This is a genomic window from Arthrobacter sp. NPDC080082 (assembly GCF_040686595.1).
Taxonomy (GTDB): domain Bacteria; phylum Actinomycetota; class Actinomycetes; order Actinomycetales; family Micrococcaceae; genus Arthrobacter.
In genome coordinates, this window is sequence record NZ_JBFBKQ010000002.1 from 314,739 (window position 1) to 371,325 (window position 56,587).

56 protein-coding genes (2 of these 56 only partly in view) are annotated in these 56,587 nt (G+C 69.4%); 32 read left to right on the forward strand and 24 right to left on the reverse strand.

Going from position 1 to position 56,587, the window contains the following annotated elements:
- The 5 genes from AB0O44_RS05830 to AB0O44_RS05850 form a co-directional block, all read right to left on the reverse strand.
- Positions 1–592, reverse strand: the 5' portion of a protein-coding gene (locus AB0O44_RS05830) for a HAMP domain-containing sensor histidine kinase (RefSeq protein ID WP_364135361.1). The gene continues 407 nt to the left of window position 1, outside the view; only the first 592 of its 999 coding nucleotides appear in the window; it begins with the start codon at positions 590–592; its stop codon lies beyond the left edge, outside the window.
- A 36-nt stretch (positions 593–628) separates the two neighbouring features.
- The gene (locus tag AB0O44_RS05835; protein ID WP_364135364.1) at positions 629–1,291 is read right to left on the reverse strand and encodes a response regulator transcription factor; all 663 of its coding nucleotides are present in this window, start codon (positions 1,289–1,291) and stop codon (positions 629–631) included.
- Between the two features lie 4 nt (positions 1,292–1,295).
- Complete coding sequence (locus AB0O44_RS05840; protein ID WP_364135367.1) at positions 1,296–2,078, reverse strand: VTT domain-containing protein; 783 nt, start codon at positions 2,076–2,078, stop codon at positions 1,296–1,298.
- Positions 2,079–2,090: 12 nt separating this feature from the next.
- A complete protein-coding gene (locus AB0O44_RS05845) occupies positions 2,091–2,870 on the reverse strand; it encodes a phosphatase PAP2 family protein (protein ID WP_364135370.1) in 780 nt (259 codons plus the stop codon).
- Positions 2,871–2,956: 86 nt separating this feature from the next.
- Complete coding sequence (locus tag AB0O44_RS05850) at positions 2,957–4,357, reverse strand: glutamate decarboxylase (protein ID WP_364135378.1); 1,401 nt, start codon at positions 4,355–4,357, stop codon at positions 2,957–2,959.
- A 145-nt stretch (positions 4,358–4,502) separates the two neighbouring features.
- On the opposite strand from AB0O44_RS05850, the gene AB0O44_RS05855 reads away from it, so the two are divergent.
- A complete protein-coding gene (locus tag AB0O44_RS05855; protein ID WP_364135381.1) occupies positions 4,503–5,177 on the forward strand; it encodes a DUF1345 domain-containing protein in 675 nt (224 codons plus the stop codon).
- Between the two features lie 43 nt (positions 5,178–5,220).
- Here the strand turns inward: AB0O44_RS05855 and AB0O44_RS05860 are convergent, their stop codons facing one another.
- On the reverse strand, positions 5,221–6,435 hold the full coding sequence (locus AB0O44_RS05860; RefSeq protein WP_364135384.1) for an alkaline phosphatase family protein: 1,215 nt from the start codon (positions 6,433–6,435) through the stop codon (positions 5,221–5,223).
- On the reverse strand, positions 6,432–7,700 hold the full coding sequence (locus AB0O44_RS05865) for an alkaline phosphatase family protein (protein ID WP_364135387.1): 1,269 nt from the start codon (positions 7,698–7,700) through the stop codon (positions 6,432–6,434). Before AB0O44_RS05865 ends, AB0O44_RS05860 begins: the two co-directional genes overlap by 4 nt.
- A gap of 432 nt (positions 7,701–8,132) precedes the next feature.
- Between AB0O44_RS05865 and AB0O44_RS05870 the strand changes: the two genes are divergently transcribed.
- A complete protein-coding gene (locus AB0O44_RS05870) occupies positions 8,133–8,657 on the forward strand; it encodes a hemerythrin domain-containing protein (RefSeq protein ID WP_364135391.1) in 525 nt (174 codons plus the stop codon).
- Between the two features lie 56 nt (positions 8,658–8,713).
- Here AB0O44_RS05870 and AB0O44_RS05875 read toward each other — a convergent pair whose 3' ends face one another.
- Entirely contained in the window at positions 8,714–9,394 is a 681-nt protein-coding gene (locus AB0O44_RS05875; RefSeq protein ID WP_290257888.1) for an endonuclease/exonuclease/phosphatase family protein, read from the reverse strand.
- Between the two features lie 125 nt (positions 9,395–9,519).
- Between AB0O44_RS05875 and AB0O44_RS05880 the strand changes: the two genes are divergently transcribed.
- A complete protein-coding gene (locus AB0O44_RS05880; protein ID WP_364135394.1) occupies positions 9,520–10,323 on the forward strand; it encodes a thioesterase family protein in 804 nt (267 codons plus the stop codon).
- On the opposite strand, the gene AB0O44_RS05885 is transcribed toward AB0O44_RS05880, so the two are convergent.
- A complete protein-coding gene (locus AB0O44_RS05885) occupies positions 10,320–10,703 on the reverse strand; it encodes a DUF2177 family protein (RefSeq protein ID WP_290257696.1) in 384 nt (127 codons plus the stop codon). The two genes, AB0O44_RS05880 and AB0O44_RS05885, sit on opposite strands and share 4 nt — an antisense overlap.
- A gap of 16 nt (positions 10,704–10,719) precedes the next feature.
- On the opposite strand from AB0O44_RS05885, the gene AB0O44_RS05890 reads away from it, so the two are divergent.
- Positions 10,720–11,466: a lipoate--protein ligase family protein gene (locus AB0O44_RS05890; protein WP_364135398.1), complete on the forward strand. Its 747-nt coding sequence runs from the start codon at positions 10,720–10,722 to the stop codon at positions 11,464–11,466.
- Between the two features lie 28 nt (positions 11,467–11,494).
- Here AB0O44_RS05890 and AB0O44_RS05895 read toward each other — a convergent pair whose 3' ends face one another.
- The 4 genes from AB0O44_RS05895 to AB0O44_RS05910 all read right to left on the reverse strand — a co-directional run bounded on the left by AB0O44_RS05895 (position 11,495) and on the right by AB0O44_RS05910 (position 14,187).
- A complete protein-coding gene (locus tag AB0O44_RS05895) occupies positions 11,495–11,998 on the reverse strand; it encodes a DinB family protein (protein ID WP_364135401.1) in 504 nt (167 codons plus the stop codon).
- A gap of 84 nt (positions 11,999–12,082) precedes the next feature.
- Entirely contained in the window at positions 12,083–12,727 is a 645-nt protein-coding gene (locus AB0O44_RS05900) for an MBL fold metallo-hydrolase (protein ID WP_364135404.1), read from the reverse strand.
- Complete coding sequence (locus tag AB0O44_RS05905; RefSeq protein WP_364135407.1) at positions 12,724–13,809, reverse strand: S-(hydroxymethyl)mycothiol dehydrogenase; 1,086 nt, start codon at positions 13,807–13,809, stop codon at positions 12,724–12,726. The genes AB0O44_RS05900 and AB0O44_RS05905 overlap by 4 nt, the downstream gene beginning before the upstream one ends.
- A gap of 120 nt (positions 13,810–13,929) precedes the next feature.
- Complete coding sequence (locus AB0O44_RS05910; protein WP_290257701.1) at positions 13,930–14,187, reverse strand: mycoredoxin; 258 nt, start codon at positions 14,185–14,187, stop codon at positions 13,930–13,932.
- A gap of 165 nt (positions 14,188–14,352) precedes the next feature.
- Here AB0O44_RS05910 and AB0O44_RS05915 point away from each other — a divergent pair, with 165 nt between their 5' ends.
- On the forward strand, positions 14,353–15,105 hold the full coding sequence (locus AB0O44_RS05915; protein WP_364135410.1) for an SOS response-associated peptidase: 753 nt from the start codon (positions 14,353–14,355) through the stop codon (positions 15,103–15,105).
- 13 nt (positions 15,106–15,118) lie between these two features.
- Here the strand turns inward: AB0O44_RS05915 and AB0O44_RS05920 are convergent, their stop codons facing one another.
- Complete coding sequence (locus AB0O44_RS05920; RefSeq protein WP_364135412.1) at positions 15,119–15,541, reverse strand: VOC family protein; 423 nt, start codon at positions 15,539–15,541, stop codon at positions 15,119–15,121.
- A 14-nt stretch (positions 15,542–15,555) separates the two neighbouring features.
- Here AB0O44_RS05920 and AB0O44_RS05925 point away from each other — a divergent pair, with 14 nt between their 5' ends.
- Entirely contained in the window at positions 15,556–15,882 is a 327-nt protein-coding gene (locus tag AB0O44_RS05925) for a chorismate mutase (RefSeq protein WP_290257704.1), read from the forward strand.
- On the opposite strand, the gene AB0O44_RS05930 is transcribed toward AB0O44_RS05925, so the two are convergent.
- A complete protein-coding gene (locus tag AB0O44_RS05930; RefSeq protein WP_364135415.1) occupies positions 15,883–16,269 on the reverse strand; it encodes a hypothetical protein in 387 nt (128 codons plus the stop codon).
- 211 nt (positions 16,270–16,480) lie between these two features.
- Between AB0O44_RS05930 and AB0O44_RS05935 the strand changes: the two genes are divergently transcribed.
- From AB0O44_RS05935 to pdxS, 6 genes are all read left to right on the forward strand, one after another.
- On the forward strand, positions 16,481–16,810 hold the full coding sequence (locus tag AB0O44_RS05935) for a DUF6504 family protein (RefSeq protein ID WP_364135418.1): 330 nt from the start codon (positions 16,481–16,483) through the stop codon (positions 16,808–16,810).
- The gene (gene dnaE, locus AB0O44_RS05940) at positions 16,807–20,346 is read left to right on the forward strand and encodes a DNA polymerase III subunit alpha (RefSeq protein ID WP_364135421.1); all 3,540 of its coding nucleotides are present in this window, start codon (positions 16,807–16,809) and stop codon (positions 20,344–20,346) included. The genes AB0O44_RS05935 and dnaE overlap by 4 nt, the downstream gene beginning before the upstream one ends.
- A 140-nt stretch (positions 20,347–20,486) precedes the next feature.
- The gene (gene thrS / locus AB0O44_RS05945; protein ID WP_364135424.1) at positions 20,487–22,493 is read left to right on the forward strand and encodes a threonine--tRNA ligase; all 2,007 of its coding nucleotides are present in this window, start codon (positions 20,487–20,489) and stop codon (positions 22,491–22,493) included.
- 14 nt (positions 22,494–22,507) lie between these two features.
- On the forward strand, positions 22,508–23,128 hold the full coding sequence (locus tag AB0O44_RS05950; RefSeq protein WP_364135427.1) for an HIT domain-containing protein: 621 nt from the start codon (positions 22,508–22,510) through the stop codon (positions 23,126–23,128).
- On the forward strand, positions 23,118–23,756 hold the full coding sequence (pgsA, locus tag AB0O44_RS05955; RefSeq protein ID WP_364135429.1) for a phosphatidylinositol phosphate synthase: 639 nt from the start codon (positions 23,118–23,120) through the stop codon (positions 23,754–23,756). The genes AB0O44_RS05950 and pgsA overlap by 11 nt, the downstream gene beginning before the upstream one ends.
- Before the next feature lie 215 nt (positions 23,757–23,971).
- Positions 23,972–24,898: a pyridoxal 5'-phosphate synthase lyase subunit PdxS gene (gene pdxS / locus AB0O44_RS05960; protein WP_290257711.1), complete on the forward strand. Its 927-nt coding sequence runs from the start codon at positions 23,972–23,974 to the stop codon at positions 24,896–24,898.
- Between the two features lie 210 nt (positions 24,899–25,108).
- Here pdxS and AB0O44_RS05965 read toward each other — a convergent pair whose 3' ends face one another.
- A complete protein-coding gene (locus tag AB0O44_RS05965) occupies positions 25,109–27,121 on the reverse strand; it encodes a M3 family metallopeptidase (RefSeq protein WP_364135432.1) in 2,013 nt (670 codons plus the stop codon).
- Between the two features lie 81 nt (positions 27,122–27,202).
- Here AB0O44_RS05965 and AB0O44_RS05970 point away from each other — a divergent pair, with 81 nt between their 5' ends.
- Genes AB0O44_RS05970 through AB0O44_RS05980 form a run of 3 tightly spaced genes read left to right on the forward strand, consistent with a single transcriptional unit; the run spans position 27,203 to position 29,882 of the window.
- Positions 27,203–28,483: a CapA family protein gene (locus AB0O44_RS05970; protein ID WP_364135435.1), complete on the forward strand. Its 1,281-nt coding sequence runs from the start codon at positions 27,203–27,205 to the stop codon at positions 28,481–28,483.
- A 2-nt stretch (positions 28,484–28,485) separates the two neighbouring features.
- Complete coding sequence (locus tag AB0O44_RS05975; RefSeq protein ID WP_364135438.1) at positions 28,486–29,388, forward strand: alpha/beta fold hydrolase; 903 nt, start codon at positions 28,486–28,488, stop codon at positions 29,386–29,388.
- On the forward strand, positions 29,385–29,882 hold the full coding sequence (locus AB0O44_RS05980; RefSeq protein WP_364135440.1) for an ATP-binding protein: 498 nt from the start codon (positions 29,385–29,387) through the stop codon (positions 29,880–29,882). Before AB0O44_RS05975 ends, AB0O44_RS05980 begins: the two co-directional genes overlap by 4 nt.
- 8 nt (positions 29,883–29,890) lie before the next feature.
- On the opposite strand, the gene AB0O44_RS05985 is transcribed toward AB0O44_RS05980, so the two are convergent.
- From AB0O44_RS05985 to AB0O44_RS05995, 3 genes are all read right to left on the reverse strand, one after another.
- Positions 29,891–30,358: a GNAT family N-acetyltransferase gene (locus AB0O44_RS05985; protein ID WP_290257715.1), complete on the reverse strand. Its 468-nt coding sequence runs from the start codon at positions 30,356–30,358 to the stop codon at positions 29,891–29,893.
- A gap of 20 nt (positions 30,359–30,378) precedes the next feature.
- On the reverse strand, positions 30,379–31,086 hold the full coding sequence (locus tag AB0O44_RS05990; RefSeq protein ID WP_364135806.1) for a glutamine amidotransferase: 708 nt from the start codon (positions 31,084–31,086) through the stop codon (positions 30,379–30,381).
- Positions 31,087–31,169: 83 nt separating this feature from the next.
- A complete protein-coding gene (locus AB0O44_RS05995) occupies positions 31,170–32,474 on the reverse strand; it encodes a MurT ligase domain-containing protein (RefSeq protein ID WP_364135444.1) in 1,305 nt (434 codons plus the stop codon).
- Between the two features lie 91 nt (positions 32,475–32,565).
- On the opposite strand from AB0O44_RS05995, the gene pdxT reads away from it, so the two are divergent.
- The 9 genes from pdxT (at position 32,566) to AB0O44_RS06040 (ending at position 42,478) form a co-directional block, all read left to right on the forward strand.
- A complete protein-coding gene (pdxT, locus tag AB0O44_RS06000; protein WP_364135447.1) occupies positions 32,566–33,267 on the forward strand; it encodes a pyridoxal 5'-phosphate synthase glutaminase subunit PdxT in 702 nt (233 codons plus the stop codon).
- 3 nt (positions 33,268–33,270) lie between these two features.
- Entirely contained in the window at positions 33,271–34,026 is a 756-nt protein-coding gene (locus tag AB0O44_RS06005; protein WP_290257718.1) for a YebC/PmpR family DNA-binding transcriptional regulator, read from the forward strand.
- Positions 34,023–34,631, forward strand: coding sequence for a crossover junction endodeoxyribonuclease RuvC (gene ruvC / locus AB0O44_RS06010; protein WP_364135451.1), 609 nt, complete (start codon positions 34,023–34,025; stop codon positions 34,629–34,631). Before AB0O44_RS06005 ends, ruvC begins: the two co-directional genes overlap by 4 nt.
- 67 nt (positions 34,632–34,698) lie before the next feature.
- Positions 34,699–35,343, forward strand: coding sequence for a Holliday junction branch migration protein RuvA (gene ruvA / locus AB0O44_RS06015; RefSeq protein ID WP_364135454.1), 645 nt, complete (start codon positions 34,699–34,701; stop codon positions 35,341–35,343).
- Positions 35,336–36,412 (forward strand): Holliday junction branch migration DNA helicase RuvB, encoded by a 1,077-nt coding sequence (ruvB, locus tag AB0O44_RS06020; RefSeq protein ID WP_290257721.1) that lies wholly within the window; start codon positions 35,336–35,338, stop codon positions 36,410–36,412. The genes ruvA and ruvB overlap by 8 nt, the downstream gene beginning before the upstream one ends.
- Before the next feature lie 211 nt (positions 36,413–36,623).
- On the forward strand, positions 36,624–37,052 hold the full coding sequence (yajC, locus tag AB0O44_RS06025; RefSeq protein ID WP_290257722.1) for a preprotein translocase subunit YajC: 429 nt from the start codon (positions 36,624–36,626) through the stop codon (positions 37,050–37,052).
- A gap of 106 nt (positions 37,053–37,158) precedes the next feature.
- Positions 37,159–38,934, forward strand: coding sequence for a protein translocase subunit SecD (gene secD, locus AB0O44_RS06030; protein WP_290257723.1), 1,776 nt, complete (start codon positions 37,159–37,161; stop codon positions 38,932–38,934).
- Positions 38,935–39,942 (forward strand): protein translocase subunit SecF, encoded by a 1,008-nt coding sequence (secF, locus tag AB0O44_RS06035; RefSeq protein WP_364135459.1) that lies wholly within the window; start codon positions 38,935–38,937, stop codon positions 39,940–39,942.
- Between the two features lie 244 nt (positions 39,943–40,186).
- The gene (locus AB0O44_RS06040) at positions 40,187–42,478 is read left to right on the forward strand and encodes a bifunctional (p)ppGpp synthetase/guanosine-3',5'-bis(diphosphate) 3'-pyrophosphohydrolase (protein ID WP_364135809.1); all 2,292 of its coding nucleotides are present in this window, start codon (positions 40,187–40,189) and stop codon (positions 42,476–42,478) included.
- A gap of 23 nt (positions 42,479–42,501) precedes the next feature.
- Here the strand turns inward: AB0O44_RS06040 and AB0O44_RS06045 are convergent, their stop codons facing one another.
- From AB0O44_RS06045 to AB0O44_RS06055, 3 genes are all read right to left on the reverse strand, one after another.
- Positions 42,502–43,107: a type IV toxin-antitoxin system AbiEi family antitoxin gene (locus AB0O44_RS06045; protein ID WP_364135462.1), complete on the reverse strand. Its 606-nt coding sequence runs from the start codon at positions 43,105–43,107 to the stop codon at positions 42,502–42,504.
- 109 nt (positions 43,108–43,216) lie between these two features.
- Positions 43,217–44,698: a DUF349 domain-containing protein gene (locus tag AB0O44_RS06050; RefSeq protein ID WP_364135465.1), complete on the reverse strand. Its 1,482-nt coding sequence runs from the start codon at positions 44,696–44,698 to the stop codon at positions 43,217–43,219.
- Between the two features lie 60 nt (positions 44,699–44,758).
- Positions 44,759–45,559 carry a peptidylprolyl isomerase gene (locus tag AB0O44_RS06055; RefSeq protein ID WP_364135468.1) on the reverse strand — a complete coding sequence of 267 codons (801 nt, stop codon included), beginning with the start codon at positions 45,557–45,559 and terminating at the stop codon, positions 44,759–44,761.
- A 150-nt stretch (positions 45,560–45,709) separates the two neighbouring features.
- Here AB0O44_RS06055 and hisS point away from each other — a divergent pair, with 150 nt between their 5' ends.
- Positions 45,710–47,062 (forward strand): histidine--tRNA ligase, encoded by a 1,353-nt coding sequence (gene hisS, locus AB0O44_RS06060; protein WP_364135471.1) that lies wholly within the window; start codon positions 45,710–45,712, stop codon positions 47,060–47,062.
- Between the two features lie 25 nt (positions 47,063–47,087).
- On the opposite strand, the gene AB0O44_RS06065 is transcribed toward hisS, so the two are convergent.
- Positions 47,088–48,368, reverse strand: a complete 1,281-nt coding sequence (locus tag AB0O44_RS06065; protein ID WP_364135473.1) for an APC family permease — start codon at positions 48,366–48,368, stop codon at positions 47,088–47,090.
- A gap of 96 nt (positions 48,369–48,464) precedes the next feature.
- Here AB0O44_RS06065 and aspS point away from each other — a divergent pair, with 96 nt between their 5' ends.
- Positions 48,465–50,261: an aspartate--tRNA ligase gene (gene aspS / locus AB0O44_RS06070; protein WP_364135476.1), complete on the forward strand. Its 1,797-nt coding sequence runs from the start codon at positions 48,465–48,467 to the stop codon at positions 50,259–50,261.
- Positions 50,262–50,366: 105 nt separating this feature from the next.
- Positions 50,367–51,176, forward strand: coding sequence for a GNAT family N-acetyltransferase (locus AB0O44_RS06075; protein WP_364135479.1), 810 nt, complete (start codon positions 50,367–50,369; stop codon positions 51,174–51,176).
- Positions 51,177–51,331: 155 nt separating this feature from the next.
- Here AB0O44_RS06075 and AB0O44_RS06080 read toward each other — a convergent pair whose 3' ends face one another.
- Complete coding sequence (locus AB0O44_RS06080) at positions 51,332–51,979, reverse strand: acVLRF1 family peptidyl-tRNA hydrolase (RefSeq protein WP_364135482.1); 648 nt, start codon at positions 51,977–51,979, stop codon at positions 51,332–51,334.
- A 92-nt stretch (positions 51,980–52,071) separates the two neighbouring features.
- Here AB0O44_RS06080 and AB0O44_RS06085 point away from each other — a divergent pair, with 92 nt between their 5' ends.
- The 5 genes from AB0O44_RS06085 to alaS form a co-directional block, all read left to right on the forward strand.
- Positions 52,072–53,538 (forward strand): replication-associated recombination protein A, encoded by a 1,467-nt coding sequence (locus AB0O44_RS06085; protein WP_364135485.1) that lies wholly within the window; start codon positions 52,072–52,074, stop codon positions 53,536–53,538.
- A gap of 188 nt (positions 53,539–53,726) precedes the next feature.
- Positions 53,727–54,353: a 30S ribosomal protein S4 gene (rpsD, locus tag AB0O44_RS06090; protein WP_290257734.1), complete on the forward strand. Its 627-nt coding sequence runs from the start codon at positions 53,727–53,729 to the stop codon at positions 54,351–54,353.
- A gap of 142 nt (positions 54,354–54,495) precedes the next feature.
- Positions 54,496–54,870, forward strand: a complete 375-nt coding sequence (locus AB0O44_RS06095) for a DUF948 domain-containing protein (protein ID WP_290257735.1) — start codon at positions 54,496–54,498, stop codon at positions 54,868–54,870.
- 30 nt (positions 54,871–54,900) lie between these two features.
- On the forward strand, positions 54,901–55,146 hold the full coding sequence (locus AB0O44_RS06100; protein ID WP_290257736.1) for a DUF6167 family protein: 246 nt from the start codon (positions 54,901–54,903) through the stop codon (positions 55,144–55,146).
- Between the two features lie 87 nt (positions 55,147–55,233).
- Positions 55,234–56,587 carry the 5' portion of an alanine--tRNA ligase gene (alaS, locus tag AB0O44_RS06105; protein ID WP_364135489.1) on the forward strand. It continues 1,325 nt past the right edge of the window, so the window shows 1,354 of its 2,679 coding nt (coding positions 1–1,354); it begins with the start codon at positions 55,234–55,236; the stop codon falls past the right edge of the window.

Genomic DNA, 56,587 nt, shown 5'->3' on the forward strand with positions numbered 1-56,587 from the left:
CCTGCCGCAGGCTTTCCGTGACGGACTCGGCGACGCCGGCCAGCTCCACCGGGGGAGCGCCGGGGTCCGGGGCCGCCGCCGTCGCAGCCAGCAACAGCTCGTTCACGATCCCGGTCAGCGTGGCCGTGTCCGCGCGGATCCGGGCCAGGTTGCGCAGGGCCGTCGGATCTCCCTCCGCGTCACGCTGGGCCAGCTGGATGCGGGTATCCAGGATCGCCAGCGGGGTGCGCAGTTCGTGGCTGGCGTCCTGGACGAAGCGGCGCTGCAGCGCCAGGGCCTCGCCGAGGGGACGGATGGCGCTGCGGGCGCTGAGCCACCCCGCCAGTCCGGCCAGGGCGATGCCCGCCACGCCGGCGATGATCATGGCCTCGAGGATGTCGCGCGAGTCCACATAGGCGTACGTTGTTCCGGCGCCCGTGGCCGGCAGCGGGGTGGGCTGGGACAGCTTATGCACCAGATACGCGGTGGCCACCGCCAGGAGCGCCAGCACCAGCACGGCACTGACGGCACTGATCCGCACGGCCACCTTCAGGGCCGCCCGGCGCAGCGTGATCTCGTCCGGGCTCGGCCCGGCCGCCGTTGCCTTACTCATGGACACCCGCCCGCGGAAACCTGCTCATCAACCTGCTCATTCGGGGTCGCCGATCTGGTAGCCGAGCCCGTGGACGGTGCGGACCACGGACTTGGAGATCTTCCGGCGGAGGTGGTGGACATAGGTGTCGATCACACCCGGCTGGTCCGTCGGGGAAAAGTACCGGGACAGCAGCTCGTCCCGGGTGAACACGCGCCCCGGTTCGGTGGCGAGGGCGGCCAGCAGTTCGGCCTCCTTGGCGGTGAGGGTGACGGTCTGGCCGTAGAGGGAGCGGACCAGGCGCGCCCCGGGATCCAGCTCCCAGCCGCCGATGGGGACCGTGGCCGGCGGCGGGGCGAACGTGCGGGTGAGGGCCCGGAGCCGGGCGGCCAGTTCGCGGGCGTCGAAGGGTTTGGTGACGTAGTCATTGGCGCCGGCGTCCAGGCCCCGGACCTTCTCGTCCGGATCGCCGAGCGCCGTCAGGATCAGGATCGGCGTCGCGATGCCCTTGGCGCGCAGGGCACCGATCAGGCCGATGCCGTCCAGGCCCGGGAGGCCGCGGTCGATCACCATCACGTCCCAGGCCCCGGTCAACCCGCGGTGCAGGCCCTCCTGCCCGCTGGCGGCGAGGACCACCCGGTAATCGGGTTCCAGGAGTTCGGCGATCAGCGGGCCGAGGACGGGATCGTCCTCGACCAGCAGCAGGGCGGGCATCGGCATGGGGCTAGTCTTCCACCGCCGCGGTGCGCACCCCGTCCCCGGACACGCGATCCCGGAATCCGCCGTCGTCCCCGCCGTCCCGCGTCGCGTCGTCGTCCGCGGGAGTGCCGGAAGAGTCCGTGCCCGAGGAACCACGGGCGCCGCCGCGGCGCCGCCGGAGCAACTGGACCAGCCAGGGAAGCACCGAGACCAGGACCATCGCGATGGCGATGATGTCAATGTTGTTCGCGATGACCGCGTAGTGGCCCAGCCAGGTACCCAGCAGCGTCACCGAGGTGGCCCAGGCGAGGGCCCCGACGACGTTCCAGAGGGTGAAGGAGCGGTAGCCGTAGCGGCCGATCCCGGCGGTCAGCGGCGCGAAGGTGCGGACCATCGGGACGAAGCGGGCCAGGACGACGGCGGCGCCCCCGTGCCGGCGGAAGAAGTCCTCGGTGGCGGTAAGGCGGGCGGTCTTCAGGATCCGCGCGTCGTCCTTGAACCAGCGGCGGCCGAAGGTCCGGCCGAGGAAGTAGCCCACCTGGTCGCCGGCGATCGCGGCGGCCGTGATCACCCCGATCAGCACCGGCAGGCCCAACTGCAGCTCCCGGTGCAGCAGCCCGGCGGTGAACAGCAGCGAATCGCCCGGCAGGAACGGAAACAGGACCCCCGACTCGATGAACACCATGGCGGCAATGACGCCGAGGGCCGCCGGTCCCAACCCGGAGAGCATGGTCGCGGGATCCAGCAGGGAGGGGGCGCCGGCGACGAGGCCGGGGGCCAGGGTGGCGGCGTGGACGATGCTGTGCACGGGCGGGGTCCTTTAGCGTCGGGGAGAGCGGAGGGCGGCGGGGATCCGTTCCGCCAGGGCCGGTCCGAACCGGTTCCAGAGGCCGGTGACCACCAGGACGGCGGCGCTGGCGGCCAGGAACGAGGCGGTGACGTCGGTGGGGTAATGCACACCGACGTAGAGCCGGGACCAGGCCACGATCACGGCCACCACGGCGCCGAGAATGGCGACCGGCCGGGCCCAGCGGGTGCCGCGGACCAGGAAGAACAGGGCGAACGCCAGCGCCACGGCAAAGGACACGTGCCCGCTGGGGAAGCTGTTGGAGCCGGTCTCGGGGGAGAGCGGGTCCACCAGCAGGCCCTGGTCCGGGCGCTGCCGGGCGATCAGGAGCTTGAACGCCTCGCTGGCTACCCAGCCGGAGCAGGCCACCAGCCCGAAGGCCACCGCCTTGACCAGGTCGCCCCGGACCAGCCAGATCACCAGCGCGATGACGGCGACGACGGCGAGCCCCACCACCGGGCCGAAGACCAGGTTGATGGCCATGGCGACGGCGGTCAGCACGGCGATGTGGTGCTGGCTAAGGTTCTGGTCGATGCCCAGCTCGGCCGCGGTGTCGCCGGGCAGCAGCTTCACCGTGACACCGAGGGCGATCACGACGGCCGAGAGCAGTACCGCCAGCAGCAGCCAGTGGCGCTGCCGGGGCAGCGGCCAGAACCGGCCGGCAGCCGTGCCGGATGAACCGGTGCCGGCCGAACCTGTGCCGGAAGAACCGTGGCGCTCGGCTGATCGATCGAGTGGGGCGGGTCCTGTCATGGAATCCTCCGTGTCGGGGGCGCTGGCGCGCGGCGGCGCGCCTCTTCCAGTGTCCCCGGCACCGGTTAAGAATCGCTTAAGAATCCTCAGTGGTGGAAGGCCGGGCTCTGCCCCTGGGAGGGCATCGGCGCGTCGAGGGAGTCCAGATACTCGACCTCCTTCTTCAGGTCGGCCAGGAAACTCGCCGCGAGGTCCTTAGTGAAGCCGTTCCGCACCACCACGCGCTGCACCGTGATGTCGCCGAGGCCGTCCGGGAGCGGGTAGGCGGGAACAATCCAGCCGCTCATCCGCAGCCGCTCCGACAGGTGGTGGAGGTTCCAGTTGCGTGTGTGGCCGTCGGCCAGTTGCCATGCGAAGACCGGGATGTCCGAGCCGTCGCTCCACAGGGTGAACGCCTCCATGGCGCCGATCTCCGCGGAGAGGTAAGTGGCCACGTCGCGGCAGGCGGACTGGACGGAGGCGTAGCCCTCGAAGCCGAGTCGAATGAAGAGGTAGTACTGCAGCAGCACCTGGGCGCCCGGGCGGGAGAAGTTCAGGGCGAACGTGGGCATGTCCCCGCCGAGGTAGCTGACGTGGAACACCAGCTCCTCCGGCAGGGCGTCCTTGTCCCGCCAAATCACCCAGCCGAGGCCGGGGTAGACCAGGCCGTACTTGTGGCCGGAGGTGTTGATCGAGGCGACCCGGGGGAGCCGGAAGTCCCACACCGTGTCCGGCTGCAGGAACGGGGCGATCATGGCCCCGGAGGCACCGTCGACGTGGATGGGGACGTCGTGGCCGTGCTTGTCCTCGATGGCGTCCAGCGCGGCCGAGATTCCGGCGATGTCCTCGTAACGGCCGGTGTAGGTGACGCCCATGATGGCCACGACGCCGATGGTGTTCTCGTCGACGTACTGCTCCAGGTGGGTACCGTCCAGGACCGGGTGTTCGGCGGAGACGGGGACGTAGCGGGCCTCGACCTCCCAGTAGTTGCAGAACTTCTCCCAGCAGACCTGGACGGCGGAGCTGAGGACCAGATTGGGCTTGTCCGTGGGTTTGCCCGCGGCCCGGCGGGCGTTCTGCCAGCGGCGCTTCAGGGCCAGGCCGCCCAGCATGCAGGCCTCGGAGGAGCCGATGGTGGAGGTCCCGACGGCGGACTCCGGGTCCGGGGCGTTCCAGAGGTCGGCGAGCATCCGCCAGCAGCGGGTCTCGATCAGGGCGGTCTGCGGGTACTCGTCCTTGTCGATCATGTTCTTGTCGAACGTCTCGGCGTAGAGCTTCGCGGCCTCGGTCTCCATCCACGTGCCCACGAAGGTGGCCAGGTTCAGGCGGGCATTGCCGTCCAGCATCGCCTCGTCATGGACCACCTGGTAGGCCGTAGCGGGGAGGGACTCGCCGTCGGGTAGCCGGAACTTGGGAAACGTGGTGGCCTCGCCCGGCCTGCTGAAGAGCGGGTTGAGCTCCACATCGGTGTCCGGCTCGTGCTTGGGGGATCGGTGGGACCTGGGCATGGCACTCCTTCGGCAGGGGGAAGCCGCGGCGGGGCCGCGGCCTGCCCCGCCCACGCTACCCGCCGGGCCGGGGCGTTGGAAGGAAACGGCGCCGACACGCCCCGCCGTGCGCCGCAATGGGAGGCTCTGCTGGGAAGATCGGCGCATGAATGCAGAGGTAGCGAACGGCCATGGCGGCCACAATTTCAACAGCCGGGCCCACCACTCCCGGCTCCGGGTCCTCGTGATGGTCCTGGTCGGCGTGGCCACCGCTGTCGCCGTCGGCTCCCTGATGTCCTGGGCCTACGCGCCCGCGCTGGGCTGGGCGGCGGCGTCCCTGACCTACCTGATCTGGGTGTGGTCGGTGATCGGCGGCCTGCAGCCGCAGGCGACGGCGGCGCACGCCCGCCGCGAGGACCCCAGCCGCGGCCTGGCCGACGGCCTGGTGCTGGTGGCCACCGTGGCGAGCTTCGGCGGCGTCGCCCTGATCCTGCTGGATGCCTCCAACGCCCAGGGCGGCACCAAGGCGGCCATCATTGCCATGGCCGTGGGCAGCGTCGCGCTGTCCTGGTTCCTGGTGCACACCCTGTACACGCTCCGGTACGCCTCCATCTACTACCGGGACAAGACCGGCGTCGACTTCAACGAGGACAAGCTGCCCCGCTACCTGGACTTCGCTTACCTGGCCTTCACCGTAGGCATGACCTTCCAGGTCTCGGACACGGACCTCAAGACCGATGCCATCCGCACCACCGTCCTGCGGCAGGCGCTCCTGTCCTACCTGCTGGGCACGATCGTGCTCGCCACCACCATCAACCTGGTGGCCGGCCTCATCCACTGACCGGCCACCGCGGTTTCAGGTCCCGGCCTTCAGACGCCGTGCCTCAGACCCCGGCGTTGTAGACGTCGAGGCCGAACCGGTTCAGGCCCGGGGTCCCGGCGTAGCCGAGGTAGGGCAGGCCGAAGGTGTCCTCGATGCTGGCCAGCAGGCTGTAGTGGTTGTACGGGGTGGTGGACCAGGTGCCGCCCTTGCTGAACGGGGAGAGCACCAGGGCGCCCACCCGGCCGCCGCCCATCCCCGTGATGCCGGGAAGGGCCGCGTTCGGCCCGGGGCCCTCGCCGCAGCAGGCGCTGGCGTCGGACTGGGGGCCGTCGGACTCGTCGAAGGTGATGACCAGGACGCCGTCCTGCTTGAACGCCGGCGAGCCGGTGATGACCGGGACCCACTGCTTGAGCCAGGCGTCGGCGCTGGCCAGGCCGCCGGGCTTGCCGTCCACGCAGGGGGAGTCGTGGCCGTCGTGGCAGAGGTTGGGCGTGATCATCGACAGATTCGGCGTCGTGGCGGTGGAAGCGAGGTCGGTGCTCAGGTTGGAGAGGTCGACGTCGTTCGCGGCGCAGTCGGGTGAACCGGTGATCCCGGCAAAGTAGACGAACGGGTTGTGGCGGGCCGCGTACTGGTCGCCGACCCTAGCCTTCTGGGTGTCGTCGACGGCGCCGAGCGCGGGGTGCCGGCAGGGGGTGCCCATGTCCTCCATGTAGCCCTTCCAGGTCTTCCCGGCATCCTTGAGCTGCCCGGCGACGGTGGGGACGCTGGCGGGGAAGACACAGCCGTCGCCGACGGCCTGGCCCGGGCTGGCGGTACCGGTGCCCACGAACGGCGAGTAGGTCTGGCAGTCGGACTGCATCTGGGCGTTCGGCCCTTGGCCGGAGATCTGCGAGACGTAATTGGGCTGGGAGTTGTGGGCGGTGCCGAAGTACTGGTTCAGCAGCACGCCCTGGCTGCGGAGCGTCTGGGACAGGTACGGGGCGGCCGACGCCGGGCCCCAGGTCTCGTCGTAGCCCTTGTTCTCGAGGTTGATCACGAAGAGGTGCTTGGCCCCGGGCAGGTAGCCGCCGGTCTGGGTCGCGGCGGGGACGGCGGTTCCGGCCTGCTGGGGTGCGGCGGCGGGGGCGCCCGCGGAGGCGGACGCGGAGCCGTAGCCGATGCCCGCGGCGGCGAGGACGAGCGCGGAGGCGGCGGCGAACCGCTTCAGGATCCGGCGGCCGGGGCGCGGCGCGGCCTGCGTGCTGGTGCTGGCGTTGCTGGGGGTGTTGTTCACGGCAGTTTCCATCCGTCGGCGAGGGCTTTCTGTTTCAGTCCGGACCATTCCTCTTCCGGGGGTGGTCCCACCGGGGTGCAGGCGGGGCCGGCCACGAAGGGCGGGACGAGGTACTTGGGGGCGGCGAGGTTGGCGGGGGTGCCGAAGTCCAGGACCTCGGCGATGTTCCGGGCGGCCTGGTCGCGGGGTGTCAGGGGCGGCAGGTTCCAGCGCCACTCGATGGCCTTGAGGACCGAGGTGTGGTCGTAGACGTCGTGGGCGACGTAGCGGCGCCGGGCGCGCGGGGAGACCACCAGGGACGGGACCCGGAAGCCGCGGAGGGCCGTCGTGTCCGCGGTGTCGGGAGCCGCCGCGGGGGCGACGTGGTCGTAGAAGCCGCCCCATTCGTCGTAGTTGACCACCAGCAGGGTGTTGGCCCAGCCGGGGCCGGAGGTGACCGCGTTGTAGACCTCGGCCAGGAAGGTCTCGCCGGAGCGGATGTCCGCGTGTGGGTGGTCGTCCCCGGAGGTCCCGGACCCCTCGTCGGTGAAGCGCGGGTCCACGAAGGACACGGCCGGCAGGGTCCCGGCCGAGCAGTCCGTGAGGAAGTCCGCGTAGGGGTGGGAGATGGGCTGGTACTTGGTGCCCCAGAGCGCCGTGAAGGGGATGTCGCCGTAGTAGTACTTCCCGGCCACGCCCGCGGCGGCCAGCCGGTCCCAGATGGTGGGGAGCGTGGCGGTCACGGTGGAGTTGTGGATCCGATCCGTGGCGGCGGCGTGCTGGTAGAAGCGGTTGGGGTACGTCTCGGCCATGGTCGCGGCGAAGTAGCGGTCGCAGACGGTCCAGTCGGGTCCGGCCTGGCGCCAGAAGTCCAGGTCCGGGGCGTCGTAGTAGCCGACCGCGAATTCGTCGTTCTCGCCGGCCCGGAGCCAGCCGTCGTTCTTGCCGTTGTTGAACTGGATCCGGCCGCCCTCGTAGGAGTGGTCCGGGTCCGGGTGGCCGCAACCCTGGAAATCGGTCAGGTGGTAGGTCGAGTGCGGGATGCCGTAACGGTCCCTGAAGCTCAGCCCGGACTGTGTGCCGTCGGCGCCCGGCAGCCAGCCGAGGAAGTGGTCGAAGGAGCGGTTCTCCATCATCACCACGATGATGTGCTCGATGCCGGACGCTTCGGGCGCGGGCAGGTTCGGGGCGGCGGCGGTCGCGGCACGGACCGTGGCGGTGGTTGCAATGGCGGTAGCCGCCGTCGCTCCCGCCACTCCGAGAAAACTCCGTCTGGAAAAAGTCACGTGATCATTTCCTTCGTTATCGGGCCGGACATTCTGGCTGCTGTCGTCAGCCGGTCCTGCGCAGGGGTAATCGCTGGAAGCGACGGAAAAGTTACGGTCCCGGGGTCCCCGCCCCGGAGGCAGCCGGATTCCCGACGGTCCCGTCGTAGGCTCCGGCCTGCCACATCCCGCTGGCCCCGGACAGTGCCCGGACCGCAGGATGACGCCCAAAAGTAGATCACGGGAAGGTTACGGAACTGCCTGTTTTTCACGTCCGTCCGTGCTTTGTTCACGCGATGTTTGCCTGAAACGCCGGAACTTCCCCGGCCGGGCGGCACCGCCCGCGGGTCCTGCACTAGCATCGGAGCAACGGCACCCCGCCGCCGGCACACGCCGCCGATCCCTCCGCCGCAGCGCGGGCGGGACACGGCCGAAAACCCCGCAGGAGCACGCATGGACATCACCGACGTCATCCTCAACGACCACCACGACCAGCGCCGCATGTTCGCGATCCTGGAGGAGATGCGCGGTGCAGCCCCCGTGGACCTGGCCGCCGTCTGGGACCGCCTGCAGATCCTGCTGGAAGTCCACGCCAAGGCCGAGGAGGAACTGTTCTATCCGGAGTTGCTGGCGCTGGGCACGGGTGAGGGCGGCAAGGACTCACCGGAGGACGAGACCACCGACGCCATCCACGACCACAACGAGATCCGGGACGCGATCGCCGACGTCGGGCGGCACGACGCCGGCTCCGACGAGTGGTGGGCCGCCGTCGCGAAGGTGAATGAGGCCAACAGCGAGCACATGGGCGAGGAGGAACGCGAGGGCCTCACCGACTTCCGGCTGAACGCGGACCTGGACCTGCGGCACAAGCTGGCCGTGTCCTTCTACGCCTTCGAGGCAGCCCACGCCGGCGGCATCAAGGCCCGGGACGTCGACCCTGACGAGTACGTGGAGCAGAACGAGCCGGGCTCGAAGTAGCGGGATTAAAGGGGAACGGCCGGGCCTGACCAGCCCGGCCGTTCCGCTATCGACTTCTACTCGGGGTTTTGGCCGTATTCGGCCGAGATCAGGATGGGAAGGTGGTCGGACGCGCCGCGGGGCAGCGTCTCCACCTTCTCGATCACCAGCCCCTGCGAGGTGGCGAAGTCGAAGTGGCCCTTGAAGACCTTGTAGCGGGTGTAGGTGCGCCGGTCGCTGAGCGAGAGCTCGTAGCCGGCGTCCTTCATCTGCTCCGTCAGGTACTTCGTGAAGAACGGGTAGTTGAAGTCGCCCACCATGAGCGTCATCAGCCCGCCGCCCATGCTGAGCAACTCGCCGTGGGCGGCATGGATCTGGTTGCGCCGCAACGAGTTCGACGCCGTCAACGGGGCGGCGTGGAACGAGGCGATGACCAGGGCGTGGTTCGTCTGGTTGTCCACCATCCGCGTGCCGATCAGCCGCTCATGCGCCGGCGCCAGCACCCGGTCGTGCACGGACTTCTTCAGCGAGAAGGTCTTGGTATCGCCGGCGGTGAACCGGTCCGTGCTGTAGTAAATCGCCAGGCCCAGCCGGTTGCCACGCGTGGCGTCGGCCAGTTGCAGGTTTCCAATGCTTTCGGGAAGGTCTTCGGTGTCGCACTCCTGCAGGCACAAGGCGTCCACCTTGTAGTCGCGGGCCAGCGCCTCAAGTTCGCCGCTGGCCTTGTGTTTGCGGAGGTTGTAGCTGATAACTCGGATCAGGGGGAGCACCTCTTCGCAGCATAGTCGGGGTAAACCTGCACCCGAGTCTACCCAGTCCGGCGTCGCGGCGAGGCGATAGGGTGGTGGAATTCTCCGATTACGTTGCTGCGAAAGGGTCACCGTTGACTGCTGAAATGCCCGAGCTGGCCGAGGGTGACTTCTACTATGAGGTCCTCGGCGGAGGCCGCTACCGCTCGACCATCCACGCCCAGGGCGCCTGGAATGTCCACGAGCAGCACATGGCTCCGGCCTCCGGCATCATGGCCGACGCGCTCTCCCGGCACGACCCGCGGCCGGACATGCGGATGGCCCGGATCAGCTACGAAATCCTGGGACTGATCCCGGGCGGCGAATTTGAGGTCACCACCACCACGCTGCGCCCGGGCCGGACCATCGAACTGCTCCAGGCGGAACTGACCGCCGGAGGCCGCGTCGCCATCAGGGCCACGGCCTGGCGGATCATCACCTCCGACACCACCGCAATCGCAGCCTTCGAGGACCCGCGGATCCCGGCCCCGGAGGACTGCGATCCCTACGACGCCGCGCAGGTCTGGCCCGGCGGGTACATCGCGTCGCTGAGCATGCGCATCGCCGAGGGACACCGGGCCGGGTCCGGCACCGTCTGGCTGCACACCGACCACCCGCTGACCGACCGGAACGACAGCGGCGACCTGGCCCGGCTGATCGGCCTGGTGGACACCGCCAACGGCATCGCGGCCCGGGTCCCGCCGGGCAAGGGCAGCTACGTGTTCCCCAACCTGGACCTGCAGATCCACATGTACCGGCTGCCGGAGGGGCAGTGGCTGGGCTTGGACAACGAGGTCTCCTTCGGAACGGACGGCATTGGGCTGACCTCCACGGTGCTGCACGACCTGCAGGGTCCGTTCGGCCGGGCCGAGCAGATCCTGACGCTGCGCAAGAGCTAGTGGAAGACCAACCAGCCCACCGTCGTGGCCAGGCCGGTGAGGACCACGCCCCAGGCGATGTCCACCACCACGATCACCAGCGGCCACTTCTTCAGGGTCGCGGCGTTCGTCAGGTCGTAGGTGGCGTAGGCGAAGCCGCCCAGCGCCGCGCCGTAGCCGAACGCGGCGGCCCAGCCGCCGCCGTCGAGCGCGGGGCGCAGGGCGAAGAAGACGATTCCGGCGATGTACAGCACGTAGAACACGACGGCGTAGCCTAGATGGGGCTTGTCGGCCATCAGGTGGCCCAGGTGGCGGCGGTAGAACCTGCTCGTCGACTTCAGCCAGACGGCGTCGATGACGGCAAACGCGGCGGCCACCACCAGGAATTGCAGAAAGACCATAAGGGAGCATAACCACATGCAGCAGGCCGGACCCCGGAGCCTCACCGTGTTCCGTCAGCCCTCCTCCCTCGGCGCGGCGGAAGACCTCGATTTCGCCCTCGAACTGCTGCGGCGGGTCAAGACCGGGGCGGCGGGGCCGCTGCTGCGGCTCTACCGGCCCGTCCCCACCCTGGCGTTCGGCCAGCGGGACGCCAACCTGCCCGGCTTCGAGGCCGCTGCCCGGGCCTGCCGGGACCTCGGCTTCGAACCCCTGGTGCGGAAGGCCGGGGGACGCGCCGCCGCGTACCACCCGGGAAGCCTGGTGATCGACCACCTGGAGCCCGACGCCGACGCGATCGCCGGCGCCAAGGCCCGGTTCGCCCTTTTCGGCGGCCTGCTGGCGGAGGCGCTCCGGGACGCCGGTGTGGACGCAGCCGTCGGCGAGATCCCGGGGGAGTACTGCCCGGGCGAATTCAGCGTCCACGGCACCGACCGCCGGGACCCGGCGCACCGGATCAAGCTTGTGGGCACGGCCCAGCGGGTGGTCTCCGGCGGCTGGCTGTTCAGCTCGGCGGTGATCGTCTCCGACTCGGCGCCCATCCGGGCCGTGCTGGAGGCCAGCTACGCGGCGCTCGGACTCGACTGGGATCCGGCGACGGCGGGCGCCGCGGATGACCTGGTGCCGGGCCTCAACGTCGACGCCGTGGAGGCGGCGGTCCTCGGCGCCTACAGGCGGTACGCGGCACTGGCGGATGGCGACTTCCGGACCCTGACCGCCCCGTAGCGGTTACCTTGGCGGTCCCTGTGGCCCATCATTGGTCCCGGGCGGCCAGGATTTGTTCGCGCAGGATGTCCGCGTGCCCGCAATGCTGGGCCAGTTCGCGCAGCATGTGCAGGTACACCCACCGCAACGGCAGCGGTCCGCGCCGGTTGCCGCGGACCAGGTCGTCGGGCCCCAACGCCGCGGTACGGGCCCGGGAGCCGGCGCAGGCCTCGCGGTAGGCGGCCCGCACCGAGGCGATGGTGTCCTCAGGGTCCAGCACAAACGACTCGTCCGGCGACGCCGGAATGCCGATCTCGGCGCGGCTGCGGCAGGTGATGGCCTCGTCGAACCAGACCTTCTCGACAAAGGCCGCATGCTTGACCAGACCCAGCAGCGTGGTGCGAGAGGGCACCAGGGCCGCCCGTGCCTCCTCCTCGCTCAGTCCGTCGAGGCTGGCCTCCAGATCGGCCCGGTGATCGTCGAGGAACGCCTCGAACTGGGTCAGAAGATCCGCGGCGAAGAGGTCCGGTTCCATGCTGGGATTGGTGCTCATGAGCCCACAGCCTAATGGGCCCCGCCCGGAAATCCGGACGGGGCCCAAGAGGTGTGGCTGGTGGGTGGTGTTCCTCCCGTGGCGTCAGTGGCCCCGGTCGATCCACTCCTGCAGGTGCGGGGCCTCGGCGCCGATGGTGGTCTGGTCCCCGTGCCCGGTGCGAACCACCGTCTCCGCCGGCAGGGTCAGCAGCCGGGAGGAGATGGACTCGATGATGGTCGGGAAGTCGCTGAAGGACCGGCCGGTGGCCCCGGGTCCGCCCTGGAACAGGGTGTCGCCGGTGAAGACGGTGCCCTCGCTCTCGAGCCGGAAGCTGACCGATCCGGGCGAGTGGCCGGGCGTGTGGAGCGCCACGAGGCGGGCGCCGGCGACGTCGAACGTGTCGCCGTCGGCAATCGCGTGGTCCGGTTCGGTGCCCGGGAACACCCGGTCCCAGAGCATCCAGTCGTCCCGGTGCAGGTACACGGGGGCGCCGGTCAGTTTCCGGAACTCGCCCACGGCGGCGATGTGGTCGTCATGGCCGTGCGTGAGCAGGATGGCGGTGACCTTCCGGTGGCCGACGGCGGCGGCGATCGCGGCGGCGTCGTGCGCCGGGTCGATCACGACGCACTCGGCGTCGTCGCCCACGATCCAGACGTTGTTCTCCACGTCCCAGGTGCCGCCGTCGAGCGAGAACGTTCCCGAGGTGACCAGCCGGTCGATCCGCAGGCCGTCCACGCCGTTGCTCACAGCTCCACCACGGAACGCAGGACGGCGCCGGAGTGCATCTTCTCGAAGGCTTCCTCGATCTGGTCGATGCCGATGCGCTCGGTGACGAAGGCGTCCAGGTCCAGCCGTCCCTGCCGGTACAGGTCGATCAGCATCGGGAAGTCCCGGGAGGGCAGGCAGTCGCCGTACCAGGAGGACTTCAGTGAACCGCCGCGGCCAAACACATCCAGCAGCGGCAGCTCCAGGGTCATTTCCGGGCTGGGGACGCCCACCAGCACCACGGTGCCGGCCAGGTCGCGGGCGTAGAAGGCCTGCTTGTACGTCTCGGGACGGCCCACGGCGTCGATCACGACGTCGGCGCCGAAACCGCCGGTCAGCTCACGGATGGCCTCCACCGGGTCCACGGCGGAGGAATCCACGGTGTGGGTGGCGCCAAGGTCCTTGGCGCGTTCGAGCTTGTTGGGGTCGATGTCGACGGCGATCACCGTGGTGGCGCCGGCGAGTGCGGCGCCGGCGATGGCCGCCACGCCCACCCCGCCGCAGCCGATCACGGCCACCGAGTCGCCGCGGCCGACGTTGCCGGTGTTGATCGCGGCGCCGAGGCCCGCCATGACACCGCAGCCCAGCAGGCCAACGGCGGCCGGGTCGGCCTCGGGGTCAACCTTGGTGCACTGGCCGGCGGCGACGAGCGTCTTCTCGGCGAAGGCGCCGATGCCCAGGGCGGCGGTGAGCTCGGTGCCGTCTTCCAGGGTCATCTTCTGGGTGGCGTTGTGCGTGTTGAAGCAGTACTGCGGTTCGCCGCGGCGGCAGGCACGGCATTCGCCGCAGACGGCGCGCCAGTTCAGCACCACGCGGTCCCCGGGGGCCACCGAGGTGACGTCGGGGCCGACGGCGCTGACCACGCCGGTGGCCTCGTGGCCCAGCAGGAACGGGAAGTCGTCGTTGATGGCGCCCTGCTTGTAGTGCAGGTCGGTGTGGCAGACGCCGCAGGTGAGGATGTCCACCAGCGCCTCGCCGGGGCCGGGATCGGGCACCAGGATGGTTTCCAGGGTGACGGGGGCGTTCTTGGACCGGACGATTGCGCCCTTGACCTTATGGACCATGGGAGAGCTCCTTTCGATGCCGCCGCCCGGCGCGGGGGTGCCGGATACGGCGCGACGCGGGCCCCGGGTAATCCGGAGTCCGCGTCGTGTCTGGTGTGGGTGTTCTCTGGTGCTGGCGGGTTAGGCCGCGAGGCGGCTCTTGACCTCTGCCGCGGAGGGGTTGGTGGCGGCGGTGCCGTCCGGGAACAGCACGGTGGGGACGGTACGGTTGCCGCCGTTGAGCTGCTCGACCAGTTCGGCCGTGCCTTCGACTTCCTCGATGTTGATCTCGGTGTACCCGATGCCCTGCGCGTCCAGCTGCTTCTTCAGCCGGTTGCAGTAGCCGCACCACGTGGTCGAGAACATGGTGATGGTGCCGGATTCGGGGGTGAAGTCCACGAAATTCTCCTCAGGTGGGTTGCCGGTGCGTGCCGGGACGGTCAATCGGACGTCTCTGGAATAACCGTATCCTGCGGGACGGTATTCCCGCAGGGAGGTGCCGGCAGGGGCAGGCCCCGATGCAGCAGCTGTGCAGGCCGGGCCGGCCGGTGGCATGCTGGGGGCATGTGTGGACGCTATGTGATGGCCCGGGCCGTCGGGGACCTGCTGGCAGAGTTCGACGCCGGGCTCGAGGAGGAGATCGCCGTGCCGCCGTCGTGGAACGTCGCGCCGACGGCGGACGTGCCGATCATCCTGGAGCGGCTGGTCGAGGGGAGGGAGCACCCGGCGCGGCAGCTCCACATCGCCCGCTGGGGACTGGTCCCGTCCTGGGCCAAGGACCCCGGCATCGGGTCGAAGATGATCAACGCCCGCAGCGAGAGCGTGCTGGAGAAGCCGGCGTTCCGGAAGGCCACGCGGTCCCGGCGCTGCGCCGTCCCGGCCGACGGCTACTACGAGTGGAAGGGCCAGGGCAAGGGGAAGCAGCCCTACTACGTGCATCCGAAGGACGGCTCACCGGTGGCGTTCGCTGGGCTGTACGAGTGGTGGAAGGACCCGTCCAAGGAGGAGGGGGACCCCGGCCGGTGGCTGCTCTCGACGACGATCCTGACCACCGATTCGCCGCCCGAGGGTTACGCCGACGGGATGCTGGCGGAACTGACGGCCCTGCATGACCGGGTGCCGCTGCCGATGGACCGCGCCACGATGGAGGCCTGGCTTGACCCCAGGGCCGAGGACGCCGCGGAACTGGTCGGCATCGTCCGCGCCAACGCCCACGACGTCGCCGAGGGCTGGCAGATCGACGCCGTCGGCACCGCCGTCGGGAACGTCCGGAACGACTCCCCGGAACTGATCGAACCGGTCGGCAGCCTGTTCTAGTCCTGATGCGGGGTTAGACCGTGACCCGGCCGGCCGCGTCCACGGTCCAGGTCGGGTTGAACGCGACCTCCCAGCGGAAGCCGTCCGGGTCCGCGAAGTAGCCGGTGTAGCCGCCCCACGGCTGTGTTTTGGGCGGCGCGACGATGGTGGCCCCGGCGGCCGCAGCCTCGCCCAGGACCCTGTCCACCGCATCGGCGCTGTGCACGTTGTGGCTCAGGGTGACGGGAGGTATTCCGGCGGGGGAGTCCGTCCCGGCTTCGGCCCGCATCTGGCCCGCGTCCCAGAGCGAGAGGATGAGCCCGTGGTTGATCTGCAGGAAGAGCACTTCGCCGGGGACTTCGCGGTGGACGGGCCAGCCCAGGCCCGTCACGTAGAACCGGCGGGAGGCTTCCACGCTGCGGACGCCAAGGGAGATGAAGTCGACTCGTGGTTGCATCGTTCGATACTGTCATGCAGATGTCGACAAATCACGCAGAGGACAAAGCAGCCCAGGCCGATAAGGACCAGCTCGCCGCCGTGCGGGTGGCCGTGGACGAGGTTGACGAGCAGATCGTCGCGCTGATCGGACGCCGGGAGCGGTTGATCCGGATCGCCGGGACGCTCAAGGCCGACAGCGCCGAGGTCCGCGCCCCGGGCCGGGTGGAGCGCGTCCTGGAACACGTGAAGGCAACGGCCGAACGCAACGACATCGACACCGACATCGTCGGAGAGACCTACAAGGCCATGATCGATGCCTTCATCCGCCTGGAGCTTGAGGTCTACAAGGCCGGCAGCTAGCTAGAGGGATTCCTCCACGGGGACGTTGGCCTGGTACTCCCGCCCGTCGCAGTCGCTGAAGGCCGTCATCAGGTGCCCCTTGGGCAGGCCCAGTACCGTGCTCAGCGGGAAGTTGCCCGTGATGGTGTTCCCGGAATGCTGGACGCCCTTGATGTCGAAGTTCTCCTCCGTGCCGTCATGGCTGAAGCAAAAGAAGGACACGGCCTCGCCATTGAGGAATTCGATTTCCAGCCGCCGTTGATGTGAATGGTCCGGCGTCGCCGCGACCAGCCCCACCACGTAGGCGCCCGAGGCCGGGATATTGCCGTCTATATCGAAGGTCGCCACCAACGTTGAATCCTTGGCGGCGATGCTGACGTGCTTCAGGAGTGCGTTGTGCGAGCTCATAGGCCAATCCTGCCCCCGGACGTTGGCCCCGTCCACCCCTGATCTAGGTTTTGTCCCGGCCCCGTCGTAGACTTGTTCTATTCGAAGATATGTTCGAATAATTCAAGCGTGAACCCGTCTGGCCTCCCGCCTGTGGCACCTGCACCTTCCGGCGCACCTGCCCGGCGGCCGTCCAGCCCGTTCGTCTAAAACACTGCGCCCGGGAGGCATCATGGGGATGTTCAGCGAATCCGTGGAGGTGGCCTGCACCCCGGAGGGCCGGCCCGAGTCCCTGGTCTGGGCGGGACGGAGCTATGAGTTGTGCGCCGAGCCGGTGAGGTGGTTCGAACGGCGTGAGTGGTGGGCTGAAGTGCAGCGCGCACCGCTGGGCAGCGGCCCAGGCCTGGTGGACTCGGAGATCTGGCGGCTAGAGGTCCGGGACGCCTCGGCCCCGGACCAAAGCCTCACCCTCGACCTCAGCCGCCACCTGCGCAGCGGGCGCTGGCGGCTGTTGCGGCTCCACGACGCCCTGGCGGGGCAGCGGAGGCCAGCGTCGGCATGAGCTTCACCCACCTGCATGTCTCCACTGCCTTCAGCGCCCACTATGGCGTGTCCTGGCCGGAGGAACTGGCCGCGGCGGCCGCAGCCGACGGGGCAACGGCGCTCGCCTGCACCGACCGTGACGGCCTCTACGGCACCATCAAACACCTCAAGGCCTGCATGGCCGCGGGGCTGGATCCCATCGTGGGGGTGGACCTGGCAGTCTTTGACGACGACGGCGACCTCCGCACCCAGGTGGGCGGCCGCGTCGTCGTCCTGGCCCACGGGGGAAACGCCGGGGCCGGATACCGCGCCCTGTGCCGGCTGATCTCCGATGCCCACGCCCGCACCACGGGAAAGGCCGGCGGTACGGTCCCCGCCGCGGTAACACGGGCCGAACTGGCATCCCGGGCGCTGGATCCGCAGACGCTCGAGCCGGTGCTGACGGTATTGCTCGGACCGGACTCCGACGTCGGCCGCTCCATGGGCGGGCGGCGCTACCTGCGGCCGCGCACCCTGTTCAAGCAATGGCTCGACGCCATGCCGGCGGGAACCGTCACCGCCGAGGTGGTCTCCCAGCTGAGCGCCCCGGGGGAGCACCTCAGCACAGCGCACGCCGTGCGGATGCTCAAGCTGGCCGCCGAACACGGCGTTCCCGCCGTGCTCAGCAACGCCGTGCGCTATGTCGCCGAGGACGGGGCGGCCACGGCGGACGTGCTGGACTCCGCCCGGACCCTGAAGTCGCTGCCCGAACTGGCCGGCGAGCCGCTGCTGCAACCCAACGGACAGGCCTGGCTCAAAAGCTCCGCGCAGATGCTGGAGCTGGGCAAGGAAATCATTCACGCCGCGGGATTCGGCGCGGCCGACCTCAAGAGCCTGCTGGCGCATACCGAGGCGCTCGCGGACCGCTGCCGGATAGACCCGGCCGCGGACATGGGCTGGAAGCAGCCGGTGGTCCCGGAAGCGGCCGTGATCGGGATCGAGGGGGACCCGCTGGCCGAACTGGCGGCCCGCTGCGAGGCCGGCATCACCCGCCGCTTTCCCGGCATCAGCGGCAGCAGTGCCGTGGAGCTGCGGGCCAGGCTGGAGCATGAGCTGCGGATCATCAACAGCCTCGGGTTCGCCTCCTACTTCCTGACCGTGGCCGAGGTGTCCCGGATGATCACGGACATGGGGGTGCGCGCCGCGGCCCGGGGCTCCGGGGCCTCCAGCCTGGTCAACTACCTGATCGGCGTCAGCCAGGTGAACCCGCTGCAGCACGACCTGATCTTCGAACGCTTCCTCTCCAGGGACCGGGCCACCCTGCCGGACATCGACATCGACGTCGAGAGCGCCGAACGGCACAACGTCTACCGGAAGATCTTCGACCGGTTCGGTGCCGAGCGGGTGACCCTGATGAGCATGCAGAACGGGTACCGCGCCCGGGGTGCCGTGCGCGACGCCGGACTGGCCCTCGGCATGGAGGGCGGCGACATCGACGAGATCGCCAAACAGCTGTGGCGTTTCTCCGCACGGAACTTCCGCGAGGCGCTGGTGGAGAAGCCGGAGCTGAAGGAGTTCGCCGGGCGGGTGGAGCAGCGGGACTTCACCGGCAACCAACAGCTGGACCTGCTGGTGGACCTGACCGAACGGCTGGACCGGCTGCCCCGGCACATCTCCATGCACCCGTGCGGGGTCATACTGGGCGATGCCACGCTGCTGGACCGCACCCCGGTCCAGCCCAGCGGCCTGGGCCTGCCGATGAGCCAGTTCGATAAGCACGACATGGACCCCATGGGCATGCTCAAACTCGACGTCCTGGGCGTCCGTATGCAGTCCGCCATGGCCTTCGCAGTCCGGGAGGTCATCCGGCTGCACCCCTCGAAAGCGGACGTGGTAGCCGCCGGAAACCACCAGCCCGGGCCGGACGGCAGCGGGCCGGACTACATTGCCGAGGACGGCACCATCGACCTGAACGCCGTCCCGCTGGACGATGAGCCCACCTTCGACCTGATCCGCAGCACCCACACCCTTGGCTGCTTCCAGATCGAATCCCCGGGCCAGCGCGAACTGATCGGAAAGCTGGCCCCCCGGGAGTTCAACGACCTCATCATCGACATCTCCCTCTTTCGGCCCGGGCCGATGAAGTCGGACATGGTCCGGCCCTTCCTGGAACACCGGCACGGCTTCGCCCCGGAGGTGTTCCCGCACCCGGACCTCAAGCCGGTGCTGAAGGAAACCCACGGCGTCACTGTCTTCCACGAACAGATCCTGAAGACCTTCGACGTGATGACCGGCTGCGGCCTGGCCCGCGCCGATGAGTTCCGGCGCGCCCTCGGCAACGAGGTACTGGAGAACCAGGTGGAGGAATTCTTCCGCCGGGAGGCCAAGCGGCGGGACTATTCCCCGGCGGTCGTTGACAAGGTCTGGGGAACCCTGAAGGCCTTCGGCAGCTTCGGGTTCTGCAAGGCCCACGGCGCCGCCTTCGCCGTGCCCACCTATCAGTCGGCGTGGCTGAAAACCCACCACCCGGAGGCGTTCCTGGCCGGGATCTGGGAACACGACCCCGGCATGTATCCCAAGCGGCTCCTGGTGGCCGAGGCCCGCCGCATGGGCATCCCCCTCCTGCCCCTGGACATCAACCGCAGCCAGGCCGAATACCGGGTGGAACCGGTCGTGGACGGCCCGGACCGGGGGAAACTGGGCATCCGGCTGAGCCTGAAGGGAATCTTCGGTCTCTCCGGCGCCGAACTGAAACGCATCGTCGCCGGCCAGCCCTACGACTCCCTCGCGGACCTGCGCGCCCGGACCAGGATCAGCAAACCCAGCATCCAGCGCCTCGCCCAGCTGGGGGCCTTCGACTCCCTGCACCGTGCCGCCGGCGGCAACACCAACCGGGCGGACCTGGTCCACCACCTGCAGCAGCTGCAGACCAGGACGCAGCGCAAGGGCGCCGAGGTGATCGAGGGCCAGCTGGCCCTGCCGCTGGGCGATGTGGAACTGACCAACCTCAAGGGCGGCCGGCCCGCCCCCACGCTGGTGGAGACCGTCCGGGCCGAGCTGGACCTGATGGCCGTGGACGTCAGCGCCCACCTGGTGGACAGCCACAGGCCGCTGCTGGACCGACTGGGCGTCACCACGGCGGACCAGCTCCTGAAGCTGCGCAACGGCACCGAGGTGCTGGTGGCCGGCGTGCGGGTGGCCACCCAGACCCCTCCGATGCGCGGCGGCCGGCGGGTGGTCTTCATCAGCATCGACGACGGGACCGGCTGCGTGGACTCGGTTTTCTTCCACGAGGCCCAGGAGCAGGCCGGGCCGCTGCTCTTCAGCACCCGGCTGCTGCTGATCCGCGGCACCACCCGCCGCACCGGGCCCCGTGGCATCAGCATCAGCGCTTCCATGGCCTGGGACCTCAGCCGCACCGACACCCTTCCCTTCCCGGCCGCCGGCGCGGGTACCGGCTCGGGCGGAGGCGCCATTACCGGCGGCGACGCGCCCGAGACCCCGCCGCTGGACATGGCGCCCGGGGCGCTGGACGGCATCCGGCGAACCCTCGCGATCACGGGGTTCAGCGGTTGAGGGCGGCTCCGAAAGCGGCTCCGGGGGAGGTGGCGGGCGTTGGTTGGGCGTCCGGAAATACCGATAGCATGGACGAGGCTGGCTGTGGTCCCCGTACGCCACAAGCTACGAAGCCTTAAAACCGTGAATAGGAGACACCCGTGTCAGATGCCCAGCAGATCACCCTTCTCGTCGATGGCGAAGAGACCCAGGTGACTACCGGGACCACCGGCGCGGAACTCTTCTTCGAGCGCCGCGACGTCGTCGTGGCCCGTGTCAACGGCGAACTGAAGGACCTGGACCAGCCCCTGCCGGCCGGCGCCGACGTCGAGGGCGTCACCATCGACTCCCCGGACGGCCTGAACGTGCTGCGCCACTCCACCGCCCACGTCATGGCCCAGGCCGTGCAGCAGCTGCGCCCCGACGCCAAGCTGGGCATCGGCCCCTACATCACCGACGGCTTCTACTTCGATTTCGACGTCGAGGAACCCTTCACCCCGGAGGACCTGCGCCAGCTCGAGAAGATGATGCTGAAGATCGTCAACCAGAACCAGAAGTTCGTCCGCCGCGTGGTGACCGAGGACGAGGCACGCGAGGCGATGAAGGACGAGCCGTACAAGCTCGAACTGATCGGCCTCAAGGGCGCCGGCAGTGACGAGGACGGCTCCAGCGTCGAGGTCGGCGGCGGCGAGCTGAGCATCTATGACAACGTCGAGCGCAAGGAAGGCACCACCGTCTGGTGCGACCTATGCCGCGGCCCGCACCTGCCCAACACCAAGCTGATCTCCAACGCCTTCGCCCTGACCCGCTCCTCCGCGGCCTACTGGCGCGGCAGCGAGAAGAACAAGCAGCTCCAGCGCATCTACGGCACCGCCTGGCCCACCAAGGAAGCCCTCAAGGCCTACCAGGAGCGCATCGCCGAGGCCGAACGCCGCGACCACCGCAAGCTCGGCGCCGAACTGGACCTGTTCTCCTTCCCGGACGAGCTGGGCTCCGGCCTGCCGGTGTTCCACCCCAAGGGCGGCATCATCCGCAAGGCCATGGAGGACTACTCCCGGCAGCGGCACGTCGACGCCGGTTACGAGTTCGTCTACACCCCGCACATCACCAAGGGCCACCTCTACGAGGTCTCCGGGCACCTGGACTGGTACCGGGACGGCATGTTCCCACCGATGCACATCGACGCGGAACTGAACGAGGACGGCACCGTCCGCAAGCCCGGCCAGGACTACTACCTGAAGCCGATGAACTGCCCGATGCACAACTTGATCTTCCGCTCGCGCGGCCGCTCCTACCGTGAACTGCCGCTGCGGCTCTTCGAATTCGGCTCGGTCTACCGCTACGAGAAGTCCGGCGTGGTGCACGGCCTGACCCGCGTCCGGGGCATGACCCAGGACGATGCCCACATCTACTGCACCCGCGAGCAGATGAAGGACGAACTGACCAAGACCCTGAACTTCGTGCTGGGCCTGCTCAAGGACTACGGCCTGCAGGACTTCTACCTGGAGCTCTCCACCAAGGACCCGGAGAAGTTCGTCGGCGCCGACGAGGTCTGGGAGGAAGCCACCCGCACCCTCGAGGAAGTGGCGACCGAATCCGGCCTCGAACTGGTCCCGGATCCGGGCGGAGCGGCGTTCTACGGCCCGAAGATCTCCGTCCAGGCCCGTGACGCCATCGGCCGGACCTGGCAGATGTCCACCATCCAGCTGGACTTCAACCTGCCGGAGCGCTTCGAACTGGAATTCCAGGCCTCCGACGGCACCCGCCAGCGCCCGGTCATGATCCACCGCGCACTGTTCGGCTCGATCGAACGGTTCATGGGCGTCCTCACCGAGCACTACGCCGGCGCGTTCCCGGCCTGGCTCGCCCCCGTCCAGGTGGTCGGCATCCCGGTGGCGGAGGCGTTCAACGACTACATGTTCGACGTCGTCGACCAGCTCAAGGCCGCGGGCATCCGCGCCGAGGTGGACATCTCCTCGGACCGGTTCCCGAAGAAGATCCGCACCGCCAGCAAGGACAAGATCCCGTTCGTGCTGATCGCCGGCGGCGACGACGCCGAGGCCGGGGCCGTGTCCTTCCGGTTCCGGGACGGCAGCCAGGACAACGGCGTGCCGGTGGCCGAGGCCGTCCGTCGGATCGTGGACGCCGTCCGCGAGCGGACCAGCTAGCGGGGGAGCAGCAAGTGCAGGAATCCACAGGCGCCGGCCAGGGCTACCCGGGCGACGACGGCGTGACCGATGACTTTGGCCTGGCCGGCGTGCCGGACTCGTTCCAGCGCCTGTGGACTCCGCACCGCATGGCGTACATCAAGGGCGGCCAGCACCAGTTCAAGAACCAGGACGACTGCCCGTTCTGCGTGGCACCGGAACGCCAGGACGAGGAATCGCTGATCGTCTACCGCGGCCGGACCTGCTACGTGGTGCTGAACCTGTACCCATACAACCCCGGGCACCTGCTGGTGTGCCCGTACCGGCACATCCCGGACTATACGGATCTGACGGTCGAGGAGACCGCCGAGTTTGCCGACCTGACGCAGACCGCCATGCGCGTGCTGCGGAAAGTCTCCAACCCCACCGGCTTCAACCTGGGCATGAACCAGGGCGTCACCGGCGGCGCCGGCGTCGCGGGCCACCTTCACCAGCATGTGGTGCCGCGCTGGGGCGGGGACGGGAACTTCTTTCCGATCATCGCCCAGACCAAGGCGATGACCCAGACCCTCGGCGCGGTCCGCCGGCAGGTTTCGGAAGCGTGGCCCGCGTCCGCGGCCACGGAACCGGCGGCGGGAACACCGGATGCTGAATAAGCACGCCCGCGGGTTCTTCACCGCGCTGTTCACCCCGCTGGCCCGCTGGCTGCTCCGGATGGGCGTCTCCCCGGACGCCGTGACGATCGTCGGCACCGCCGGCGTCGTCGTCGGCGCCCTCGTCTTCTACCCGCTGGGCCAGCTCTGGTGGGGAACCATCTTCATCACCGCATTCATCTTCTCCGACGTCATCGACGGGATCATGGCACGGCTACAGGAACGCGGCGGCCGCTGGGGCAACTTCCTGGACTCCACGCTGGACCGGGTGGCCGACGGCGCCCTGTTCGCCGGCGTCGCCGTCTGGTTCTTCACCGGCGGGGCCAACCCGGCCATCGCCGTCGCCGCCCTGCTCTGCCTGGTCCTCGGCATGGTGGTCTCCTACGCCCGGGCCAAGGCCGAGGCGCTGGGCTTCCACGCCAACGTCGGCATCGCAGAGCGTGCCGAACGGCTCGTCTCCGTCCTTGTGGTAACCGGCTTCACCGGCATCGGCCTGCCGCCGGTGGTCCTGCTCGTCACCCTCTGCCTGCTCGCGCTGGCCAGTTTCGTGACGATCATCCAGCGGGTCGGCGCCGTCCGCCGGCAGTCGCTGGAGGAAGCCCGCGGCACCACCAGCGACCACGCCGCCTGAGCCGGGCTGCACCCACAGGACACAGGCTGACGTACCCTGTCCCCGACGCTGTCCCCGCCCGGTTCCGGGGCGTAACCCGAGTTCAACCGGCCCGCGGCGGGGGACTAGTATTACCCTTACCGGCCAATGGTTTCCGGTAATCCGGGGTGAACGCACACGGTACCCGTGTGCCGTCCGCGCCGGGCGAGGTCATCTATCTACCCATAGGGGTTTTTGTGTCTACACCTGATGTAAGCAGCGAAGCCGGCGCGTCCGCCCAGAACGTCACGGGCAGCAGCCGCGTCAAGCGCGGCATGGCGGAGATGCTCAAGGGCGGCGTCATCATGGACGTCGTCAACGTCGAGCAGGCCCGCATTGCCGAAGACGCCGGTGCCGTGGCCGTGATGGCGCTGGAACGCGTTCCCGCTGACATCCGCGCCCAGGGCGGCGTGTCCCGCATGTCGGACCCGGACATGATCGACCAGATCATCGACGCGGTCTCCATCCCCGTCATGGCGAAGGCCCGCATCGGCCACTTCGTCGAGGCCCAGGTCCTGCAGTCCCTCGGCGTCGACTACATCGACGAGTCCGAGGTCCTCACCCCGGCCGACTATGTCAACCACATCGACAAGTGGAACTTCAAGGTTCCCTTCGTCTGTGGCGCCACCAACCTCGGTGAGGCCCTGCGCCGCATCAACGAGGGCGCGGCCATGATCCGCTCCAAGGGCGAGGCCGGCACCGGCGACGTCTCCAACGCCACCGGGCACATGCGCAAGATCCGCTCCGAGATCGCCAAGCTCGCCGCCCTGCCCGAGGACGAGCTGTACGTCGCGGCCAAGGAACTGCAGGCCCCGTACGAACTGGTCAAGGAAGTTGCCGCTGCCGGCAAGCTCCCCGTGGTCCTCTTCACCGCCGGCGGCATTGCCACCCCGGCCGACGCCGCCATGATGATGCAGCTCGGCGCCGACGGCGTCTTCGTCGGCTCCGGAATCTTCAAGTCCGGCAACCCGGCCCAGCGCGCCGCCGCCGTCGTGAAGGCCACCACCTTCTTCGACGACCCTGACGTCATCGCCAAGGCCTCCCGCGGCCTGGGCGAGGCCATGGTCGGCATCAACGTCGACGAGATCCCGCAGCCGCACCGCCTCGCCGAGCGCGGCTGGTAGCCTGCGCGCCCTGCGGGGCGCCGAGCGGCGCGATCCTCTGCGTGCTATTCCCCGCGCGTTGTTGGCAGCCGAGCTGCCGGTTGGGGTGCGGGGCCCCTTTTACGCACGCTGCCGGATCACACCGCCCGTCGCCTTGCGTTTTTGATTGAACGAGTCCGGCCCGCCACCTCTCCAAGGTGGCGGGCCGGCGTTGTATGGGTTCTAAGGGAACTAATCCAGGCCGCGGCGCTTGAGCAGCGGTTCCAGCCGGGCTTCCCGGCCGCGGAAGGTCCGGAAGGACTCCAGCGGGTCGCGGCTGTTGCCGCGGGAGAGCAGTTCGGTGCGGAAGAAGTCCCCGTTGGCCCGGGACAGGCCGCCGTTCTCCTTGAACCACTCGACGGTCTCGGCGTCGAGCACCTCGCTCCAGATGTAGGAGTAGTAGCCCGCTGCGTACCAGCCGCCGGCGAAAATGTGCTGGAAGTACCCGGTGCGGTAGCGGGGCGGGATCAGGCTGTGCGCAACGCCGGCGGCGGCCAGGGCCTTCGCCTCGAACTCCAGGACGTCGTCGGGGACCTCGGACTCCTCCAGGACGTGCCAGGCGAGGTCCAGCAGGGCGGCGCCCAGGTACTCGGTGGTGCCGAAGCCCTCGCCCCAGAGCGCGGCGGCGTCGAGCTTGTCCACGGCTTCCTGCGGCAGCGGCTCGCCCGAGACGTGGTGCCGGGCGTAGTTGGCCAGCACCTCCGGCCACATGATCCACATTTCGTTGACCTGGGACGGGTACTCGACGAAGTCGCGCGGCACCGAGGTGCCGGAGAACCGCGGGTAGGTCACGGCGGAGAAGAGCCCGTGGAGGGCGTGGCCGAACTCGTGGAAGGTGGTCCGCAGTTCGTCCAGGGTCAGGAGGGTGGGTTCCCCGGCCGGCGGCTTGGAGATGTTCAGGTTGTTGATCACCACGGGACGGGTCCCCAGCAGGTCCGACTGCTCCACCAGGGAGTTCATCCAGGCGCCGCCGCGCTTCGATTCGCGGGTGTAGTAGTCACCCAGGAAGAGGCCCAGGCCCGTGCCGTCGGCGTCCTTGACCTCCCAGACCCGGACATCGGGGTGGTAGCCGGCCAGGTCCGTCCGCTCGTGGAACGTGATGCCGTAGAGGGCGTTGGCCGCGAAGAAAACCCCGTCCTTCAGGACCCGGTCCAGCTCAAAGTAGGGGCGCAGGGCCTGCTCGTCCACGGAGTAGCGTTCGCGCTTGACCCGGGCGGAGTAGTACGCCCAGTCCCACGCCTCCAGCGGGTGGCCGGCGACCTCGGCGAGGGCCTCGGCCTCGGCGTCGGCATTCCGCACGGCGGCCGGGGCCAACCGGCCCAGCATCGCCTGCACCGCGGCGAAGTCGGGGGCGGTCTGCTGGTCCACGCTGAGCTCGGCGAAGTTGGCGAAGCCCAGCAGGGTGGCCTTCTCGGCGCGCAGCCGGACCATCTCCCTGACCAGGTCCCGTACGTCCAGGGTCCCTCCGCTGCTGCCGCGGCCGATCGAGGCCTCATACAGCCTGCGGCGGACCTCCCGGTTCTCCAGCGCGGCCATTGCCGGCTGGTTGCTCGGCTGGATCAGGGTCAGCAGGTACTTGCCTTCGGCCCCGGCGGTGCGGGCTGCCTCGGCGGCGCTGGCGACGTCGTCGGCCGGCAGCCCGGCCAGGTCCGTGGCGTCGTCCAGCAGCAGCGACGCGGACTTCATGCCCTCCTTGACCCGCTGGCCGAACTCGGTGCCCAGGGTGGAGAGCTCGGCGTTGATGGCCCGGAGCCGGTCCTGGCCGGCGGCGTCGAGCTGGATGCCGGACTGGCGGAACGCCTTCAGGTACTCCTCGACCAGACGGGCGGATTCGGCGTCGAGCCCGTCCGTGGGAATTGCGGCGAACCTCTCGTAGAGGGCGCGGTTGAGGTAGATGGAGTCCTCGTGGGCGGAGAAGGCGGGGGAGAGACGGGTCTCCAGCTCCCGGATCTCGTCCGTGGCGTCCGCGGACACCAGCGTGAAGAAGGACGCCGCCGCACGCTGCAACAGAGCGCCGGAGCGTTCCATCGCGACGGCGGTGTTCTCAAAGCTGGCGGGCTCCGGTGTGTCGACGATCGCCTGAATCTCCGCGAGGTGTTCGGCCAGGCCGGCCTCGACGGCGTCGGCGTAGTGGCCGGCATCGATTTCCGCGAAAGGTGGCAGTCCGTACGGCAGGGTACTGGGGCTCAGGAGGGGGTTAGTCATGAAACGACACTTTCATGTTTCGTGGCGGTTCTCAATGGTCCGCGGCGCGTGTTGGGGCGGTGCGGCCCGTACGATGTGGCCATGGGGACTCCACATCTTTCGCGCCCGGCCCGCGTCGCGGCCGGCCTGCTCTCGATTGCCATCGCTGCCACGCTGAGCTCCTGCGGGGTGCTGGCCCGCCCGGACGGGGATGCCGCCGGGACCGCGAATGCCGGCGCGACGGCGTCGGGGCAGGCATTCGCGCAGTCGCCGGGCTCGCGGTCGTCGACGTCGCCCAGCCCGACGCCGACCCCCACCCCGACACGCGGGAAGGGCCCCGACTGCGCCGCCGTCCGCTGCACATCCGTGCTGGTCACCGGCGACATGCTGGTCCACGCCCAGCTCTGGGACCAGGCCCGCGCCGACGCCCTGGCCGCCGGGGCCAAGGGCCTGGACTTCGGCCCGCTTCTGGAGGGCCAGCGCCGCTACATCGCGAAGGCGGACCTGGCCATCTGCCACCAGGAAACCCCGGTGGCCGGCCCCACCGGCCCCTTCTCCGCCTACCCGTCCTTCAACGTCCCGCCGCAGATCATCACCGCCGCCCAGCAGGTCGGCTACCAGGCCTGCACCACGGCCAGCAACCACACCATCGACCGGGGCACCGCCGGCCTGGTCCGCACCCTGGACGCCCTCGACGCGGCCGGCCTCCAGCACACCGGGTCCTACCGCACCGAGGCGGACTCGCAGGGCGTGCTCATCCTGCAGACCGCCGCCGCCAAGATCGCCGTCATCGAGGGGGCCTACGGCCTCAACGGACAGACTCCCGACTTCGCCTGGCAGGTGGACATGCTCGATCCGGCCGCCATGATCGCCAAGGCGAAGAAGGCCCGCGCCCAGGGGGCAGACATCGTGCTGGGCGTGATGCACGCCGGCGAGGAGTACGCCAGCGTCCCGAACGCAGAACAGCGCGAGGCCGCGCATGCGCTGGTGGATAGCGGCCAGTTCACCATGATCTACGGCCACCACACCCATTCGGTGCTGCCCATCGAACAGTACAAGGGCACCTGGATTGTCTACGGGCTCGGCAACGGCATCACGGAACTCTCGCCAACGTACGTCGTGAACAATGAGGGCCTGCTGGTGCGGGCGCAGTTCAGCCAGGACGCGGCCGGTAAGTGGACGGCTTCGGATCTGGGCTGGGCGCCGTCGGTGATCGTCCGCGGCCCGTACCGCTGGTGCTCGGTGGCCGCCGACACACCGCAGGGCCCCTGCGCCGGTCCCGCCGCGGACGCTGCCACCCGTCAGCGCACCAAGACCGTGGTCGAATCGATGGGAGCGGCGACGGCCGGCGCCCACGAACTGCTGATCACCAAGGAGAAGTAGCGATGACCGACGAAGGGGCCGGATTCACGGCGGCGGAGCAGGGATCGCCGCCGGTACGACGGCGGGAGGTCCGGCAGGGCGCCGCGGGACTGGCTGTCTTCGAGTACGGCCGGGAGCCGGGGCCGGGCGTGCCCAGCCTGTTGCTGATCCACGGCTACCCCGACGACCACCAGGTGTTCCTGCCCGTAATCGCCGAGCTTGCCGGGACGCACCACATGATCGCCTACGACACCCGCAACGCGGGGGAGTCCCGCGTCGCGGCGGACGGCGGGACGGCCGACTACTCGCTGGCGGCGCTGGTGGACGACGCCTTCGCGGTCCTCTCCGCCGTCGGCGTCGGGAACGTCCACCTGGTGGGCCACGACTGGGGCTCCATCCAGGGCTGGGCAGTGGTCAGGGATCCGCGCGCCACCGGGGCGATCGGCCGCTACACCAGCATCTCCGGGCCCGACATGGACCACTTCTCCCGCTGGATCAAGGCCCGGATACGGCGCCCGCGTGAGTGGGGAAAGCTCGGCGGGCAGCTGCTCCGCAGCTGGTACCTGATGACGTTCCAGGTGCCCGTCCTGCCCGAGGCGGCATGGCGGCTGGTGCTCACCCGGCGCTTCGAGCAGGCCGCGCACCGGGCGCTGGGGGACAACCCCGTCCGCGGACTGGCCCTCTACCGGAGCAACCTCTTTGGCCGCGGCGCCCGCACGGGCCGGCCGCAGGGGGCATCCCGGCGGGTGCACATCCCCGTGCAGGTGGTGGTGCCCCTGCGCGACGCCTACCTCTCGCCCCACCTGGCCGAGGACCTTGACGGCTGGGTCGACGATCTGACGGTCGTCCGGGTAGACGGCGGCCACTGGTGGCCGGCCAGCCGCCCGGTCGAATTCGCACGGCTACTCCGCGGCGAAGGAGCGTGACCTCCATCCCGCCGACGGTGCACCTGCTCTGCGGCCTCAACGGCGCCGGTAAGACAACCCTGGCCCGAGAGCTTGAAGCATCCCTGCCGGCCGTGCGGTTCAGCCTGGACGAATGGATGCTGCGCCTCTATCCAGGCCTGCATTACGCCTCGGAGGACTATGGCAGCCGGGCCGAGACGTGCAAGGGCCTGATCTGGGAGACGGCACTGCAGGTGTTGCGTGCGGGGACCGATGTGGTTCTTGACTGGAACCAGTGGAGCCGGGCCAGGCGGGCACTCTGGAGGGGCAAAGCAGTGTCGGCCGGTTTCGGCGTCGAGCTGCACCACGTCGCAACGCCGCTGGACACCGCCATCGAGCAAACCCGGCGTCGGACGCTGGCAGCAGAACCGGGCTCGCATGCCTTGACGGACGACGGCGTCCAGCACCTCGCCGGGATTTTCGAGGAGCCCTCGGAAACCGAGGGGATGCGGATTCACCGGGTCCCGGGAAGGTAAGGCCCCGCCTAGCCCTCCGACAGCTCCAGGGTCATGAACACGCTGTTCGGGTCGGCGGTGTAGTCGGCGAACGGCGGGCAGACCGCGAAGCCGTGCCGCAGGTAGAGTCTGCGTGCCGCCGCGAAGTAGTCCTGGGAACCGGTTTCCAGGCTGACCCGGTTGAAGCCACGCTCCCGCGCCTCGGCGAGGAGGCGCCCCAGCAGGCCGCCGGCGACGCCGCGGCCGCGGGCGTCCCGGGCGGTCCGCATCGACTTGATCTCCGCACCGCCCGCGCCGAGGTCCTTGAGGGCGCCGCAGCCAAGCAGGATGCCGTCTTCGCGGGCGGTCCAGAAGCTGATCGCGGGTCCGGCGAGGGCGCCGACGTCGAGCGCGTGGACGCTCTCGGCCGGCGAGGTCGCGAACATGTCCGCCAGGTGTTCCTCGAGCAGGATCCGCACGTCCGCGCGGTCCGGCGCGTCCGGGGCGTAGCTGATCATGGCCGGTTCCGGGGCGATCCCTAGCGCGGCCGGCGGGCTGCGTGCTCGCGGGCCAGGACGGCGTACCGGTCATCCGGGGTGCCCGGCGTGAAGCTGCCGTACTTGCGTTCCACCGCGGTCTTGATCAGGAAGTCGGCCAGCGCCGGGTTCTTCGGCAGCAACGATCCGTGGAGGTAGCTCGCCACGATGTTCCGGTACCGGGCGCCCTCATGGCCGTCGCCGCTGTTGTTGCCGGTGCCCTTGGCGGTGGTGCCCAGGGGTTCGACGCCGGGACCCAGGGTGGTCTGGCCGCTGTGGTTCTCGTAGCCCAGGACGGTCCCGAACTCGGGGGTGGAGACGCTGACGTTGCCGATCAACCGCTCGTCCGTGCCGTTCGTCTCGACATCCAGGATGCCGATCCCGGGGATGACCGAGCCGGTCCGGGTCCGGAAGAACCTCCCGAACAACTGGTAGAGGCCGCAGATGACCAGCATGGGCGTGCCGTCCTCGGCGAGTTCGCGCAGCACCGTTTCACGGGACAGCAGGTCGTCCTGGATCACCAGCTGGCCGCTGTCCTGGCCGCCGCCACCGACGATCAGGTCCACGTTCGCGGGGAAGTCGTCGCCCACGTTGTATTCGAGCAGTTCGGGCGTGTAGCCGTGCCAGCGCAGCCGCTGGGCCAGGACCAGGGCGTTGCCCCAGTCGCCGTAAATGTTCATGTCCCGCGGGTAGAGCTGCAGCACCCGGATGGTGCCCTTGCTGGGAGCGGCGGATTCCTCCGGGGGAAGCTCGTGGCCGTGGGAGAGTTCGTGCTGCGGACCGGTTTCCGGGGTCACGAGACCACCTCCACTGTGGTGATTTTGGACAGCTCGCGGCGGATGGCCAGCATGGCTGTGTAGGTGCAGAAGATCCGCTTCGGCCGGTCCTTGGCGCCGCGGATGAACGCGGCCAGGGCCGGAGCGATCTCCGTGTCGACCGCGCCGATGGCGACGTCGTCGTACTGCAGGCGCAGGGCCATGTCGTAGGCGCGGGAGCCGGTCAGCTGGTCCACGCCGCCCTCGCGGAGGGTATCGAACTCGACGTCCCAGAGCCAGGACATGTCCCGGCCGTCGGCGTAGTTGTCGTTGATCGCGATCATGGTCGCGTAGCCCGCGGCCGGGAAGGACTTGAGCCCCAGCCGGAAGCCGCTCGGGTTCTTAACCAGCACCAGGTCCAGCGGCAGGCCGTCCACCACCAGGCTCTCGCCGCGGCCGAACGCCGGCGCGACGTTGCCCAGGGCCTTGAGCAGGCCGGGGTGGTCCGTGGCGGTGCCGCGGACGGCGGCGATGGCCCGGGCCAGGGTCAGGGCCGCGGCGGCGTTGAAGATGTTGTAGACGCCGCGCAGTTTCATCGGCGTCGAAACGGTGGCGCCGTCGTAGTCGAAGTCGGCGTCGGCCGGGCCCACGCGGCGGAGGACGACGTCGGCGGCCGGCTTCGAGGGGGCTTCCGGGACCGGGCTGCCCGGGGCGGCGCGCATGTCGTCGTCGTTGGGGAAGGTGCTCAACAGTGAGTCGTCCAGCCCGAAGTAGCGGACCTCCGGCCCGCCCGCGGCCGGGGCGGCGAGGCTGGCGGCGATCCGGGCCACCCGCGGATCCTCGCGGTTCAACACGACGGTCCCGGTGGTCTTCGAGGCAATGTGCTGCAACAGGTCCGCGGTCTTGTCGATCTCGCCGAACCGGTCCAGCTGGTCACGGAGGACGTTCAGCAGCAGGCAGTAGCGCGGCGGGACCTTGTTGACGAAGTGCACCGCGTGGGCTTCGTCGAGCTCCAACACCGCGATGTCGGCGTCAAGCCTGCCGCGCCAGTCCACCTCACCGAGCAGCGCGGCGGCGACGCCGCGGGTGAAGTTGCTGCCCGTGCGGTTGGTGAAGACCTTCAGGCCCTGGCTCTCGAGCAGTTCCACGACCATCTTGGTGGTGGTGGTCTTGCCGTTCGTTCCGCTGACGACGGCGACGCCGAGCGGCAGCGTGGCCAGCGTCCTCTGCATGAAGCCGGGGTCGATTTTCTCGACCACCAGGCCGGGAAGGGCGGAGCCTCCACCCCGGAGCCGGGAGACCCGGCGGACGAACTTGCCGAGCGGGACGCTGAAGTAGAGCATGCCTTGTAATATATCCCAGCCGGGGCATAGAACCCGGCCCGGGGCCCCGCGCGGTGCGGCCCGCGGCGGACGGCCGCACTATGCTGGCAGGATGACCTCCCCACTCTTCCCGCCCGGCTCCAGCGTGGGCTCGGGCCTGCGCATCGGCGTCCTGGCGCTCCAGGGCGACTTCCGCGAGCACCTGCGTGCGGTGGAAGCCGCCGGAGCTACGGGCGTCGGCGTCCGCCGGCCCGGCGAACTCGACGGCCTGGACGGACTCATCATTCCCGGCGGCGAATCGACCACCATCGACAAGCTCTCCCGTGCCTTCGAACTCCGCGAACCCCTCGTCGGCCGGATCCGCGACGGCCTGCCGGTCTACGGCTCCTGCGCCGGCATGATCCTGCTGGCCGACGACCTCACCGACCCGGCCACCGACCTGGCCGGTAACCCGCAGCAGACCTTCGGCGGCCTGGACATGACCGTCCGGCGGAACGCCTTCGGCCGGCAGCGGGAATCCTTTGAAACGGACCTGGACTTCAAGGGACTGGAGTTCAGCGCCGGGGACACCGGCGTCGCCCCCGTGCACGCCGTGTTCATCCGCGGCCCGTGGGTGGAACGCGTGGGATCCGGCGTTGAGGTCCTCGCCCGGGTGGAACCCACCGGCACCGGAGCCTCCGGCGTGCTGGACGGGGCCGCTAGAATTGTTGCAGTGCGTTCCGGCAAGCTGCTGGCCACCTCCTTCCATCCGGAAGTGACAGGGGAAAAGCGCGTGCATGAACTGTTTATTCGAATGATCAGAGGAGAAGCGTAAAGCATGTCAGGCCACTCCAAATGGGCGACGACCAAGCACAAAAAGGCCATTATCGATAGCCGACGGGCCAAGTCGTTCGCCAAGCTGATCAAGAACATCGAAGTTGCCGCCCGGATGGGCGGACCGGACCTCGCCGGCAACCCCGGTCTGGAACTGGCCGTCACCAAGGCCAAGAAGACCTCGGTCCCCAACGACAACATCGACCGCGCCATCAAGCGCGGCGCCGGCCTCACCGGCGAGGTCGTGGACTACACCGAGATCATGTACGAATGCCGCGGCCCGCAGGGTTCGGCCCTGCTGATCGAGTGCCTCACGGACAACAAGAACCGTGCCGCCTCCGAGGTCCGCCTGGCCATCTCCCGCAACGGCGGCACCATCGCCGACCCCGGCTCCGTCAGCTACCTCTTCACCCGCAAGGGCGTCGTGTCCCTGCCCAAGAACGGCCTGACCGAGGACGACGTGCTGATGGCCGTCCTCGACGCCGGCGCCGAGGAGGTCAAGGACAACGGCGAGAGCTTCGAGATCCACTCCGAGCCGACCGACCTGCAGGCCATCCGCGACGCGCTCAAGGAAGCCGGGATCGAATACGACACCGACGAGGCCGAGTTCGTTCCCTCCATGCAGGTCCCGCTGGACCTCGAGGCGGCCAAGAAGTTCATGAAGCTCGTCGACGCCCTCGAGGACCTCGACGACGTCCAGAACGTCTACAGCAACGCCGACCTCAGCGACGAAGTACAGGCCGCCCTGGAAGCCGAGTGACCCTTCGCGTCCTCGGCGTCGACCCCGGCCTCACCCGCTGCGGGATCGGCGTCGTGGACGTCGAACGGAACCGGCGCGCCACCATGGTGGACTTCGGCGTCGTCGGCACCTCACCGGAGGTAAGCCTGGACCAGCGGCTGCTGGTGATCGCCACCGCCATCGACGAGTGGCTGGACAAGTACCAGCCGCAGGTCCTGGCCGTTGAGCGGGTTTTCTCGCAGCTCAATGTCAGCACCGTGATGGGCGTCGCCCAGGCCTCCGGCGTCGTCATCGCCGCCGCGGCCCGGCGAGGCATCCCCGTCGCCCTGCACACCCCCTCGGAGGTCAAGGCGGCCGTGACCGGCAGCGGGACCTCCAATAAGGATGCCGTGACCAAGCTGGTCACCAAGATCCTGCGCCTGGACGCCCCGCCGCGACCGGCCGACGCCGCCGACGCCCTGGCCCTGGCCATCACGCACGCGTGGCGCTCCGGCGGGGGAGTCGCCGCGGCCGGCGCCGCCAGTGCGCGGATCCCGACGGCGGCCGCCGCGTCCCGTTCGGCGCTCACCCCGGCGCAGCGTGCCTGGGCCGACGCGGAGCTCAAAGCGCGCCGTGCCGCCAAGTAACGGGCCAAACCCCCGCCCGCTTGGTACGGTATTCGTAGATATGTTCGGATAACTCAGGAGCCAGGCCTTGATCAGTTTTCTCCGCGGAACCGTTGCGCACGTCGGCCTCTCCTCGGCGGTGATCGACCTCAACGGTGCCGGCATGAGCGTCTACGCCACTCCGCAGACCCTCAGCAAGCTCCACGTCGGCGAAGAGGGCAAGGTCTTCACCTCGCTCATCGTCCGCGAAGACTCGCTCACCCTCTTCGGCTTCGCCAGCGACGACGAGCGCGAGGTCTTCGACATCCTGCTCAGCGTCAGCGGCGTCGGGCCCCGGCTGGCGCTGGCGGTCCTCGCCGTCCACGACCCCGAGGCCATCCGTGTCGCCGCCCACTCCGGCGACGGCAAGGCGTTCACCAAGGTCCCCGGCATCGGCCCCAAGGTCGCCGGCCGCATCGTGCTCGAACTCGCCGGCAAGCTGGTCCCGCACGGCACTACCGACGCCGCCGCCCCGGTCCGCTCGGTCGAGGCCGTGTGGAAGCCGCAGGTGGTCGCGGCCATGACCAGCCTCGGCTGGTCCGAGAAGGACGCCACCAGCAGCATCGACAAATCCATGGCCGACTCCCCGGAACTGGCCGAGCGCGGCAACGTTGCCGAGATCCTCCGCGCCACCCTGCGCTGGCTGGGCCAGGACGGCGCCCGTGCCGGGAACCGGGTTGGCACCCGTGGCTGAGCCGTCCCTCGTCGCCGGGGGAGAGGAGCCCGAGGAGCGCGCCATCGAGGCGGCGCTCCGGCCCAAGAACCTGCACGACTTTGTCGGCCAGCACCGGGTCCGCAAACAGCTCTCCCTGGTCCTCGAGGCGTCCCGCATCCGCGGCCGCAGCGCCGACCACGTGCTCCTTTCCGGCCCTCCCGGCCTGGGCAAGACCACCCTGTCCATGATCATCGCCGCGGAAATGAACGCCCCGCTCCGGATCAGCAGCGGCCCCGCTATCCAGCACGCCGGCGACCTCGCGGCCATCCTGTCCTCTCTCTCCGAGGGTGAGGTGCTGTTCCTGGATGAGATCCACCGCATGTCCCGTCCCGCCGAGGAAATGCTGTACATGGCCATGGAGGACTTCCGCGTCGACATCGTCGTCGGCAAGGGCGCCGGGGCCACCGCCATTCCGCTGGAACTTCCACCGTTCACCCTGGTCGGTGCCACCACCCGCGCCGGCCTGCTGCCCGGTCCACTTCGTGACCGCTTCGGCTTCACCGGCCACCTCGAGTTCTACGCCGTCGAGGAACTGGAACTGGTGCTCCGCCGCTCCGCCGGGCTGCTGGACCTGAAGGTCAACTCGGCCGGATTCAGCGAGATCGCCGGACGCTCCCGCGGCACGCCCCGCATCGCCAACCGGCTGCTGCGCCGGGTCCGAGACTGGGCGCTGGTGCACGGCGTGGAGCAGATCGATGCCCGCAGCGCCTCGGCCGCCCTGGACATGTACGAGGTGGATAAGCGGGGCCTTGACCGGCTGGACCGCGCCGTCCTGGAAGCGCTGATCACCAAGTTCGGCGGCGGCCCCGTGGGCCTGTCCACGCTGGCGATTGCCGTCGGTGAGGAAACCGAAACCGTCGAAACCGTCGCCGAGCCCTATCTGGTCCGGGAGGGCCTGCTGGGCCGCACCCCGCGCGGACGCATAGCCCTCGCCCCCGCCTGGACCCATCTGGGCTTCGCGGTTCCCGCCGGGGTCTTCGGACAGGAACCCCTGGACCTCTTCGAGGAAGACGGCGCCGGCGGGGAACCGGCCGCAACCCATCCGTAACCGGCAATAGCACTCGCCCGGGCCGTTTTCCCTTTAGACTGGTATGACGCTCGGCACGTTCGGGCCTTCGTTTCCGCAGGGCGGCTCCCGCCAGCCGCCGCTGGCCGGCATGGGTTTGCTGCCGGGCCGTGCGCCGCGTGGCCAGGGACGAAGCTGACGGTGCTGTGAAACCAGCTTGCAAGTACAGAACGGAACTTTCCCCTTGGATCCAATGACAATTCTCCTGTTCGTCATGCTCGGCGTGTTCGTCTTCATGATGTTCCGCCGCAACAAGAAGACGCAGCAGCAGCAGGCAGAGCTCCAGTCGAAGTTCGGACCCGGCGTTGACGTGATGACCAGCTTCGGCCTGTTCGGCCGCATCGTCTCCATCGACGACGCCGAGAACAAGGTTGTCCTGGAACTCTCCCCGGGCAACACCGCCACGGTTCACCGCCAGGCCGTGACCAAGATCGTCGAGCCGGTCGCCGCCGCCGAGGAGCCTACCGTGGTCCCCGACGACGCCTCCTCGCTCACCCTCGGCAACGCCGACACCCACGACGCCGGCGTCACCGGTGCAGCCCCCGCCGCTGAGGCCCCGCGCGCCGAAACGCCGGAGGAAACCCTGCGCCGCCTGAACGATGAGAACAGGAAAGACAGCTAGTCTGCCTCCTGAGCTACCCGCGGAACCACGGTGCGCGGGCATCCGCCGGTGCGGGCCTGAGAGGTCTGCGCCGGCGGTTCTTCCGTAAACAATAGAAAGATCGACAATGGCACGAACTGGCCCTAAAAACTCAGCCCGCAGGGTGCTGGTCTGGCTTGGCGTTATCCTCGTCGCCCTGACCGCAGTCCTGGCCGGCGGCACCATGGCCGGACAGGCCAGCTGGGCTCCCAAGCTCGCCCTGGACCTCGAAGGCGGAACCCAGATGATCCTGGCGCCCAAGGTCGAGGGCAACACGGGCATCAACGAAGACCAGCTCAACCAGGCCGTGGCGATCATCCGCCAGCGCGTGGACGGCTCCGGCGTCGCCGAGGCTGAAATCTCCACCCAGTCCGGACGCAACGTCGTCGTCAGCCTCCCGGGTACCCCCTCCAAGGAGACCCGCGCCCTGATCCAGGCCTCCGCGGACATGAACTTCCGCCCGGTCATCCAGGCCGGCGCCGGCGCGGCCGTGCCCGAAGCCCAGCGCACTCCCGAGGACAAGCTGCCCAAGCCCACCGCCGCTCCCGCGAACAGCAGCGACGAGAACTGGGTCACCGCCGACGTCTACAAGAAGTTCGAGGCGCTCGACTGCGACAACCCGTCCCAGGACAAGCAGGAACGCTCCGACCCGGCCAAGCCGCTGGTCACCTGCGAGCCCGCCGCGGACGGCAAGCCCGCGGTCAAGTACATCCTCGGCCCGGTGGAGGTGAAGGGCTCGGACATCAAGACCTCCTCCTTCCAGCTCCAGCGCGGCGCCCAGGGCGCCGTCACCAACGAGTGGGCCGTCGACATCCAGTTCAACGACCAAGGCACCGCCAAGTTCAAGACCGTCACCGAGCGGCTGAACCAGTTCTACGTCGCCGCCGGCGGCGCCACCGGTTCGGACCCGAAGTCCCAGTTCGCGATCGTCCTGGACGACCAGGTCATCTCCGCCCCGCGGTCGCAGGCCGTCATCACCGACGGTCGTCCGCAGATCACCGGCGGTTTCACCGAACAGTCCGCCAAGGCCCTGTCCGACCAGCTCCGCTTCGGCGCCCTGCCGATCAGCTTCGACATCCAGAGCGAGCAACAGATCTCCGCCACCCTCGGCGGGGAGCAGCTGCGCATGGGCATGCTCGCCGGCCTCATCGGGTTGCTGCTGGTGGTCGTGTACTCGCTGTTCCAGTACCGGGCCCTCGGCTTTGTCACCGTTGCCTCGCTCGTCGTCGCCGGTGCCCTGACGTACCTCGCTATCGCGATCCTGGGCTGGACGGAGAACTACCGCCTGTCCCTGGCCGGCGTGGCCGGCATCATCGTGGCCATTGGCCAGACCGCCGACTCCTTCATCGTCTACTTCGAACGCATCCGCGACGAACTGCGCGAGGGCCGCGGCCTGGTCTCGGCCGTGGAGAACGGCTGGAAGCGCGCCAAGCGGACCGTCCTGGCCTCCAAGGCCGTGAACCTGCTGGCCGCCCTGGTGCTGTACTTCGTCGCCGTCGGCAACGTCCGCGGCTTCGCCTTCACCCTGGGCCTGACCGCGATCGCCGACCTGATCGTCGTCTTCATGTTCACCCACCCGACGCTGCAGCTGCTGGCCCGGACCAAGTTCTTCGGCGAGGGCCACACCTTCTCAGGCCTGGACCCCAAGCGCCTCGGCGCGGTGCCGCTGTACCGCGGCGCCGGCCGGATCCGGACCCCCGAGGACAAGCCGGTCGCCGTCGTGCGCGCCAAGAACACCAAGGCCGCGGCCGAAGCCGAACGGCGCATGACGATCGCAGAACGGCGTCTCGCGGAACGGCAGGAGCAGGCCGGCCAAAGCCAGCTCGCCGGTTCCGGCAAGAACTCGTCCAAGGAGGGCAAGTAAATGGCCAGCTTCGCTACATTCGGTAACGAGCTCTACACCGGCAAGCGCTCCTACGACTTCGTCGGGTCCAAGAAGATCTGGTTCCTGATCGCGGCGGCCGCCGTCGCGCTCTCGATTCTCCTCCCGGTGGTCAAGGGAGGCTTCAACCTCGGCATCGAGTTCCGCGGCGGTTCCGAGTTCACCGTCTCCAACGTCAAGGACCGCGACCCGGGCCTCGGCGAGAAGGCGGTCCAGGACGTCGTCTCCGGCAGCCTGCCGCGGGTGGCCAACGTTGCCGGCAACACCATGCGGATCCAGACCGACAAGCTCACCGACGACGAGACGCTGAAGATCAAGGACGGCCTGACCAAGGCCTACGGCGTGACCGACAACGAGGTGACCTCCACCTTCGTCGGCCCCACTTGGGGTGCTGACGTGACCCAGCAGGCCCTGCTCGGCCTGGCCGTCTTCGTCGGCCTCGCCGCGGTGCTGATGGCGCTGTACTTCCGGACCTGGAAGATGTCACTCTCGGCCCTGGCCGGCATGGCGGCCACGATGTTCATCACCGCCGGCGTGTACTCGCTCAGCGACTTCGAGGTCACCCCGTCCGCGATCATCGGCTTCCTCACGGTCCTCAGCTACTCGCTGTACGACACCGTGGTGGTCTTCGACAAGATCCGCGAGAACACCGCGGACCTGCAGGCGTCCACCCGGCGGACCTTCGCCGAAGAGGTCAACCTGGCCGTCAACCAGACCCTGGTCCGTTCCATCAACACCATGATGGTGGCGATCCTGCCGGTCGGCGCGATCCTCTTCATCGGTGCCGGGCTCCTCGGCGCCGGCACCCTGCGCGACCTGTCGCTCGCCCTCTTCGTGGGCATCCTGATCGGCACCGCCGCCACCATCTTCGTCGCCGCCCCGCTGTACGCGTGGCTGCGCCAGGGTGAGCCGGAGCTGGTCAAGCAGGCCAAGCGGGTGCATCAGCGCCGGGCGGACAACGCCGCCAAGACCGCCGCCGCGACCGCCTGACAGGCCACCACAGCAGCACCGCCCGACGGGCCGGAGAACGTCCAGGACGCTCTCCGGCCCGTCGGCCGTTCGCGCCGGTTATCGAACTGTCTCGCCGCGGGAATACACTTGAGTAATTAACGGGTTGGAAGAGGTTGCTTTCTTGGAAGAACGTTCGACGTCGGCGCCTGCAGTACCGGCGGAAGAGGCCCACGGCCAAGGTTCACAGACTGGCGTGGCCGCTCCCGGACGCCCCGACGCGGCCGTGCCCGTAGACAACACCGGCACCCGTCCCACTTTCCCCGGCCGGCGCGAACGCACCCGCTCACGCCTGGCCCGCCTCACCGGCCGCGGCACCCCCGCCTACTCGCCGATCCTGGAGCCGTTGCTGCGCACCGTCCGCGCCAACAACCCCAAGGACGACTTCGAACTGATCCAGCGCGCCTTCGTGGTGGCCGAACGCTGCCACCGCGGCCAAAAGCGCAAGAGCGGGGACCCGTACATCACCCACCCCGTGGCGGTGGCGACCATCCTGGCCGAACTCGGCATGAACGGCACCACCCTCGCCGCTGCCCTGCTGCATGACACGGTGGAGGACACCTCCTACACGCTGGATGACCTCAAAGGGGAGTTCGGGCCCGAGGTGGCCATGCTGGTGGACGGCGTCACCAAGCTGGACAAGGTCAGCTTCGGCGAGGCCGCACAGTCCGAGACCGTCCGCAAGATGGTCGTGGCCATGGCCAAGGACATCCGCGTCCTGATGATCAAGCTCGCGGACCGGCTGCACAACGCCCGCACCTGGCGGTTTGTCTCCGCGGAATCCTCGTCCAAGAAGGCCCGCGAGACGCTGGAAATCTTCGCACCGCTGGCCCACCGCCTCGGCATGAACACCATCAAGTGGGAACTCGAGGACCTTTCCTTCGCGGCGCTCTATCCGAAGGTGTACGAGGAGATTGTCCGCATGGTGGGGGAGCGCACCCCCGAACGCGAGAAGAACCTGGCGGTCATCCGCAACCAGATCACCGAGGACCTGCGCGCGGCCAAGATCAAGGCCACCATCACCGGCCGGCCCAAGCACTACTACTCGATCTACCAGAAGATGATCGTCCGCGACAAGGACTTCGACGACATCAACGACCTCATGGGCGTCCGCGTCCTGGTCGACTCGGTCCGTGACTGTTACGCCGCCCTCGGCGCGATGCACTCCCGCTGGAACCCGCTGCCCGGCCGGTTCAAGGACTACATCGCGATGCCGAAGTTCAACATGTACCAGTCGCTGCACACCACGGTGATCGGCCCCGGCGGCAAGCCGGTGGAAATCCAGATCCGCACCCACGAGATGCACCGCCGCGCCGAGTACGGCGTCGCCGCCCACTGGAAGTACAAGGACCAACCCAACCGCACCGCCGCCGGCCCCGGAAGCCCGCGCGACGGCGACATGGGCTGGCTGCGCTCCCTGGTGGACTGGCAGCAGGAAACCTCTGACCCGGGCGAGTTCCTGGACTCCCTGCGCTTCGAGATCAACGCCCGCGAGGTCTTCGTCTTCACCCCCAAGGGCGAGGTCATGGCCCTGCCGGCCGGGTCCACCCCGGTGGACTTCGCCTACGCCGTGCACACCGAGGTAGGCCACCGGACCATCGGCGCCCGCGTCAACGGCAAGCTCGTCCCGCTCAATAGCGAACTCAACCACGGCGACTGGGTGGAGATCTTCACCTCCAAGGCAGAGGGCGCCGGCCCCAGCCAGGACTGGCAGCACTTCGTCAAGAGCGCCCGGGCCCGGAACAAGATCCGCCAGTGGTTCAGCAAGGAACGCCGCGAAGAGGCAATCGACCGCGGCAAGGACCTGCTCACCAAGGCGATGCGCAAGCAGAACCTGCCGCTGCAGCGACTGATGACCCACGACGCCCTCGCCGCGATCGCCGAGGACTTCAAATACACGGACATCTCCGGTCTCTACGCCGGGGTGGGCGACGGTCACACCTCCGCCCAGTCCGTGATGGAGCGCCTGGTCGAGAGCCTGGGCGGCAACGACACCCCCGAGGACGACCTCACCGAGGTTTCCATCCCGGCCCAGGTGTCCAAGACCCGGTACTCCGATTCCGGCGTCGTGGTCCGCGGCGTGGACGACGTCTGGGTCAAGCTGGCGCGCTGCTGCACCCCTGTGCCGCCGGACCCGATCCTGGGCTTCGTCACCCGCGGCTCCGGCGTCTCGGTCCACCGCACCGACTGCACCAACGTCTCCGGGCTGATGGACCAGCCGGACCGGATTGTCGAGGTCGAGTGGGCACCCACCCAGTCGAGCGTGTTCCTCGTGGAGATCCAGGTCGAGGCACTGGACCGCAAGTCGCTGCTCTCCGACGTCACCCGGGTGCTCTCCGAGAACCACGTGAACATCCTCGCCGCCAGCGTCCACACCTCCACCGACCGGGTGGCGATCTCCAAGTTCGCCTTCGAGATGGGCGATCCGAAGTACCTGAGCCACGTGCTCAGCGCTGTTCGCAGGATCGACGGGGTCTTCGACGTCTACCGGACCACCGGCAACCGCCGCCGCAGCTAGCCTCGGAAGATTGCCCTCACCGGCTACCCACTGCCCTCCCGGACCCTTTCCAGCACCGCGAGGGCCGAGTTCTTGTAGGGCAGCCGGGGTACGGCCTCGACCGCCCGCACCAGCAGGTTCAGGCGTACGGGCAGTTCCGGCGCGGCCAGCAGCGCCGTGAGCGCCGGCACTGCGTGCTCGGGCCGGACGTGCAGGGCGATGTCGACGGCGGTGCGCAGCGGGCTGGAGACCATCAGCCCGCCCAGGCTCACCACGTCCATGGTCCCGAGCCGCGTCTCGTGGAAGCTGCAGCCCCGGGCGCCTCGGAGGCTGGAGATCCGCCGGTTCGCGTCCACCAGCAACGCCAGCCGGTCCGGCTCCCGGGCGCAGCCATAGATCCAGGCCGCCGTCATCCGGCCGGCCACCACCCGCTGCCGGATGGCGGCCGGAATCAGCGCCGCCGCGGCCCGTGCGCGCAGCTGCGGCGTGGCCGGGGCCCCGGGCGGCAGGAAGCCGCGCTGGGAGATCCGCGCCAGCACGCCGTCGGCTGCCATGGCCTGCAGTTCCGCCCACGAGAAGAGCGGCCCCGGCGAGTACAGCACGGGCGGGTCGAGCCCCGAGGGGACGGAGGGGACCGGCGGGAGGGTCATTGAGCCATCGTGCCGCGGTCCCCGGGCATGGAACAGGCCCCGGTCCCGTCATGTGGATAACGGGGCCGGGGCCCGGACAACACCTGTTCGGGCCGTGGGGCCCGGGGTGTTAGGAGAGTTCGCTCGCGGAGCGCTCCAGCTGTTCCAGCCACGCCTGGCGGGCCTCGAGGGCCTCCCGGGCGTCCTTGATCTTCCGCTCGTCCCCGGCCTTTTCGGCCTTGGCGAGGTCCTCTTTCAGACCGGCGATGGCCGATTCCAGCTGCGAGAGCGCGCTGTTGGTGCGGGCCTTCGTCTCCGGGTTGGAGCGCTTCCAGTTCTCGTCCTCGGCGTGCCGGACGGCGTCCTCGACCTTGCGGAGGCCGGCCTCGATGCGGCCCATGTCGGCGCGGGGAACCTTGCCGGCTTCCTCCCAGCGGTCACGGATGGACTGCAGCGCCTTCTTTGCGGCGGCGAGGTCAGTGATCGGCAGCAGCTCGTTTGCCTCGGCCAGGAGCGCCTCCTTCACCACGAGGTTCGCGCCGTATTCCTGGTCGATTTCCTCGTTGGCGGCCTGGCGGTTCGTGAAGAACACATCCTGGGCAGCGCGGAAGCGGGCCCAGAGCGCGTCGTCGTCCTTGCGGCTGGCGCGAGGGGCGGCCTTCCACTGGTCCATCAGGCGGCGGTATTCGCCGGCGGCGTAGCCCCAGTCGGTCGAGGAGGAGAGCGCCTCGGCCTCGACGATCAGCTTCTCCTTCGCGGCCTTGGCGGCGGAGTTGTTGCTGTCCAGCTGGGAGAAGTAGGCGCGGCGGTGCCGGTCGAAGACGGTGCGCGCGGCGCGGAACCGCTTCCACAGGGCGTCCTCGTTGCTGCGGCCGAGCCGGACGCCGCTCTTCTGGGCGGTCTTCCAGTTCTCGAACAGCTCGTTCATCCGGGCGCTGGAGGTCTTCCACTGCACCTGGGACGGATCCTGCGCGGAGATCTGCTCGGCCTCGGCGACGATCGCCTCACGGGCAGCGAGCTCGGCGGCGCGGACGGCGTCGTGTTCGGCCTTTTCGGACTTCTCCAGTTCGGTGATCTGGCCGGAGAGGGTGTCCAGGCGGCCCTCGGCGGCGCGCAGGTCGCCCACCATGTTCCGCTCGGCCAGCTGCTCGCGCAGGTGGGTAACGGTCTTCTGCATGTCCGCGGCGGGAGCCTTGGACGCGACGCGCTGTTCCAGCAGGACGATCTGGGCCACGACGTCGTCGTACTTGCGGGCGAAGTACGCCAGCGCCTCGTCGTCGCTCACGCCGGGGTACTGGCCCACGGGGTGCTCGGCTCCGTCGATGGTGAGGAAGACGTGGCCGTCACCCTCCACCCGGCCCCAGCGGGCGGCCTCGGCGGCCGAGGTGCTGGGCGCGGCTGCGGCGACGGCGGGAGCGGCCGGCGACGGCGCTGCCTTGGGCCGTGCCGCGAACGCGGCGGGGGAGGGAGCAGGGCGCGGGGCCGGCCGGGGGGCGGCCGCCGGAGCCGAGGCTGCCTCCGCCGCGGGGGCCTGTTCCGTTACCGGCGCGCCGGATTCGGTCTCGCTGGCAGCTGCTGCCACTGTTTCGTCGGATTTCTGACTGTCTGTCACCGCTAGAAGTCTTTCGCTTGGAGGGAAATACCGGGACCGATGCTCCGGGAGCACGGCTGGTTACTTCAGAGAGAACGAGTCTATCGTGACTGGTTCCACCGGCGCGCCGTCCGTGGCGCTGGTGCCCGGCTTGATGCCGGCCGCCGCGATCCCGGAGACAACGTCCAGGCCCGAGGTCACCTTGCCCACCGCGGTGTAGCCGCCGGCCGAGTCGGCCGGAATCACGGTGTCCTTGTAGACGATGAAGAACTGTGTCCCGTTGCCGTAGGCGTTGTTACCGGTGCGGGCCACCGCGATGGTTCCGGCCGGGTACTTGTTGTCCGCGGGGGTGTTCTCCAGGGGGCCCCACGTGTAGGCGGGATCGCTGGCGCCGTCGCCCGTCTTGGACCCGCACTGCAGCACGCCGAAGGAATCGGCCGTGGTCAGGCGGTGGCAGCTGACGCCGGCGTAGAAGTTCTGGTCCGCCAGGGACTTGAACACGGCGGCGGCCTGCGGGGCCTTGGTCCCGTCCAGTTCCACGCCCAGGGTGCCGCGGTTCAGCTTGAGCTCACCGGTGAAGGTCTTCCCGGCGGCGGTCTCCGGCTTGGGGATGTTCTCGCCGTTGCTGGCGGCCGGGGTCGGCGTCGCCGACGGGGTGCTCAGGCCGGCCTCGGCGGCCTTGAACTCGTCCTCGGTGGGGTTGCTGGCGAAGACGGTCAGCTGTAGGACCAGGGCCAGCACCAGCGCGGCGCCACCGGCGGCGCCGGCGATGATGTTGTCACGCTTCCGGCGCTTGTCCTGGTGCCGGCGCAGCTCGCGCTTGGCCTCCATCTGATGGACGCGCCGCTTTGCCTCGCGGGCACTGCGTGAACTCGCCGCCAAAAGTCCTCCTGGGGTCGGGCCGCAAGTACGGATACGTGCGGGAAAAAGCATAAACTGACTGCCGCACACAGTTTATGCACGACTGGCCGGTCCGCGGGCGACGCCGCGGCAGCCGGATCCGCCGTCGTCACCAGAGGAGAAAATTCCACCATGGCACGCACCGCCTCCCTGTCCGGATTCCCCGAGTGGCTTCCCGAGGAGCGGTTGGTGGAACTCCATGTCCTGGACACACTCCGGAAGACCTTCGAGCTGCACGGCTTCTCCTCGATCGAGACGCGCGCCGTGGAAACCGTGGGACAACTCCTGCGCAAGGGTGAGATCGACAAGGAGGTCTACGGGCTCAGCCGGCTGCAGGACGACGACGCCGATCCGGCCTCCGCGGCGACGGCGAAGACCGATCCCAACGCGCTGGCCCTGCACTTCGACCTGACCGTCCCCTTTGCCCGCTACGTGGTGGAGAACGCCGGTTACCTCGCCTTCCCGTTCCGCCGCTACCAGATCCAGAAGGTCTGGCGGGGTGAGCGTCCGCAGGAAGGCCGGGCCCGCGAGTTCACCCAGGCGGACATCGACATCGTCGGTGACGGAACCCTGCCGTTCCGCTACGACGTCGAAATCGCGCTGGTCATCGCCGAAGCCCTCAGTGCGCTGCCGATCCCCGACTTCCTGCTCCGGATTAACAACCGCAAGCTGGCCGAGGGCTTCTACACCGGCATTGGCCTGACGGACACCGCCGGCGTGCTGCGCAGCATCGACAAGCTGGAGAAGATCGGACCGGACAAGGTCGCCGAACTGCTGAAGACGGAACTCGGCGCCACCGACGAGCAGGCCCGCGCCGCCCTTGCCCTGGCCTCGATCCGCACCCCGGACACCGGGTTCGTGGAGCAGGTCCGCGCCCTCGGCGTCAGCAATGACCTCCTCGAGGAGGGCCTGAGCGAACTCGAACAGGTCATCTCCGCCGCGGTACAGCGCGCGCCAGGCAAGGTGGTGGCGGACCTCAGCATCGCCCGCGGCCTGGATTACTACACCGGCACGGTCGTCGAGACCGTCCTGGTGGGCCACGAACAGCTCGGCTCCATCTGCTCCGGCGGCCGCTACGACGCCCTCGCCAGCAAGGGCAACCGGACCTTCCCCGGCGTCGGCCTCTCCATCGGCGTCACCCGCCTGGTCTCGCGGATCCTCAGCCAGGACCTCGCGAAGGCCTCCCGCTCCGTGCCCACCGCCGTGCTGGTGGCCCTGAACACGGACGAGAGCTGGGGCGCCGCGCAGGACGTCGCCGCCCAGCTGCGCACCCGCGGCATCGCCACGGAGGTCGCCGCGAAGGCCGAGAAATTCGGTAAGCAGATCAAGTTCGCGGACCGCCGGGGCATCCCGTTCGTCTGGTTCACCGACGAGGACGGCAAGCACCAGGTCAAAGACATCCGCAGCGGCGAACAGGTCGACGCCGACCCCGCCACGTGGACCCCCGCGGACGAGGACCTGCACGTGACGGTCAGCCGCGCCTAGGTCCTCCCGCTGAGGGCCGCCGGGACTAGGCCCCGGCGGCGCCTCGCCGGCGCAGCACCAGCCGCCGGACTACGACGCCGGCGGCCAGCAGGGCCGCCATGACGGACACGGACGCCACCGGCAGGGTGGCCGCCAGCACCAGGCACCCGGCGAAGCCCAGCACGTTCAGCCAGCGCGGCGCGTGCCATGCCCGCTCGGGAAGCGTGAAGGCGGCCGCGTTGGTCACCGCGTAGTAGACCAGCACGCCGAAGCTGGAGAACCCGACGACGGTCAGCACGTTCGAGGTCAGCAGCAGCACGATCACCACCGCCGCGACCGTGAGTTCGGCGACGAACGGCACCGCGTGGCCGCCGCCCACGCGCGCCAGCACCGGCGGCAGGTCCCGCTCGCGCGCCATCGCCAGGGTGGTCCGGCCGACGCCGGTGATCAGGGCAAGCAGCGCGCCCAGGCACGCCGCGGCGGAGCCGAACTGCACCACCGGCGCGAAGCCGTGCAGCGGCGAGGCGGCGACGGCGTCCAGCAGCGGCGCCGTCGAGCGGGCCAGCTGCCCGGCCGGAAGCTGCCACTGCAGCAGCGCGGCGAGGCCGAGGTAGATCACGAACGCGCCGCCCAGCGCGCCGAGGATGGCACGCGGAATGGTCGTGGCGGGATCCTTGACCTCCTCGCCCAGGGTCGCGATCCGGGCGTACCCGGCGAACGCGAAGAAGATCAGCCCCGCCGCGGGTAGCACTCCCCAGGCGGAGTCGTCCCCGAGGCCCCCGCCGGCGTCGATGACCGTGAAGCCGCCGGCGTGCGGCCCGGCGGCCGCCGCGACGGCAACCAGCGCCAGGGTGGCCAGCACAACTGCCAGCAGGATCTTGGTCACCAGGGCGGTGCGGGTGATGCCCAGCAGGTTCACGCCGGTCAGGACGACGACGGCGGCCACCGCCAGCGGCGTCGCGAGTCCCGGCGCCACGTAGTGCCCGAAGGTCAGGGCCATCGCCGCGCAGGACGCCGTCTTCCCGGTCACGAACCCCCAGCCGGCCAAGAAGCCCGGCCATTCACCCAGCCGCTGCCGGCCGTACACATAGGTGCCGCCGCTGGACGGGTACCGGGCCGCCAGCTGGGCAGAGGCCACCGCGTTGCAGTAGGCCACCACACCGGCCACCGCAACCGCCACGAGCAGCCAGGGACCGGCCAGGGCCGCGGCCGGGGAGAAGACGACGAAGACGCCGGCGCCGAGCATCGACCCCAGCCCGATCGCCGTCGAATCGACCACGCCCAGCCGGCGCTGCAGCGGGGCGGGTCCGGGGATTGCTTGCGCCATGGCGGGGGTGGCCTCTCCAACGGGTAAACTCGGACGGGACCGTTCCCGTAGCGGTCCCATTTAATACCACCCTGTTTTCCTTCTGAAAGGCGAGCTGTGCTGCGCACACACGACCTCGGATCCCTTCGCTCCGAGCACATTGGACAAACCGTAACCCTCGCCGGCTGGGTCGGCCGGCGTCGTGACCACGGTGGTGTCGCATTCGTGGACCTGCGCGACGCGTCCGGCGTCGCCCAGGTCGTCGTCCGTGAGGAAGAGGTCTTCCACGGCCTGCGCAACGAGTACGTCCTGCAGGTTACGGGCACCGTTTCCCAGCGCCCCGAGGGCAATGAGAACCCGGCGCTGGCCACCGGCGAGATCGAGGTCATTGCCGAGACGGTCACCGTCCTGAACACCTCCGAGCCGCTGCCGTTCCAGATCGACGAGCACGTCGAGGTCGGCGAGGAAGCCCGCCTGAAGCACCGCTACCTGGACCTCCGCCGCCCCGGCCCCGCCCGGAACCTGCGCCTGCGCTCCGAAGCGAACCGGGTGGCCCGCGAGCTGCTGCACGGTGAAGGCTTCGTGGAGATCGAAACTCCGACGCTGACCCGTTCGACGCCTGAAGGCGCCCGCGACTTCGTGGTCCCCGCCCGCCTGGCGCCCGGCTCCTGGTACGCGCTGCCGCAGTCGCCGCAGCTGTTCAAGCAGCTGCTGCAGGTCGGTGGCTTCGAGAAGTATTACCAGATCGCCCGCTGCTACCGTGACGAGGACTTCCGCGCGGACCGGCAGCCGGAATTCACCCAGCTGGACATCGAGGCCAGCTTCGTCGAGCAGGAAGACATCATCAGCCTCGGCGAGGGCATCGTGAAGGCGCTCTGGAAGCTGATCGACGTCGAGATCCCGACGCCCATCCAGCGCATCACCTACAACGACGCGATGGCCCGTTACGGCTCGGACAAGCCGGACCTGCGCTTCGGCCAGGAGCTCACCGAACTGACCGAGTTCTTCAAGGACACCAGCTTCGGCGTCTTCAAGGCCCCCTACGTCGGCGCGGTCGTCATGCCCGGCGGGGCCTCCCAGCCGCGCCGCACCCTGGACGGCTGGCAGGAATGGGCCAAGCAGCGCGGCGCCAAGGGCCTGGCCTACGTCCTGTTCAAGGAAGACGGCGAGCTGGCAGGCCCGGTGGCCAAGAACCTCAACGAGACCGAGCGCGCCGGCCTGGCCGACGCCGTCGGCGCCAAGCCGGGCGACTGCATCTTCTTCGCCGCCGGCGAGAAGACCCCGTCCCGGGCACTGCTCGGCGCGGCCCGCGTGGAGATCGGCCACCGCACCGGCCTGATCAACCCGGCCGACTGGGCCTTCTGCTGGGTGGTCGACGCCCCGATGTTCGAGCCGGCCGCGGCCGCCGTCGCCTCCGGTGACGTCGCCGTCGGCGGCGGCCAGTGGACCGCCGTGCACCACGCGTTCACCTCGCCCAAGCCCGAATTCATGGACACCTTCGACACCGACCCGGAGACGGCGCTGGCCTACGCCTACGACATCGTCTGCAACGGCAACGAAATCGGCGGCGGCTCGATCCGTATCCACCAGGGCGACGTGCAGGAGCGCGTCTTCAAGGTCATGGGCCTCTCGCACGAGGACGCGCAGGAGAAGTTCGGCTTCCTGCTCGAGGGCTTCAAGTTCGGCGCGCCCCCGCACGGCGGCATCGCGTTCGGCTGGGACCGCGTGGTGGCTCTGCTATCCGGCGTGGAGTCCATCCGCGACGTCATCGCCTTCCCGAAGACCGGCAACGGCTACGACCCGCTGACCGCCGCGCCGGCGCCGATCACGGCCCAGCAGCGCAAGGAGGCCGGGGTCGACTTCAAGCCCGAGGCCAAGAAGGTCGAGGCCCCGAAGAGCGACAGCGCCAAGTAGCTTGTTAGGTGCTGGCAGCAGCGGTTTCCCGGGACACCGGGGAGCCGCTGCTGCTTTTTCAGTGGACTGAGGGCTGGCAGTGATGCCGCCGGGAGGAGACCGTTGATGCCGGAGCTATTGCCGCGGCTCGAGCGGCTGATGGACGCCGCGTGGCCGGCCGCCCAACGGGACGAGGCCGACGGCTGGGTGTTGCGCGCCGCCTCCGGCGTGACCCAGCGGGCCAATTCCGTCTGGCCCCGTGAGCCGGGGGAGGACCCGGAGGCGCTGCGCCGGAGCCTGGCCGAGGCGCGGCGCTGGTACCGTGAGCGCCGCCTGCCGTTGATCTTCCAGGTGTTTGAGGGGCCCGGGTATGCGCCGCTGAACGCCGTCCTGGACGCCGAGGGCTTCACCCGGCAGTCCGAGACGCTGATCCTGACCCGCGAGCATAGTGGCACTGCGGGCGACGGAGGTTCGGAGGCTGCTGCGGCGTCGGAGGTGGAGGTGTTGGACCACGCCTCGGAGGAATGGTTGCGGCTCTGGTGGAGCGTCGACGGCAGGGGCGGGGTGGAGAACCTGCCGGTGGCCCGGGCGATCCTGGAGGGCTGCCCGTCGCTGTACGCGCTGGTGCGGGACGAGCACGGGGAGCCCGCGGCCGTCGGACGCCTGGCGCTGCCCGCCGACGACCCCGACGCGGCCACGGCGGCCGGGATCTACGGGATGGCCACCAGGCCGGATGCCCGGCGCAGCGGCTATGCCGGGCGGGTGCTGCGGACCCTCCTGCGCGAGGCGGAGGCCCGGGGCCGACGGGAGTGCTGGCTGCTGGTGACGGCGGCCAACACCGGCGCGCGGGAACTCTACGCCCGGGCCGGGTTCTCCGTGGCCGGCAGCTACCTTTACCGTCAGGACCGCCCCCGCCGCGCCCCGACCGGCTGCTGAGTTCCAGCCGAGCAGTACGCGGCCACGGTCCGTTTCGACGGTTCCCTGCGCACTAGACGGTCAGCAGCATCGATTCGGCAGGGAACCGTCGAAGCGGGCGCGGGACGGGGAGCAGGAGGCGCTGGAGGGTGGGGCGAGCATCCGCGGCGGGGTACCTACGACGGCGGGTCGGTGACCTGGATCCGCACGGCACACGTGTCGGCGGCGGCCTTCTTCAGCACGGCCGCCCGCGGATCCGGAACATCCAGCAAGGCCAGCCGGGCCAGCGGAGCGTAGCGCTTCAGGACCGGCTCGGCGAGTACCAGGTCCGCTAGGGTCCGGTCGCCGCCGGGAACCAGGTACTCGATGCGGTGCTCGGCGAAGATCCGGGCCGCGTGTGCCGCAACTGCCTCCACCAGGGCGTCGGCCTGGTTGGACCGGCGCCGGGCGAAGCGCTGCTGCGACCAGCCGCCGGCGGCCGTGCGCGACTGCACGTGCCGGGTGCCGGTCTTCGAGGCCAGCACCCGTCCCTCCGCAACGACGGCCACCGAATAACCGCCGCGGCGCACCAGCACCAGGCCCAGCTGCCGGGGTTGCGCTGCCAGACTCGCCAGCCGGGTCAGCGCGTCGTCGCCGCGGCCCGGGCGCCCGTCCGCCGGCCACGGTGCCTGCAGGAGCGCCTCGGCACCGTCGGCGGCGCGCAGGAGCAACCCGTCGTCGGTGTCGAATTCCTCAAGATGTCCGTGACTGGCCGCGAAGCGCTCCACCCAGCCGGCCAGCCGCTCCCCGGGGACGCGGGCCACGCGGGACTCGGGGCTGGGCATGGCGGATCTCCCTTGGAAGCGGTCGGGCGGGGTGCGTAAGGTCGGCCGGCGGCCGTGCGGGGACCGTCCGGAACTAGAAGTAGCCTATCTATGTGGATGATCTCTTTGGTGCAGGGCAGGACAAGGCGTCCGCGAACAACGACCCCGACGCCGACGACTTCGGCGATGAGTCCGGCGACGGCGACTCCGCGCGCGGCCACTCGTCCCACGGCTCCGGCCGAGCCGCCCCGCGCAGTCCGCTGGCCGTCCGCATGCGTCCCCGGACCCTGGACGACGTCGTGGGCCAGCAGCACCTCCTGGGCCACGGCTCCCCGCTGCGGCAGCTCGCGGCCGGCAGCAACGCCACCGGACCGGCCGGCCCCAGCTCGCTGATCCTCTGGGGCCCTCCCGGCACCGGCAAGACCACCCTGGCCCACGTGATCGCCAAGGGCCCGGGGCGCAAATTCGTTGAGCTCTCCGCCATCACCGCGGGGGTCAAGGACGTCCGCCGCGTGATGGACGAGGCGCTGACCGCCCGGGACCTCTACAAGACCACCACGGTGCTGTTCCTGGACGAGATCCACCGCTTCAACAAGGCCCAGCAGGACGCGCTGCTGCCCGGCGTCGAGAACCGCTGGGTGGTCCTGGTGGCCGCCACCACGGAGAACCCGTCCTTCTCGGTGGTTTCGCCGTTGCTCTCGCGCTCCCTGCTGCTGACCCTCAAGCCCCTCACCGACGCGGACATCGAGGGCCTGCTGCTGCGCGCCGTCGAGGACCCCCGCGGCCTGGGCGGCTCGGTGTCCCTGGAGGGGGAGGCCCTGGGGCACCTCGTCCGGCTCTCCGGCGGCGACGCACGCCGTGCCCTGACCGCGCTGGAGGCGGCCGCCGGCGTCGCGTTCGGCGACGCGGACGACGTCGACGGCGCCCCGGCCGACGGCAAGCCCGTCAGTATCGAGCTCAAGCACACCGAACGCGCCCTGGACGTCGCCTCGGTCCGCTACGACCGCGCCGGGGACCAGCACTACGACGTCGCCAGCGCCTTCATCAAATCCATCCGTGGCTCCGACGTGGACGCATCCCTGCACTACCTGGCCCGGATGCTGGAGGCCGGCGAGGACCCCCGTTTCGTGGCCCGCCGCATCGTGATCTCCGCCGCGGAGGACGTGGGCATGGCCGACCCCACCGCCCTGCAGACCGCCGTCGCCGCCGCCCAAGCGGTGCAGCTGATCGGCATGCCGGAAGGGCGGATCATCCTGGCCGAGGCCGTGGTGCACCTGGCCACCGCGCCCAAGTCCAACGCCGCCTACCTCGGCATCAACCAGGCGATCGCCGATGTGCGGGCCGGGATGGGCAACGGCATCCCCGCGCACCTGCGCGACGCCCACTACCCGGGCTCCAAACAGCTGGGCCACGGCAAGGGGTACAAGTACGCCCACGACGCCCCGCACGCCGTCGCCACCCAGCAGTACCCGCCGGATGACCTGGTGGGCCGCAACTACTACCAGCCCACCGCCAACGGCGCCGAACGGGACATCTCCACCCGGCTGGAACGGCTGAGGAAGATCATCCGCGGCGGCTGAGCCGTGATAGTCTTGAACGTTGTCTGGCAAGGCACGGACGCATAATCCTCTGAACTCGCGGCAGTTTCGGCTGTCATGATGCTCTGCGGGTTGGCTCTGCGCCCAGTAGCAAAAGGCAGCGGTTGGCCGATGCTCTCCATCGTGGAGGCCAGTAACACTGACACACCGCAGATATTGGAAGGACACAAGTGGCTAACAACACTCGTGCTCGCCGTACCGCACGCCTCTCGCGCGCACTCGGCATTGCTCTGACCCCCAAGGCCGCCAAGTACATGGAGCGCCGCCCGTACGGCCCCGGTGAGCATGGCCGTGCCCGCAAGAAGCAGGACTCCGACTACGCCGTTCGGCTGCGTGAAAAGCAGCGTCTGCGCGCCCAGTACGGCATCCGTGAAGCCCAGATGACCCGTGCCTTCGAAGAAGCACGCCGCACCAAGGGCCTGACCGGTGAAAACCTGATCGAGCTGCTCGAAATGCGTCTCGACGCCCTCGTGCTGCGTGCCGGCTTCGCCCGCACGATCGCCCAGGCCCGCCAGATGGTTGTGCACCGCCACATCATGGTCGACGGCGTCCGCGTTGACCGCCCGTCGTTCCGCGTCGGCGAGGGCCAGCTGGTCCACGTCCACAGCCGCAGCGAAACCATGCCTCCGTTCCAGGTGGCAGCAGCAGGCGCGCACCGCGATGTCCTGCCGATGGTTCCCGCCTACCTGGACGTCAAGCTCGAGTCCCTGCAGGCACGCCTGGTTCGCCGCCCGAAGCGCTCCGAAATCCCCGTGACCTGCGAAGAGCAGCTCGTCGTGGAATTCTACGCACGCTAGATCCAACGCGAGACCTACAAAGAAGCCCGTGGCAAGCGCCGCGGGCTTCTTTGTAGGTAAGGTACTTGAGGGAGTCCGCGGCCACGCATTATGGCGGAGCGGCCCCGCAGTAATCCACGGAGTTTCAAGGAGATGAACGTCTATGACTGGTGGCGATATTGCCGGCCTGATCGCGGCCGGGGTGTTTGCACTCCTGGTCCTGCTGCTCGCCGTGCCGATCCTGAAGCTCGGGGGAGTGTTCGACGAGGTGCGCAGCACCATCCGCTCGCTCAGCGACGGCGCCACCCCGCTCATGGATGAGGTCACCGCCACCGTCTCCACCACCAACCAGCAGCTGAAGAAGGTTGACGGGATCGCCGCCAACGTCTCCGACGCCTCCGCGAACCTCTCCGCCCTGTCCTCCCTGGTCGCGGCCACCGTGGGTTCGCCGCTGATCAAGGTCGCCGCCTTCAGCTACGGCGTGCGCTCGGCGTTCTCCGCGCGCAAGAAGCCCTCCTCCGGCCGCCGCAGCCGCTGACCCGGCCCGCTCCCGCTGAAAGAAGCTGACATGAACAGGATTCTCTGGATGGGCATCGGCGTCGCCGTCGGCGTCATCGCCTTCCGTAAAATCACCCAGGCGCAGACCGCGCTGGGCCCCGAAGGCATGAACCGCGCCGTGGGCCGCCTGGCCGACAGCGTCTACGACTTCGCCGACGCCGTCCGCACCGGCATGCGCGACCGCGAGAGCGAACTGCGTTCAGCGCTGGGAGTAGACGACGCCGCCGCTCCCGCCCGGGACGCGCTGCGCCGCTAGGCCGCCCGCCACCCCCGAACCACCCGATGCCACCGGTGCGTCGCCACCTACGTTGTAAAGAATTATTGAAGGGTTAGTAACCAGGTTATGAAGTCGCAGGAGATCACCAAGCGCTGGATCGATTTTTTTGTCAGCAAGGGACACACCGCCGTGCCCTCCGCCTCCCTGGTCTCCAGCGACCCCTCCCTGCTGTTCACGGTGGCCGGCATGGTCCCGTTCATCCCGTACCTCACCGCCCGTGAGGAGCCGCCCTACCCGCGTGCCACCAGCATCCAGAAGTGCATCCGCACCGGCGACATCGAAGAGGTGGGCAAGACCGCCCGCCACGGCACCTTCTTCCAGATGTGCGGCAACTTCTCCTTCGGCGACTACTTCAAGGAAGACGCCATCAAGTTTGCCTGGGAGCTGCTGACCACCAGCGTCGACGACGGCGGCTACGGCCTGCCGCCGGAGCGCCTCTGGGTCACCGTCTACGAAGAGGACGACGAGGCCAAGGAACTCTGGCTGAAGAACACCGGCGTCCCGGCCGAGCGAATCCAGCGGATGGGCAAGTCGGACAACTACTGGTCCACCGGCCAGCCCGGCCCCGCCGGCCCCTGCTCAGAGATCTACTACGACCGCGGCCCCGCCTACGGCATCGAGGGCGGTCCGCTGGCCGACGAGACCCGCTACATCGAGATCTGGAACCTCGTCTTCATGCAGTACCAGATCGACAACGTCCGCTCCAAGGTGGACTTCGACATCACCGGCGAACTGCCCAAGAAGAACATCGACACCGGCCTCGGCATGGAGCGCCTCGCGATGATCCTGCAGGGCGTCGAGAACATGTACGAGACGGACCAGGTCCGTCCCGTCATCGACAAGGCCGCCGAGCTCTCCGGCAAGGCGTACACCTCCGCCGAAACCCCCGAGGACCCGCACCACACCGACGACGTCCGCATGCGCGTCGTCGCCGACCACATCCGGTCGGCCCTGATGCTGATCGCCGACGGCGTCACCCCCTCCAACGAGGGCCGCGGCTACGTGCTGCGCCGCCTGATCCGCCGCGCCGTCCGCTCCATGCGCCTGCTGGGCGTCGAGAAGGCCTGCCTGCCCGAGCTGCTCCCGGCCTCCCGCGACGCCATGAAGGGCGTCTACCCGATCGTGGAGACCGACTTCGACCGGATCAGCCGGATCGCCTACGCCGAGGAGAAGGCATTTCTGCGCACCATCGCCTCCGGCACCGCCCGGCTGGAGGACGCGGTCAAGGAATCCAAGTCCGCCGGCCGCCCGCTCTCCGGCGCCGACGCCTTCACCCTGCACGACACCTACGGCTTCCCGATCGACCTGACCCTGGAAATGGCCGAGGAGGCCGGCCTCAAGGTCGACGAGCCCGAGTTCCGCAAGCTCATGCTGGAACAGCGCCAGCGCGCCCAGGCCGACGCCAAGGGCAAGAAGGGCG

Coding starts and splice junctions, on each gene's coding strand:
- AB0O44_RS06080 (WP_364135482.1), bottom strand. CDS start 51,979: ATGCCCAGCCCCGAGTCCCGCGTGGCCCGCGTCCCCGGGGAGCGGCTG.
- AB0O44_RS05845 (WP_364135370.1), bottom strand. CDS start 2,870: ATGACAGGACCCGCCCCACTCGATCGATCAGCCGAGCGCCACGGTTCT.
- dnaE (WP_364135421.1), top strand. CDS start 16,807: ATGAGCTTCACCCACCTGCATGTCTCCACTGCCTTCAGCGCCCACTAT.
- AB0O44_RS05920 (WP_364135412.1), bottom strand. CDS start 15,541: ATGCAACCACGAGTCGACTTCATCTCCCTTGGCGTCCGCAGCGTGGAA.
- AB0O44_RS05895 (WP_364135401.1), bottom strand. CDS start 11,998: ATGAGCACCAATCCCAGCATGGAACCGGACCTCTTCGCCGCGGATCTT.
- hisS (WP_364135471.1), top strand. CDS start 45,710: ATGGCACGCACCGCCTCCCTGTCCGGATTCCCCGAGTGGCTTCCCGAG.
- AB0O44_RS05870 (WP_364135391.1), top strand. CDS start 8,133: ATGGACATCACCGACGTCATCCTCAACGACCACCACGACCAGCGCCGC.
- AB0O44_RS06005 (WP_290257718.1), top strand. CDS start 33,271: ATGTCAGGCCACTCCAAATGGGCGACGACCAAGCACAAAAAGGCCATT.
- AB0O44_RS06095 (WP_290257735.1), top strand. CDS start 54,496: ATGACTGGTGGCGATATTGCCGGCCTGATCGCGGCCGGGGTGTTTGCA.
- AB0O44_RS05835 (WP_364135364.1), bottom strand. CDS start 1,291: ATGCCGATGCCCGCCCTGCTGCTGGTCGAGGACGATCCCGTCCTCGGC.
- AB0O44_RS05995 (WP_364135444.1), bottom strand. CDS start 32,474: ATGCTCTACTTCAGCGTCCCGCTCGGCAAGTTCGTCCGCCGGGTCTCC.
- secF (WP_364135459.1), top strand. CDS start 38,935: ATGGCCAGCTTCGCTACATTCGGTAACGAGCTCTACACCGGCAAGCGC.
- secD (WP_290257723.1), top strand. CDS start 37,159: ATGGCACGAACTGGCCCTAAAAACTCAGCCCGCAGGGTGCTGGTCTGG.
- AB0O44_RS05930 (WP_364135415.1), bottom strand. CDS start 16,269: ATGAGCTCGCACAACGCACTCCTGAAGCACGTCAGCATCGCCGCCAAG.
- yajC (WP_290257722.1), top strand. CDS start 36,624: ATGACAATTCTCCTGTTCGTCATGCTCGGCGTGTTCGTCTTCATGATG.
- AB0O44_RS05885 (WP_290257696.1), bottom strand. CDS start 10,703: ATGGTCTTTCTGCAATTCCTGGTGGTGGCCGCCGCGTTTGCCGTCATC.
- AB0O44_RS05905 (WP_364135407.1), bottom strand. CDS start 13,809: ATGGTCCATAAGGTCAAGGGCGCAATCGTCCGGTCCAAGAACGCCCCC.
- AB0O44_RS05975 (WP_364135438.1), top strand. CDS start 28,486: ATGACCGACGAAGGGGCCGGATTCACGGCGGCGGAGCAGGGATCGCCG.
- pgsA (WP_364135429.1), top strand. CDS start 23,118: ATGCTGAATAAGCACGCCCGCGGGTTCTTCACCGCGCTGTTCACCCCG.
- AB0O44_RS05970 (WP_364135435.1), top strand. CDS start 27,203: ATGGGGACTCCACATCTTTCGCGCCCGGCCCGCGTCGCGGCCGGCCTG.
- AB0O44_RS05890 (WP_364135398.1), top strand. CDS start 10,720: ATGCAGCAGGCCGGACCCCGGAGCCTCACCGTGTTCCGTCAGCCCTCC.
- AB0O44_RS05965 (WP_364135432.1), bottom strand. CDS start 27,121: ATGACTAACCCCCTCCTGAGCCCCAGTACCCTGCCGTACGGACTGCCA.
- AB0O44_RS06075 (WP_364135479.1), top strand. CDS start 50,367: ATGCCGGAGCTATTGCCGCGGCTCGAGCGGCTGATGGACGCCGCGTGG.
- AB0O44_RS05915 (WP_364135410.1), top strand. CDS start 14,353: ATGTGTGGACGCTATGTGATGGCCCGGGCCGTCGGGGACCTGCTGGCA.
- AB0O44_RS06065 (WP_364135473.1), bottom strand. CDS start 48,368: ATGGCGCAAGCAATCCCCGGACCCGCCCCGCTGCAGCGCCGGCTGGGC.
- AB0O44_RS05850 (WP_364135378.1), bottom strand. CDS start 4,357: ATGCCCAGGTCCCACCGATCCCCCAAGCACGAGCCGGACACCGATGTG.
- AB0O44_RS06100 (WP_290257736.1), top strand. CDS start 54,901: ATGAACAGGATTCTCTGGATGGGCATCGGCGTCGCCGTCGGCGTCATC.
- AB0O44_RS05985 (WP_290257715.1), bottom strand. CDS start 30,358: ATGATCAGCTACGCCCCGGACGCGCCGGACCGCGCGGACGTGCGGATC.
- AB0O44_RS05855 (WP_364135381.1), top strand. CDS start 4,503: ATGAATGCAGAGGTAGCGAACGGCCATGGCGGCCACAATTTCAACAGC.
- pdxT (WP_364135447.1), top strand. CDS start 32,566: ATGACCTCCCCACTCTTCCCGCCCGGCTCCAGCGTGGGCTCGGGCCTG.
- AB0O44_RS05935 (WP_364135418.1), top strand. CDS start 16,481: ATGGGGATGTTCAGCGAATCCGTGGAGGTGGCCTGCACCCCGGAGGGC.
- AB0O44_RS06045 (WP_364135462.1), bottom strand. CDS start 43,107: ATGACCCTCCCGCCGGTCCCCTCCGTCCCCTCGGGGCTCGACCCGCCC.
- AB0O44_RS05925 (WP_290257704.1), top strand. CDS start 15,556: ATGCAGATGTCGACAAATCACGCAGAGGACAAAGCAGCCCAGGCCGAT.